Genomic DNA, 57671 nt, shown 5'->3' with positions numbered 1-57671 from the left:
GAAGGACAGACCGGCGAGGTTGCTGCCGCCGCCCGCGCAGCCGACCACGATGTCGGGGTAGTCGCCTGCCTTCTCCATCTGGACGAGGGCCTCCTGGCCGATCACCGTCTGGTGCGCGCACACATGGTTGAGCGCGCTGCCGCGGGTGTAGCCCCAGCGCGGGTCGGAGAACGCCACCTGGAGGGCCTCGGACTTGGCGACGCCGAGGCTGCCCGGGTGCTCCGGGTCCTCCTTGAGCACGGTCCGCCCGGCCTCGGTCTCCGCGCTGGGGCTCGGGGTGCAGCTCGCGCCGAACGTCTCCATCAGCACCCGGTGGAAAGGCTTCTGATGGAAGCTCACCTTCACCATGAAGACCTTGGCCTCCATGCCGAACAGCGACGCCGCGAAGGAGACCGCGCTGCCCCACTGCCCTGCGCCGGTCTCGGCGATCAGACCGCTGCGGCCCGCGCGCTTGTTGTAGTACGCCTGCGGGATCGCGGAGTTGGGCTTGAAACTGCCGGTGGGTCCCACGCCCTCGTACTTGAAGTAGATCTTCGCCGGCGTGTCCAGGGCCTTCTCCAGACCGCGGGCGCGCACCAGCGGGGTGGGCCGCCAGCTGGCGTAGAACTGCCGTACCTCGCCGGGGATCTCGAACTCGGGCTCCCGGCTCAGCTCCTGGGCGACCAGGGCCTCGGGCATCGTACGGGCCATCTCCTCCGCGGTGACCGGCCTGCCGGTCGCCGGGCTCAGCACCGGCGCCACATAGTCGAGATCGGCGGCGATGTTGTACCAGGTCTCGGGAATGTCCCGGGCGCTGAGTTCGAACCGTACCGGCTCTATCATGGCTGCCTCTCTGCACAATGGAATAGGTCGTGCGGCCACCGTGACCGTCGGTCCCGGTCTCCCGGTCCATCACCTCGAGGCCGTCTCCGGACAACGTATTCTCGCCACCGGGCGAAGCGTACGGATACGATGGCCGACAGGTGGTAGGGAAAACAATGGAATTCCTCCCGGACGGCGAGGACTGGTAATTCCACCAGTTTCCCGGGCCGTACCCGTACGGCGCCGCGGGCCGCGTGCCACCGTGGTGCTCCGAACCAGGGGCGGGCCGTCCGGACCGTCCGGGCCCGGCCGGGCCGACCGGATGCAGGGGATGGCAGCCATGATTCGTCCAGTCACCGCCGACGACCTCGGCCTGCTCCACTCGCTGGTGCACGGCATGGCCGAGAACGAGGAGGCGACCGGGCAGATCAGCACCGACCGGGACGAGCTGGGCCGCGCGCTGTTCGGTCCCGACCCGGTCGCCTGGGCCCACTTCGCGGTCGACGACAAGACCGGCGAGGTCGTCGGATACACGCTGTGGGCCCTCGTCTACAGCACCTGGCGCGGCACGGCGATCCACATCGACGACATCTACATCCGTCCCGACCTCGTCGGCACCGGCATCGACACCGCCCTGCTCAGCCACCTGGCCGCTCTCTCCGCCGAGCGCGGCTACCGCCATATGCAGTGGTGGGGCAGGGTCACCAACGAACCGGTCGCCGCCTACTACCGCTCGCTCGGCGCGGAGATCCCCTCGGTGCAGGGCGGGGAACTCACCGTCTTCCGGCTCTCCGGAGCCCCGCTCGCCGACCTCGCCCGCCAGGCGTAGCCGGCCCCCGGACCTTCCTTCCCCCCGCGGTCGGCGCCGGCCATCCCCCCTTCCGGTCGGCGCCGACCGCCCCCTCGTACGGAGACGGCCGTGCGGAGAGCACGTGCGGACACGAAGAATCCCGCCCCTGGACACCAGGGGCGGGATTCTTCGGTTCGAGCGCCGGGCAGGCCTTGCACCTGCATTTCCCCGCAGGAAGCGGGGCGTCTTTCCTTGGACCACCAACGCGCGGCGCGCTTCCCCTTGTTCGAGCTGTTCGGGGCGGCGAGCTCAAGATCTACTGTACACCGTCCGGCCGGGTGCCCCGTACCAGTCCGTCGAGCTCCGCCTCGAACAGCAGCTCCGGGTCGAAGCCCATCCCCGTGAAGTGCCCGGCGAGTTCGAGGGACAGCGCGCCGTGCAGCCGGGTCCAGACGGCGAGGGCTCGGCGCAGCACCGGCGCGGGGGCCGGGTGGCCGCGGTCCCACTCCCGGTGCCCGGCGAGGTGGGCGTCGAACCCGGCCTCGTCCGGGCCGGCTTCGCCGCCGTCCGCCGGGAGCGCCGCGCAGACGTCGAGCAGGACGGCCATGATCTCGGCGGCGATGAGGGTGACGTCCTCGGGGGCGTGGTAGCCGGGCACGGGGGTGCCGTAGATGAGGAAGTACCGGTGGGGGTCCGCCAGCGCCCAGTTCCGCAGGGCATGGGCGAGCGTCCTGAGGCGGTCGGCCCCGGAGGCATGGGATGCATCCGGGGCGGCGGCCGCCGCGAGACAGGTGTCGGCCACGCTCCGGTAGGCGTCCGTGACCAGGGCGGTGATCAGCTCGTCCCGGCTGCCGAAGTAGCGGTAGAGGGCGGGGCCCGTCATGCCCATCCGCCGGGCGATCGCGTTGAGGGAGAGCGCGGAGGCTCCCGAGCCGGCGATCTGCTCCCAGGCGTGCTCCTTGATCTCGGCGCGCACCTGCGCCCGGTACCGGTCCCGGGGGGAGGGCTGGGCCGCGGGGGCCGTCCGCCGGGCCATGGTCACCACCTGCTTTCGGCTGGGGCGCCGGGTCCGAGGCGCGCGCGACAGTGGTGAGAGGCTATCACCATCGTCATAGCCGCTTAGAAAAGTTCGGGGAGGGCCTTGACGCGTCCGGACGCCGTGGCGCATCGTTGCGTCATCGAGTTAGAGCATCTAACGCAAACGTCACCTGCTAACGAAGACTCGGAGATCTGTGATGAACACGCCGCACACCCCTGAGCGCCTCGAGGTCGTCCTCCCCGGCAAGGCCGAGCCCGAGGAGCTTCAGCTGCGCCGCGGCCCGGTGCCCGCTCCCGCCGCCGGGCAGATCGTCGTCCGGGTGGAGGCGACCGGAGTGTCCTTCGCCGAGCAGCAGATGCGCCGCGGCCGGTACTACGACCAGCCCGCGTTCCCCTTCGTCCCCGGCTACGACCTCGTCGGCACCGTCGCCGCGACCGGCCCCAAAGCGGACCCGGGCCTGCTCGGCACCCGCGTCGCGGCCCTGACGAAGACCGGCGGCTGGGCCAGTCACGCCGTGCTCGACGCGGCCGACGCGGTCGCGGTGCCCGACGGTGTCGGCGCCGCCGAGGCGGAGACCGCGGTGCTCAACGGGATCACCGCCTGGCAGATGCTGCACCGCAAGGCCCGGGTACGGCGCGGCGGCACCGTCCTGGTGCACGGTGCCAACGGCGGGGTCGGCTCGATCCTCGTCCAGCTGGCCCGCGCCGCCGGAGTCCGGGTCATCGGCACCGCCTCACCCCGCCATCACGACGCCCTGCGCGCGGCCGGCGTCACCCCCCTCGACCACCGCACCGCCGATCTCCCCGCCCGCGTCCGGGAACTGGCGCCCGGCGGGGTGGACGCGGTCTTCGACCACGTCGGCGGCCCCGGCCTGACCGGCTCCTGGCGGCTGCTCGCCCCCGGCGGCACCCTCGTCTCCTACGGCAGCGCCGCCACCCGCGACGCGACCGGCTCCAAGCAGTGGCCGGTGCTGAAGCTCCTGGTCCGCGTCTGGACGTGGAACGCGCTGCCCAACGGCCGCCACGCGTACTTCTACAACGTCTGGGCGGGCAAGGCCCTGTCGAAGGACCGCTTCCGCGCCCGGCTGCGCGCCGACCTCACCCAGGTGTTCACCGCCCTGCGGCGCGGCGACATCACCGCCACCGTCGCCGCCGAACTCCCCCTGGAACAGGCCGCCGAGGCCCTCCGCCTCGCCGAGTCCGGCACGGTCAACGGCAAGGTCGTCCTCGTCCCGTGACCACCGGCCGGGCGAGCGGGGCGGCTCAACCCTCACCCCCGCCCAGCGCCGTGCGCAGCTCGTTGCGCCGCCGGATCCCCAACTTGCGGTAGCTGTTGGTCAGATGGGTCTCCACGGTGCGCCGGGCCAGATGCAGCAGGTCGGAGATCTCCGCGTTCGTCCGCCCGGTGGCGGCCAGTTCGGCGATCCGCCGCTCGCTCCCGGTGAGCGAACCGGCCCCGGTACGGGCCGAGGCACGACGCGCACCGCCGTCCCGCAGCGCCTGCTCCGCCAGCCCCCGCAGCCGCAGCGCGCCCACCGCCTCCGCCCGGTCGGCGGCCTCCCGCAGCACCTCACGCGCCCGGGACGTCTCCCCGGCGGACGCCAGCTGGCGGCCCAGCGCCAGCAGAGCCGACACCAGTTCCGAGGAAGCGGGCGAGTCCCGCAGCAGCGCCACCGCCTCCGCGGTCAGCTCCAGACCCCGCCGGCCCCCCGTCGCCGTACCGAGGACCCGCAGCGCGCGCCCCTGCGTGCGGGGCGTGTTCCACAGCCGGGCCAGCCGCAGCTCCTCCTCGGCCAGGGCCAGCGCCTCCTTGGACTGGCCGAGCGCCAGCCGGCACTCGGCGGTGGCCGTACGCCACGGGGTGACGACCGGACTGGCCACCTCACGGGCCGACTGCCTGCGGCCGCACTCCAGGAAGTCGTGCACGGCGGCGGCCGGGTCACCGGCGGCGGCGCGCAGCAGGCCGCGCGCGTACAGGAAGCGGTTCACCTCCCAGGAGTCGGGCGCCTCCCGCAGATCGAAGGCGGCCGCGAACCGCTCGGCCTCCGCGAGCCGGTCCGTCTCCACGAGCGCGATCAGGGCCTGCGCCTGGCCGTTGGTGGGGTGCGGGCAGGCGGCGGACGGCGGGAGCGCCCCGGCCAGCAGCACCGGCCAGTCGCCCCGGGCCGCCGCCGTGTCGGTACGGACGTTCAGCAGCGCCTCGTGCATGGGGTGCAGCACATCGGGGCGGACGGCCAGACCGCGCTCCACCAGCCGCTGCGCCTCGTCGAGTTCGTCGGCCCACTGACTGACCGCGGCCGCCGTGCCCACCAGGAACAGCTCGGACAGCGGGTCGGTGGGCTCGGTGAGCAGGACGCGCAACCGGGCCATGGCGTCCTGCGCCGACAGCAGCCCGGCCGTCGCCGCGTGCCGCACCAGCAGCGCCCGCCCGGCCGGACCGACCAGCACGGGGGTGTGCTCCGCCGTGCGCGTCAGCCAGCCGTACACCTCCTGGCGCACCTCGCCGTCCCGGTCCGCCAGCAGCGCGGACGCGGTCTGCAGGATGCGCGCCAGATCGGGGCGGCCGGCGAGCTGGCCGTCCACCGAGCGCAGCACCTCGACGGCCGCCCGGGTGCGGCCCCGGCCGGTCAGCGCCGTGCCCAGCGCCACCGCCGCCCGCACCCGGTCCTGCGGGGTGCCCGGCAGCCGCAGCGCCTCCGCCAGACGGGGGATGCCCGCCGAGGCGTGCCGGGCCGCGTACTCCAGGCTGCCCAGCTCGGTCAGCAGCGGCTGACGGCGGTCGTCGGGCAGCGGCTCGTCGAGGGCGCGGCGCAGGAACGCCACCGCGTCGTCGGGACGGTCCTCGCGCAGCGCCAGCGCCGCCGCCTCCTGCAACACGGCCAGGGCCCAGGGCGCGTCCACCGGATCGGCCAGCAGCAGCCGGCGGGCCACCGCGTCGGCGGGGGCGCCGTGCCGCAGCAGCGTCTCGGCGGCCGCCCGGTGCGCGGCGTGCCGCCGCACCGCCGGTACGTCGGTGAGCACCGCGTCCCTGAGCAGCGGGTGGGCGTAGGTGAGATGACCGCCGGGACCGGGGCGCAGCAGACCGAGGCCGCTCATCGCGGTCAGCCAGCCCGCCACCCGCACCGGGTCGGTGCCCGACAGCTCGGCGAGCAGCCCGGCCTGGTCCTCGGCGGGACAGCACGGACCGCCGGGACAGCCGGGCACGAGGGTCACCGGGAGGCCCGCCGGGCCGCGCGCCGGGGCGGCCGCCGTACGGTCCCAGCCCTCGTCCAGCACCGCCAGCGCCCGCGCCACCTCGGTCGTACCGGGGCCCGCGCTGTCCAGGCTCCACGCCACCGCCTCCCGGTACGCGCCCGGGTACAGGGCGGCGCAGGACACCGGCACCGCGGTGTGCCGGCCCGCGCCGAGATCCGTCAGCAGGGCACGCAGCAGCAGCGGGCTGCACGCACCGGCCCGCACACAGTCCTCGGTCCACCGCACGGAGGCGTCCGGGAACGCCGCCCTCACCCGCTCCACCGCCTGGCTCTCGGTGAGCGGCGTGAGGATGTGGGTGCGCACCAGGGCGGGCGCCAGGGTGTGCGCGATGCCCGGGACGGGCGGGTCCACGTCGTACTGGCTGCGCTCGGTGACGGCCAGCACCAGCGGCAGCCGGTCCGCGTACCGGGCGGCCTCCACCAGCCAGCGGTGCGAGGCCGCGTCGGCGAGATGGACGTCGTCCACCGCGACCAGCAGCGGTGCGCGCTCGGCGTAGGAACGCAGCACCCGCCACAGCCCGGCCGCCGTGGTCCGCTCGTCGCCGTCCGCCGCGAGCTCCTCGAAGTCCGGGACCGGGCCGAGGAGTTGCAGCACCGTCGAGAAGGGGATCGTGGCGTCGGCGGGGGAGCAACGGGCGCGCAGCACCACCATCCCGGCCTCGGCCGCCTCCTCGGCGGCCGCCTCCAGGACGGTCGTACGGCCCGTTCCGGTCGCGCCGCGCAGCAGCACGAGACGTCCGCTGCCGGACCGGGCACGGCGGGCCTGAGCGGCCACCACCGCGACGGCTTCGCGCAGTTCAGGTAAACGATGCGGCATGGCCACCTCCTCGCGCGGACCTGCTGGGGTTCCCCGTTGAAGACGGCCTGAGCCGGGACATGCCTGAGCGCGGCGCCTGCGCGAGCGCGCCGCTCGGTCCCGTCCGGCAGGGCGCGGTCTGCGGGAGCGCGTCCTGCCGGACGGTGTGACGCGGTGCCTGTCCGGGCATGCCGTGGTGGTCGGTGCGACACGGCCGCGGGGGCGCGACGCCGTGGTGGCGGAGGGGCCCGGCCCGGTACGGCAGGGAGCCGGTCCACAGCGGGCGGGGACGGCCCGTCGGGAACGCCCCGCCGTGGTCGGCGTACGGCGGTGCGTTCCGTGCGGTGCCCCCGGGCCCGCAGCGTCCGGGTCCGCAACGTCTGGGCCCACAGCGTCCGGGCCCACAGCGTCTGAGCCCATTGCCTCCGGGCCCGTTGCCCCCGGGACCGGACCCTTCGGGCCCCGCGCCCCCGAGCCCGGTGCCCCGGGGGCACCCGCCCCGGGGACCGCAGGCTCCGGACCCGTTGCCCTCGTGGTCACGGTTCGTGGGATCTCGTGGTCGGTGTCGTGGTGTTCCACGATTGCCGCCGTCCCGCGCGGCACAGGAATGTGGACGTGTCACGCCTGTCACCGGCCCCGCCCGGGCGACGGGCACGAGAGCACAGGGGACGCGGTTGCAGAGCACATTCCGCACCACACCACACACCGGCCCGGTCACCCGGACGACCGGTGCACCGGCAGCCCGGACGACGACCGGCACCACGGCCCAGGCCGGCGCCATGCCCTCCGCCACGGCGGGCGGCGGCGACGGCAGCGGGCGGATCAAGGTGGCCGTGCACGCACCGGACCCGATCTCCCGGGAGGGCGCGATCTGCCAGCTGCGCCGCCACCCGGAGATAGAGCTGTGCGAGGAGGGCCACGCCGGCCCCGGCACGGTGGCGGTCCTCATCGGCGACACCTTCGACGGGCCCGGGCTCACCCGGCTGCGCAGACTGGTGCGCAGCGAGGGCGCGCGCGCCGTGCTCGTCGTCGGGACACTGCGCGAGAGCGAGCTCCTCGACGTCATCGAGTGCGGGGTCGGCGCGATCGTCTGGCGCCACGAGGCCACCCACGACCGGCTGGCGCAGGCCGTGCTGGCCGCCGCGCGCGGCGACGGCGATCTGCCCGCCGATCTGCTCGGCAGGCTCATCAGCCAGGTCGGCACCTTGCACCGGGGCGCCGCGGGGCGGCCCGGGGTGCCCTCGTCGGTCCTGACGCAGCGCGAGATCGACGTGCTGCGGCTGGTGGCCGAGGGGCTCGACACCAAAGAGATCGCCGGCAAGCTGTCCTACTCCGAACGCACCGTCAAGAACGTGGTGCATGGTCTGACCACACGGTTGCACCTGCGCAACCGCGCCCACGCGGTGGCCCACGCACTCCGGGAAGGCTACATCTGACCGAACGGGCATCCGACACCGGACCTTGGGGCAGTGGTATCTGCCCCGATGTGTCTGTCGGGGTGGCCGGGCCGGTGGGCAGGATGGTGAAGGGCGGGCAAGGAAAGGCGAGTCGGCGTGATCCACGAGGTGGACCGGGTTCTCAAGGACCTGCTCCGGAGCGGTGCGCTGGCCGGTTCCGGCATCGACGTCTCCCTCGACGCACCGACACGCGACTGGTCGGCACGCCGCAACGGGCCCGTCATCAACGCCTACCTGTACGACATCCGTGAGGACGTCAACCGCCGCCAGCGCGGCCATGTCGCCGTGCGCGACGAGCGGGACGTCGTGGTGAAACGCCGTCAGCCGCCGCGCTGGTTCCGGCTGTCGTACCTCGTGACGGCCTGGACCAAACAGCCCGAGGACGAACACCGGCTGATCTCCGCCGTGCTGGCCACCCTGATCCCGCGCGAGATGCTCATGCCCGACGAACTCCCCGGCTCCCTGCGGGCCCTGGGACTCTCGGTGCCGATCTCGGTCGCCGGCATCCAGACCGAGTCCCGCTCCCTCGCGGAGATCTGGTCCGCGCTCGGCGGCGAACTCCGGCCGAGCCTCGACGTCGTGGTCACCGCGCCCTTCCCCGCCTACCCCGAGTACGACGCCGGACCCCCGGTCACCGAGGGCGCCGCGGTCCGCGTCCGCACCCTCGACGACACCGCCCCCGGCGACAGAACCGGCACAGCCGCCGGCGGCGCCGCGGTGTCGGAGACGCGCGCGCACCGGCCCGCGCAGATCGAGGCCGCCAAGGAGGCCTACCTGGCGGCCCTGGCGGAACGCGGCGCCGGCCGGCCGGGCGGGCGGGGCGGCTCAGGGGGAACGGCCGGGTGAGCACCGATCTCCACCCGGCACCGCCCGCCGACACCACCGGGACCACCGACCCCGCCGCACCGCTCCTCGACCGCCTCGACCGCCTCCGCGACCGGGTCGCCGCCCTCGTCGAGCACCGTGCCGCGGGCGACCCCACCGCCGCCGACCCGCTGCGCGGCCTGTATCTGTCCGAGGAAGCGGTACGGCACCTGCTGCTCCCCGAACGCCCCGCCACCGCCGCCGAACTCGGCCTGGACATGGCCACGGCGGACGTCACCGGGCCCCTGGGCGCCACGGACCCGGCCGCCGGCGACCACAGCGGGCATGACGAGCACGGCACGTACGGGGCATACGGCGAGCCCGGCGCATACGGCGAGCCCGGCGACCGCTTCGCCGCGCTCGCCGGGCGGCTGCGCCTGACCGGCCTCGACGCCACCCTCCTCCTCGTCGCGCTCGCCCCCGACCTCGACCGCGTCTTCGAGCAGCTCTACGGCTACCTCAACGACGACGTCAGCCGCCGCCGCGCCACCGTCGGCCTCGCCCTCGACCTGTGCGGGGCGCCCCCGCACGCGGCGGCCGCCAGAGCCCGGTTCCATCCACGCGCCCCGCTGGCCGCGCTGGGTCTGCTCGTCGTCGAGGAACCCGAACGACCCCTCCTCAGCCGCTCGTTGCGCGTCCCCGACCGGATCGTCGCCCACCTCCTCGGCGACGACACCCCGGACGCCGCGCTCGCCGCCCACCTCCGCACCCCGGCCGCCCACCCGGGCGCCTTCCACGACCCGTCGACGGCCGGACAGCACCCCGGCGATATCGAGTTCACCCGCCTCGCGGAGCGCCTCGCCGCCCGCCTCGCCACCGGGGCCCCGCTCGCCGCCTATCTCCGCGAACCCCGCGAAGGCGAGGGTGCCGCCTGTGCCGACGACGCCCTGCGCACCGCCGGCCTGGCCCCGGCCCTGCACTACTCCGGCCCCGAGGAGCACGTACCCGAGCTGCTGCGCGAGGCCCGGCTGTGCGACCGGGCCGTCGTCCTGACCGCCCTGCCCGACCGGCCCGGCCCGCTGCTCAGGTCGCTGACCGCGGTCACCGACGTCACCGTCCTGATCACCGGCTCCCGCCCCTACGACCCGCAGTGGTGCGACACCGACCCGCTGATCCTGGAGGTACCCGCCCGGCACGCCGGGGCACCGCACGTCTGGCACGCCGCGCTGTCCGAGCCGCCCGGCTTCGACCTCGCGGCGACCGTCGCCCCGTACCACCTCGGCGGCGACCACATCGCACGGGCCGCCCGCACCGCCGAGGCGCTCGCCGCGTTCGACGGCAGCCCCCTCACCGCCGCCCATCTGCGGCTCGCCGCCCGCCAGCAGTCCGCCTCAGGACTGGAACAGCACGCCCGCCGCATCCGCCCCGCCGTCGACTGGACCGACCTGGTCCTCCCCGAACGCCCCCTCGCCCAGCTGCACGAACTCGCCCTGCGCGCCCGGCACCGCGACCGCGTCCTCGGCGACTGGCGGCTCAGCGCGGGCGGCGGCCGCGGACGCGGTGTGCTCGGTCTCTTCGCCGGCGAGTCCGGCACCGGCAAGACCCTGTCCGCGGAGGTCGTCGCCGCCGAACTCGGCCTCGACCTCTATGTCGTGCAGCTGTCGTCGGTGGTCGACAAGTACGTCGGTGAGACCGAGAAGAACCTCGAGCGGATCTTCACCGAGGCCGACCGCACCGACGCCGTGCTCCTGTTCGACGAGGCCGACGCCGTCTTCGGCAAGCGCTCCGAGGTCAAGGACGCCCACGACCGGTACGCCAACCTGGAGAGCGCCTATCTCCTCCAGCGCCTCGAGGCGTTCCACGGGATCGCGCTGCTCACCACCAACCTGCGCGCCAACATCGACGAGGCGTTCACCCGGCGCCTGGACCTGGTGGTCGACTTCCCGTTCCCGGACGCCGAGCAGCGCCTGGCGCTGTGGCGGCACGGCCTGGCCCATGTCCCCGTCACGGACGGCATCGCACTGCGGCCGCTGGCCGAGGACTTCGAGCTGGCGGGCGGTTCGATCCGCAGCGCCGTGGTGACCGCCGCGTACCGGGCGGCGGGCCGGGCCGAAGCGGTCGGCGCGGCGGACCTGCTGGAGGGAGCCCGCCGCGAATACCGCAAGGCCGGCCGCCTGGTGCCCGGTGAGGGCACCTGGTGACGGCCGGCCGGGACCGCGTCCGCGTCCGCGGTGTCAGCCGTTGTCCGGCTTGACGATCCGCCACTGCTGGTCGTCGGTGTCGGAGCAGTCGAAGAGGGTCAGATTCGTCCCGTTGCCTCCGGTGCTGTAACCCGCCACGTCCAGACACTTGTTGTTGCTGGCGAAGTTACGGATCCAGTAGGCGCCGTCGGGCCGCTTCTCGACCCACCAGAGCTGGTTGTCCGCGGTCGTGCCGTCACAGGTGAACTCGGTGATCGGCGTACGGACCGGCTGCGCCCCGTAGGCCGGCAGGTCCATGCACAGCTGGTCCTTGACGTTGCGGATCTGGAACAGCCGCCGCCCGCCGGGACCCAGCTTCGGGTACCTGACCTCCAGGTTCCACAGCTGGTTGTCGTGGCTCGTCCCGTCGCAGATGTACTCCTGGACCGGGCCGTTCGTCTTGCCCTTCTCGTAGCCCGGGATGTCCGCGCACTTCTTGGTCGTCGGGTTGTACAGCAGCACGTTCGTCGCCGGGACCACCGGCGGCACGGCCTTCTTGGTCACCTTCGGCTTGGCCGTCTCCCCGCCGTCGCCTCCGCCGCCCCCGCCGCCCGAACCCGTGGCGGCGGCGTGCGTCTCGGGAGCGGGGGCCGCCTGCGACGGCACCGCCTCCGGCACGCTGGACGCCGCGGTGAGCGGGGTCGGCGACGGGCTCGGTGCGAGCGTCGTCCCTGCTTCGGCTGCTGCTACTTGTTCGGTGGCGAGGCTTCTGACCTGGGGTTTGTAGGCGATCCAGAGGAGGATGAAGGTCATGGCGAGGGCCATGAGGGTGCCGAGGAGGGTGGCGAGCCAGCGGGGGAGGAAGCCGCGTTGGACGTAGGTGCCGTCGACGGGGAGGGGGTTGACTCCGGAGCGTTGTACGGCGAGTCGGTAGGGGCGTTCTTCTTTGGGGCCGAACCAGATGATGCGGCGGGGTTTGAGGGTGGCTTTGACGAAGGCGGCGCGTCCGGGTTCGATCTGGACGTTGGCGGGGTGGAGGTCGTAGGTGAGCTGGTCGCCGTTGTCGTTGCCGTTGAGGCTTGCGGTGAGGCGGGTGTTGCCGAGGTTGTCGATGGCGAGGCGGGGGCGTCCGCGGAAGCGTCCTTTGACGGTGGGGGGGACGAGTTCGGCGCGGATCTCGGTGAAGGGGGTGATGGTGAGGTTGCCCTCGGGGACGGTGACGGCTTCGGGGTGTTCGGTGGGGGTGATGCGGATGGCGTAGGGGTTGGGTCCGGCGGTGGCGTCGGGGGTGCGGGGTGGTGCGAAGGTGAGGTCGACGGTGCCGGTGGTGCCGGGGTAGAGGCGGAGGGTCTGGGGTTCGAGGGTGGTCCAGGGGGCGATGGGGCCGACGGGTTCGAAGCGGTACTCGTCGACGACGTCGCCGGTGTTGCGCAGCCGCAGCCGTACCCGGGTGCTGCTGCCCGGATCCACCGTCGCCGACGCCGGTTCCAGGGAGGTCCAGAGGGTCATGTCGCCTTCTGCCGTTCTCTCTGCGGTGCTGGGACGGTCAGACCGTGAACTTGACTGCTTCGAGCCAGCTGCTGTTGTTCAGGGTGCCGCCGAAGATGTAGTCGGGACGTGCCTTGGTGCATCCCTGGGCGAGCCAGCCGGTGTCGTGGACATGGGCGACCTGGCAGAGCTGCCCGCTGCCGACGTTGATGGCGAAGCCCAGCAGGTTCGGGGCGGACTGCCGGGCGGTGCCGATGTAGTTGTCCTTGCCGTCGGCGGCCACCGCGGTCCAGACCCCCTGCCGCCACTTGCCCTGGCCGTTGGTCGACTGGTCGTCGTGGATGAAGTCGTTGCCCGCCGACCCGGCGACCCCGGCCACCGCGACGTTCAGCGCCTTGAGCGGCTTGCTCAGGCCGACCGTGCCGGCCATGGTCCCGTCGCACACCGGCTTGGTCCAGCCCTTGCCCGTGACGTACGCCCGGTAGCAGATGTGCCGCCCGTTGGGGTCGTCCGCGGCCAGCCGGCGCACCGCCGTCGCAGCGGTGTCCTCCTTCGGCCTGGCGGTCACCGTGGCCGTCGCGGCGGCCCCGCCGCCGCCCCCACCGCCGCCGCCTCCGCCCGCACCGGCGTTCGCGGCCTGCGTCCCGGTGTCGGCGGGAGGGATCGACACCGCCGGTGCGCTCGTCGCCGACAAGGGCGGTTCCGGGGTCGTGGACGGGGTGGGCGCGAGTGTGCTGCCTGCTTCGGCTGCCGCTACTTGTTCGGTGGCGAGGCTTCTGACTTGGGGTTTGTAGGCGATCCAGAGGAGGATGAAGGTCATGGCGAGGGCCATGAGGGTGCCGAGGAGGGTGGCGAGCCAGCGGGGGAGGAAGCCGCGTTGGACGTAGGTGCCGTCGACGGGGAGGGGGTTGACTCCGGAGCGTTGTACGGCGAGTCGGTAGGGGCGTTCTTCTTTGGGGCCGAACCAGATGATGCGGCGGGGTTTGAGGGTGGCTTTGACGAAGGCGGCGCGTCCGGGTTCGATCTGGACGTTGGCGGGGTGGAGGTCGTAGGTGAGCTGGTCGCCGTTGTCGTTGCCGTTGAGGCTTGCGGTGAGGCGGGTGTTGCCGAGGTTGTCGATGGCGAGGCGGGGGCGTCCGCGGAAGCGTCCTTTGACGGTGGGGGGGACGAGTTCGGCGCGGATCTCGGTGAAGGGGGTGATGGTGAGGTTGCCCTCGGGGACGGTGACGGCTTCGGGGTGTTCGGTGGGGGTGATGCGGATGGCGTAGGGGTTGGGTCCGGCGGTGGCGTCGGGGGTGCGGGGTGGTGCGAAGGTGAGGTCGACGGTGCCGGTGGTGCCGGGGTAGAGGCGGAGGGTCTGGGGTTCGAGGGTGGTCCAGGGGGCGATGGGGCCGACGGGTTCGAAGCGGTACTCGTCGACGACGTCGCCGGTGTTGCGCAGCCGCAGCCGTACCCGGGTGCTGCTGCCCGGATCCACCGTCGCCGACGCCGGCTCGAGAGAGGTCCACAGGGTCACTTGGCGGACTCCTCGGCGCTCGCGGACTGCGGTATCGGCACTTCGTTGCAGTACATGCGTCCCACGTATTCCTTGATCTCCACGATCTCCACGGCGATCTCTGCCGAGACGCCGGTCGCGATCTCCACGGCGGCCGTCACGGCGCCTGTTCGTCGTCTTCCGTCCGCTGCACCGCGGGCACCGGGCCGCTCATCACCCGGCGGGCGTTGTCCACCGCGTGCCGCTCGCCCGAGTCGCCCTCGGAGGACACCCGTGCCCCCGCCCCGTTGTCGGTGCCCGGCACCGGACCGGCCAACTGGTCGTTGTAATGCGTCAGTTCGTGTGCCCAGTCTTCCTTGGACAGCGAACCGCCGACCACGATGTTCGGACCGGAGGTGTACGCCTTCGCCTGCAGTTCCCTGGCCGACTCCCGGGCCAGGGCGTTGGTGTGGACACGGACACCGCTGAAGTCGGCCCCATGGAACCGGGCCTCCATCTCGCTGCGCAGCCCCGCATCCATCTGTTCGCCGGGGGACTTCACCACCTCGTTCACCAGCGCCCGCCGCTGCACCTGCGGCACATGCCCGCAGCCCGCGTCGTGCTGATGCTCGTTGGCCGTGCGCTGCACCACCGGGGACGGCCCGCACGTGGCGGCGTGCGGGTCCCGTCCGGCGGCGACCGCGCGGGCCACCGCCGCGTTGCCCGCGAGGCGTTGCAGGGTGAGCATCCGTCCGGCGGCGGATCCCCCGGCGGTCTGCGGACCGGGGGAGGCGGACAGAGCGACCGGTGACCACACGGATCTGATCGGCCCGGTGACGCGGGCGCGGTCCTCCTGTGCGTGCATCAACAACCCTTCGGCGACGGGGTACCAGGACTACGGCGCACCAGGGACGCGGACAAGGTCCCTGAGGGCAGACCCGGGGGCAGATCCGGGGGCGGATCCAGGAACGGACCCGGGGACGGGCCCGGGACGGACCCGGGGCGGCGCCCACCGTACACCGTCCGCGACCGCCGTCACGTTGTGCCGTCCGGCGGCGGATCCGGGTCCAACCGCCCGTGCGCGTCCGTCACATGCCCCCGGCCGCCCGGCTCCGCCACCATCCGCCGTACGGCCGACACCGGCATCCTGACCACCACCGGCACGCTCAGCACGTGGTCGACCACGCCGATGCCCTGCCGGGCGTCCCGCACCCGCCCCGTGTGCCGGGGCCGCACCCGTGCCACCGCCCGGAACTGCACGGTGAACTGCACCAGCGCCGACTCCTCCTTGGGCTTGTGCAACGGTCCCGTACCCGCCGCGAGCCCCGCGGCGTCGGTGGGACCGCCGTCCCGGGTGTGGGCGACGGGCATGCTGTTCATACCCGAGTAGTCCGCCTTCACCGGGCCCTCGCCACCGGAGAACCGGGCCGACCTGCCGTGGTGCGCGGCATGCCGGTGCTCGGTACCCGTCGGGCGCAGCTCGTCCGGGGCGCTGCGCACCAGCGTCTCGAACGACAGCTCGGCGCTGCGGCCCAGTACCCTGCCGTGCAGCAGCCGGGCGTGCAGGGAGCAGGCGATGTCCTGGCCCTCCACCCCGGACACATGCACCGGCGGCAGCTCGGCGCCCGCCGACACCAGCATCGGCAGAGCCGACATCAGCCACTCCGTGGACACCGCCTCGGTCTGCGCATAGTGCGCCGCGTTCCCCGGGGTGCGGAAACCGGAGTCCACGTGGGCCGCGGCCATGGCCCGGCCCAGCGACTCCCGTACCTCCGGCGCCCCCCGGAACCCGTTGACCTGGGCCGCCGGCGGCAGCGCCGCGCCGTCCTCCCGCCAGCCGCGCAGCCGCCCCGGCGAGGCGGCCGCGACGGCGGGACCGGCGGGGACCCGGTGACCGCCCGGCACGATGGTGCCGTTGCCCTGCCCGGTGGCGACCGGCCGCGCCTGCTCCGCACGGGCCAGCGCCGTCAGGTCCTTCGAGAGGGTACGGAACACGAACTGGCTGTCGAACCCCACCGACGCCAACTGACCTGACTTGGAAAGCAGTTCGAGATCGACCCGGAACGGCACGGCCACCTTCGACTGGGCCTGCGAGGTGTCCACGACGGTCCGCAGCCCGATCTGCCCGCGGCCCACCGCGGTCCGCTGACCGGAATCGGTGCTCCCGACGGCGGGCGCCGCGACCGCGCCCGCGCTGCCGACCGCGTCGTCGTGCGGCTTCCCCGAGCCGGTGAACGAGCCCTCCACGGAATGCGTCTCGCTCTCCCGGTGGCTCTCGGCGCTCTGGGCCGTCGCCACGGTCGAGTACTCCATGTCGCGGTCGCCGCCCGGGCCCACGACCGCGCCGGCACCCTGGCGCCGCAGCCGCAGGACCGCCCAGTACGGCGTCGCCCGGCGGCCCGGCGTACCGCTGTTGCGCAGCAGCTCCACGGGGACGCCGCCGTCCATGGCACTCGCGAGCAGCGCGGTCACGCCGTCCCGGTCCAGCACCCGCAGCAGCCTCTGCACATTGTCGAACGGGTCGTCGAGCCGGGTCGCGGGCAGCAGGTCGCGGGCCAGACCGCGGTCCCCGACGGCCGCGCGCAGCCGGTTCAGCAGGGGCACGAAGTCGGGCAGCTCCTCGATCAGACCGAGACCCAGCGGCTGCCCGGCGGCGAGCGCCGGCACCCCGGGCGGAGCACCCGCGCCGTCCCCGGTGTCCCGGGCCCCCTCCGGCGCGGCCGCCACCGGACCCGGGACGCTCCCGCCCTTCACCGCCGTGGCCGCCGCGGTCCCGCCGTCCGCCGTCGCGGCTGCCGTCGTCGTGCTTCCGCCGTTTGCCGTCGTCGCCGTCTCAGCCGTCGCGGCCCCGTCGTCCGCCGCCCGCGCCGCCTCCGGATCCTCCAGGCCCGCCGCCCGGAGCTGCGCCGTCGTCAGCCACACGGCCACCGCGCCCAGCAGGGTGCGCTGCCCCGCGGCGACATACGGGCCGAGCCCGTTGACCTTCACCTCGGCGGCCATCCGCACACCGAGGTTGCACTGCACCAGGAACAGCGGCTCGGTGCGCGGATTGACCGCGTTGCGCTCCACCGTGCCGCCCAGCGACGTGCTGCGCGCATCCGTCACGGCGGTGCCGTGGTGGTACGACGCGGACTCGCCCAGCGACCACGCCTCGCCCTTCTGGGAGCCCGCCCCGTTGAACGTCACACCCTTGCTCCTGGTCCGCGACCGCTGTCCCGACGCCTGGTGGCCGCCCAGCGCCATGTTCTCCATACCGGCGCCGGTGCTCTTCAGCACGACCCGCGGCGCGGTGAGCGCGAAGCGCGTGCCGACCGCGCCGTGCAGCCCGGCGAGCCGCCGCGGATGGCGCAGGTCGCTGATCACCCAGCCGGAGTCGACGCCCTGCCGCAGTGCGCCGGTGACGGCCTGCGGCGAGAACCGGTCCTCGACCGCGAGGCGCGGCGCCAGCCCCTCGGCCTCGTACGCGGTGTCGGGATCCTTGTCGGTACGGCCCTTGCGGGCGGCCCGGCCCAGCAGCTCGAAGGCCAGGTTCTGGATGTCGCGCCCGTCGCCGACGGTCTCCACGAAATCCCAGTCCCGCAGATCACCCCGGGCCGCCGCACCGCTGAGGGCCCCGATGCCCTCACTGCCGAGCGGGTGCGCGCGGTGCCCGCCGCGGGCCCGTCTGTCCAGTGCGCGGCGGGTGTCCGCGTCCACGGTGAGCGCGGTCGGAGAACTCAGCCGGACGTCCTGGCCCTGTCCCTCGAAGGCCAGGTGCCGGCCCGTCGTACCGGCGTCGGTCGACGCGATCACCTCGGCCTCGGGCTCGTCCCGCCCCGGGCTGCCGGGCGTCACCGCCCGCTTCAGGGTGCGGTCCCGGCTCGTCATGGTGACCTGCACACCGAACCGCAGCCGGGTGCCGAACGTACTGGTCGACGTGGAACCGCTGTTGAGCGAGTCGGTACGGGTGGTGGGCCCGCCCTGCTCGGTCCGCCCGCTCTCCACCGCCGCGTCGGCCGTCACACCGAAGGACAGCACGCCCGGGATCACCGTCATCTGCATGTTGCCGCGCACCCCGGCCTGCCGGGCCCCGCTGCGACCGGTCTGCCCGCTCGTCGAGATGCCGGAGCTGCTGCGCACCAGCCAGTCCGCCGTATCGCCCAGGTAGGTGACCTCCCCGATGCTGCCCTTGACGCGGATCTGCACATCGTGCGAGGTGAGCGCGGTCTTGCGGCGCAGCCGCACCGGTATCCCGCCGGACAGCAACTGGTCCTTGTTCGCCCGCAGGTTGGTCTCCGACAGCACGGTGACCAGCTCCCGGTGGTTGCGGCGCTGCTGCTCGGCCTCCGCACGCGAGTTCCCGCCCGGCACCCGGGGCGGCCCCTCGAACCCGGGCAGATACCCCGCCAGCCGCGGGCTGGTCGCGAACAGCTGCTCCAGCGCGGCGATCAGCGGCCGGGTGTCGAGATGGGTGAGCGCGGTGCTGGAGCCCATCGCGTCGAACGGCAGATGCCGTTCCACCGGGCGGGTGGTGCCGTCGGGCGCCGTCTCGGTCGGCCGGCTGTAGAGCTCGCCCGGCGTGGTGCCGGGCGGCAGCGGCAGCCCGAGGTGGCCTGCCTCCTCGGCCCGCAGACTGACCCACGCGTCCAGGGTGTGGTGCGCCGTACGGTGCCCGGCGACCGCCATCGCCGGTGACGCGGGCCCGCTGCCCTGCACGGTCAGCCGGATCCGGCCGCGGTAGAGCACCTTGTCGCCGCGCACCTCGGCGCCCTGCCGGGTGGCCACCGCCCCGTCGGCGGCGCTGAACCGGGCCCGCTTCAGGCTGCCGTGCGCGATGCCCTGGAACCGCAGCACCGGCCCCGCCGCCGGAGCGCCGAAGGCGACGGCCGGACCGGCCCCGCCGCCCCCGCTCACGCCCTTGCCCGTCGTCGTACCGGCGGCGTGCTGGGCCTGCTGGTGGGTGCGCAGCTGGGTCTGCCCCGCCGCCCACCCCGGGGCCAGCGACAGGACGTCGGCGCGCATCCGGTACGCACTCGCCCCGCCGCCGTCCTTGGCCTGCAGATCCTCCCCGGGCACCCAGCCCGCCAGATACCGTCCCAGGTCCTGGAGCACCGTCGCGCCCGCCGTCGCCTCGTACAGCCGGGCCCGCCCCGGCGCCCCGGGCGCGGTCACCGACGGGTGCAGCACCGAGGCCACCGCGTCGAACAGCCCGCCGCCGCCCGCGTGCGGGCCGCCCGGGTCCTCCACGGACAGCACCGCCGTGGAGGTCGCCAGCCGTACCGCCCGCGACCGCGCGGGACTCAGCGCCGGCCCGTGCGCGGGCCGGGCGGTGCCCAGCGGCACCAGATGCTCGCTCGGCACGTGCATCGTCAGGCTGCCCGCGCCGGTGAAGGTCCGTGGCCGCCCCGGCGCGTCCTGCCGCACGACCCGCACGGTGTACGTCACCTGCCGCGGCGCCCGTACCGAGCCGCCCGCGCTGCGCAGCGTCCGGGGCTCGGACACGGTGCGCGTGGTGTGGGAGTCCTGCGTGCTGGTCAGCGCCCCGGACGCGGCGAACTGGGCGCCCGCCCACACGCCGGGCGCGGCGGGCAGCAGCAGGGTGCCGGACGCGCTGATGCCGGTCTGCCGGGCACGCACCGCGTCGGAGGCGACCGTGCCGGAGGAGGTGTGCAGGTGGTCCACCTTGGTCGCCGGGTCCTGCAGACCCGTGTTCGCGGCCGTGGCGGGGGCCTGCGGAGCGGCCGGGTTGGGGAACAGGGTGGGGGCGGGTTCCCGGGCGGCGTCGCGGGTGACGGCGACCGTGACGTCGTAGGGGCCGTCCTTGCCGCGCACGGCGAACGCCCGCCCGGCGCCGTAGAAGGTCTCGGGGCGTCCGGCCAGCTCGTGACCGATCACGGAGGTCTGTCCGTCGTCCGCGCCGGTGGCGCGGCTGACGGCGTGCCCCACGAACTCGTGGCCCTTGAGGCCCGAGGCGGTGGACAGCCCGGCCGACGTCATGTCCAGCAGATACGGCGGCAGGACCAGCGGCGGAGGCTGCGGCAGCCCCGGCGCCGGCCCGCCCGGCGGGACCGCGGGCGCCGTCCGGCGCCCACGCCCGGCCCCGCGACGACGACCGGATCGGCCAGGCCCCGCGACGACGGCGGGCCGGGTGTCTGCGGAGCCGTCGGTCTCTTCTTCGGGGATGGGTGCGAGTGTGCCCGGTCGGTGCTGGGCCCGAATCGGGCGGACGGGTCCTTCGGTGTCGACCGGTCCGGTGTCTGCGGAGCCGTCGGTCTCTTCTTCGGGGATGGGTGCGAGCGTGTCCGGTCGGCTCTGGGCCCGGACCGGGCGGACGGGTCCTTCGGTGTCGACCGGTCCGGTGTCCGCGGAGCCGCCGGTTCCTTCCTCGGGGATGGGCGCCAGCCCGCCCGGGGCGCTCCGCGGCCGGGCCCGCCGGTCGAGCAGACGGGCGGCGGCGGCGTTCCCCGCCGAGTTCTGCAGCGCCAGCACCTGACGCGGGCCCAGCGCGCCCGGCGACGGCACCGCGCCGAGCGCCGCCCGGTCCGCACCGTCCTGCCGTGCCCCCGCCGTCGGAGGGGCCGCGGCGACGGCGGCGTCCTTGCCGGGATCCCGCTCTCGTGCCCGCACCCACGCCTCCCCACCTGTGGTGGGACACGGCATCCCGCCAGGCGGGGGACAGTAACCGAAGGCCACGGCACGTCGACAGAGCGTCCGGAACGGTTAACTTTGCGCACACGGCGGATGAAGTCGATGTTAAAAATCATCCACCAGCGGTTTCCCTTAACCGCTTGCCCCAAAGGGCAGGAAGAGGGGCACTAAAGCTGCCCCCGACCGAGTACGGGAAACCGTTTCGGCTGTCGCGCCCGCGCGTGAGGCTGGGAGATGTTCGTATCTCGTACCCCCGAGGAGCGCAGAACATGCCGTCCTACCTGTCGCCCGGCGTCTACGTCGAGGAGGTGGCCAGTGGCTCGCGCCCGATCGAAGGGGTGGGTACGTCCGTCGCCGCCTTCGTCGGACTCGCCCCGGCCGGACCGCTCAACGAGCCGACGCTGGTGACCAACTGGACGCAGTACGTCGCGGCGTTCGGCGAGTTCACCGAGGGGTACTACCTGGCGCACTCGGTCTACGGCTTCTTCAACAACGGCGGTTCGGCCGCCTACGTCGTCCGGGTCGGCGGTGCTCCGGGGGGAGCCGCCGGTGAGGGCGCCGCCGCGAACGGCTCTCCCGCCGCCCTGTCCGGCTCCGGCACGGGCCCCGCCGCGCTGACCGCGGGCGAGCCCAAGCAGCTCGGCACCTTCAGCGTCACCGCGACCGGCCCCGGCGACCTGAGCGTCGAGGTCGCCGACCCGGAGGGCGAGGGCCCCGCCGAGCGCTTCAAGCTCGTCGTCAAGGACGGCGGCAAGCCCGTCGAGTCCTTCGACGTGACCGCCAAGAAGGGCGGCCGCAACTATGTGGTCACCCAGGTCAAGGAGCGCTCCAGGCTCATCGTGGTGACCGAGGCCGCGCCCGCCGCGCAGCTGGTCCGCCCGGACAACCAGACGGTCGCCCTCGCCGCCGCCGGCCCCGCCCCGGCGGACGCCGCCCCGGTCGAGAACGCCGGCACCCACCCCGGCCCGGCCCAGTACCTCGGCGACTCCGCCGACCGCACCGGCTTCGGCGGCCTGGAGGCCGTCGACGAGGTGTCCATGGTCGCCGTGCCCGACCTGATGGCCGCCTACCAGCGCGGTGCGATCGACCTGGAGGCCGTCAAGGCGGTCCAGCTCGGCCTGATCGCGCACTGCGAGCTGATGGGCGACCGCGTCGCCATCATCGACCCGCCGCCCTCCCTGAACGCCCGTCAGATCCGCGTCTGGCGCCAGGAGACGGCCGGCTACGACTCCAAGTACGCGGCCCTGTACTACCCCTGGATCAAGAGCTTCGACCCGGCCAGCGGCCAGTCCCAGCTGATCCCGCCGAGCGGTCACGTGGCCGGTGTCTGGGCCCGCAACGACGCCGAGCGCGGCGTCCACAAGGCCCCGGCCAACGAGGTCGTCCGCGGCGCCGTCGACCTGGAGCTCCAGATCACCCGCGGCGAGCAGGACCTGCTCAACCCGATCGGCGTCAACTGCATCCGCGCGTTCCCCGGCCGCGGCATCCGCATCTGGGGCGCCCGCACCCTGTCCTCCGACCCGGCCTGGCGCTACCTGAACATCCGCCGGTACTTCAACTACCTCGAGGAATCCATCCTCATCGGCACCCAGTGGGTGGTCTTCGAGCCCAACGACCACAACCTGTGGGCCCGCATCCGGCGCAACGTCTCGGCGTTCCTGGTCAACGAGTGGCGCAGCGGCGCCCTGTTCGGCCAGCGCCCCGAAGAGGCGTACTACGTCAAGTGTGACGACGAGACCAACCCGCCGGAGTCGGTCGACGTCGGCCGGGTCATCTGCGAGATCGGCATCGCACCGGTCAAGCCCGCCGAGTTCGTGATCTTCCGGCTGGCCCAGTTCTCCAGCGGAAGCGGTGAGTTGCAGGAGTAGTCCTCCGGAACACTCGGCAACTCCCCACCCCCGCAAGCATCCCGTCGGTGCCGGCAGCGTCGCCGGCCCCGGCGGTTTCGTCAGGCCCGTTTAGAAGGACCAGAAGGACAGGCAACGGCAGATGAGTCTCCAGCCGGGTGACGCCCTCACCTCACATAATTTCGGCCTCCAGATCGACGGCGTGATGGTCGAGTACCTCGCCGAGGTCAGCGGCCTCACGATGGAGCAGGACGTCATCACGTACCAGCAGAACACCCCTGACGGGAAGAACCACGTCAGGAACCTGCCGGGCGTGAAGAAGAACGGCACCTGCACCGTCATCCGCGGCATGACGCAGTCGGCGTCGTTCACGCAGTGGATCAACGACTCCATCAACGGCATGATGGCCACCGCCCGTAAGAACGCCACCATCATCATGATGGACTTCCAGAACACCCCGGTGAAGCGCTACAACCTGCGCAACGCCTGGTGCAGCAAGATCGACACGTCCACCGTGAAGGCGGGCGAGGCGGCCGCGCTCACCGAGACCGTGACCATCACGTTCGAAGAACTGGTCATCGAGTAATGAGGCGTTCGGCCGGATCGGTGCTCCCCGCCCAGCAGCCCCAGCCTGCGGCCCAGCCGCCGCAGGCCGCGGCCGCGCAGCCGTCACCGGGGGAGGCGGAACCCCAGCAGCCGCCGCAACGGCAGCAACAGCAGCAGCTCCGCACCGAGTTCCCCTTCCAGCTGCCGCGCGGGTACGTCGACGAGCAGGGCACGGTGCACCGGGACGGCTCCATGCGGCTGTCCACCGCACGGGACGAGCTGATCCCGCTGCGGGACGTCCGGGTCCAGGAGAACCCGGCGTATCTCTCCGTCGTCCTGCTCGGCCGGGTCATCACCCGGCTCGGCACCCTGCCCATGGTCCACGACGGGATCGTGGAGAACATGTTCGCCTCGGACCTGGCGTTCCTGCAGGACTTCTACCGCCAGATCAACGCGGAGGGCCACACCCGCGCGGCCGTGCAGTGCCCGCACTGCTCGGAGCCCTTCGAGGTGGAGCTCGGCGGGAGCCGCCTGGGGGAATCGTGACGTACGCGACCGACCGGCTGCACGAGGAGATCGCGTACGTCGCCTACCACTTCCACTGGAGCCTGGAGGACATCCTGGACCTGGAACACTTCGACCGCCGCCGCTACGCCGGCGAGATCGCGTCCCTCGTGACGCGTGCCGCCGCAGCGGAGGGCTGAGCCGTGGGGTTCCTGGACCGGCTGCGCGGGCGGGGCGAGGGTGAGAAGGCGGCGGGTACGGCCGCCGGGGGCGCGTTCACGGAGCCCCCGGCACCGGCCCAGGCCGCCCCGGTGCAGGCGCCGCGACCGGTGGTCGCGGCCGCCTGGACCGGGCTGCCCGCGATCCAGCGGATCACCGGCGCGGGCCCGGCCGGGGTCGCCGACGCCGGCTTCGGCGGTCGTCTGCCGACCTGGCAGAACCCGTCGTTCATGGGCGTACGGTCACCCGCCGTCCTGGACGCCGAGTCCAGCGCGTCCCTGGACAGCGGCGCCCTGACGGCCTCCGCCCGCCGTACTCCGGGGGCGGGGCTGGAACGGCCCGCGATCCCCTTGCCCCTGGCGGGACGCGAGCCCGCGGCGCCGGCCGCGGTGCCCGGGGTGCAGCGGCTGCCGGTGGTGCCGCTGCGGATGATCACGCCTGCGGGCCGGCCGGGGACGCCGGAGGCGCCGACGGGTCCCGTGCGGGCCGGAGGCGCCACCACGACCCCCGCCACCGGCCCGGCACCTGCCGCCGCCGGCGGAGGTCCGGCTCCGGCGGTGCAGCGGATCCCGATGGGGGCAAGGCCCTCGCGACCGCGCGCTGTCACCGCGCCGGCCCCGCCCGTCTCTCCGGGGCCCTCGGGCTCTTCCGGACCGGTTCCGGGCCCAGCCCCCGCGGGCTTCACGGGTACGCCGGGCACCGCCCCGGCCCCACCGGCGGTGCCCGTGCCGGTGGTTCCGGCGGTGCAGCGGACACCGGCCCGGCAGACGGGCCCCACCGTGCCACCCCCCGCTCCCGGCGTGCGGGTGACCCCGGCACGTTCGGTCGCGCCCCGGCAAGGGTCCCTGGTCCAGGCACCGGCGGCCCCGGCCGTGCAGCGGCGGAAGCTGCCGGCGGCGCCGAGGACGTCCACGCCCACCGCTCCCTCGGCACCCGCTTCACGCGGCGCCGAGGGAGCGGCGGCCGGCGAACCCCCGGCGGGGCCGACGGACTCCGACCGAGGAGCAGCCCACCCGGCACCCCCCATCGCACCGGCGCAGCGGACGGCCACGGCAACGAGCGGTCGCCCCACCACCGACGCCTCTCAAGGCGTGTCGACCCCGGGTGCCACGGCACCTGTGGTGCAGCGGACGCCGACCGGAACGAGCGCTCGCCCCGCCGCCGACGCCCCCCGGGAGACGCCGCCCCCTGGCGGCGCGGCCCCCGTGGTGCAGCGGACGGCGACGGGAACGAGCGGTCGCCCCGCTGCTGACGCCTCTCAAGGCGTGTCGGCTCCGGGTGCCACGGCACCTGTGGTGCAGCGGACGGCGACCGGAGCGAGCGGTGGCCCCGCTGCCGACGCTCCTCAAGGCGTGTCGGCTCCGGGTGCTACAGCACCTGCGGTGCAGCGGACGGCGACGGGAATGGGCGGTCACCCCGCTGCTGACGCCTCTCAAGGCGTGTCGGCTCCGGGTGCCACGGCACCTGTGGTGCAGCGGACGGCGACCGGAACGGGCGGTCACCCCGCCGCTGACGCCCCTCAGGGCATGTCGGCCCCTGGCGCCGCGGTGCCCGCGGTGCAGCGGACGGTGTCACAGGACACGGCACCCGCCACCGGCGGTACGGGCAGGGCATCGGCACCGCGGATCGGCCTCGGCGCCCCCGTGAGCGGCGCAGCGCCCGCCACGGGTACCGGTGCTGTGCCGACCCAGCCGGTCCCGGCCGGAGGCGACGGCGCTCCGGCGGCGCCCGTGGTGCAGCGTTCACCGGCCCACAGGGCCGACGAACGGGCACCCGCGGGCCGGGGGTCCGGGGGCGTAGCCCCCGGGGACGGGAACGGGAAGGGGCGGCGGGGGCGAGAGAACCCCCTACCCCCCTCCCCGGCCACAGCCGTCGGCACCGGCCCCGCGCCCGTGCAACGGACGACGACCCGGAGCGCAGCACCGGCTGATCACGGCTCCGGAGCCGCAGACACGCCGCCGGCACCCCGGCCCGCCGCCCCCGCCGTACAGAGGTCCGCGTCGCGAGCCGCTGCCACCCCGGGCCCGGTGCCCCGTACGGCCGAGGCCACCCCGACACCGCCGGTCGCCGGACGGCCCGCGCCCCGGGACGAAGCGACGGCCACTGTTCCCGGCCTCACGGACCCTGCGAGGCCCCGGCCCACCGGCACGCCTGCCCTGCCCGTCGTCCAGCGGTCCGTGTCAAACGGCCCGGCAACGCCCCCGGCCGCAAGAGCCTCGGACACTGCACCGGACGCCACCCCGATAACCGTCCCGGGCCCCGGCACCGGCCCGACGGTCCCCGCCGTACAGCGGACCGTCTCCCACCCCACCGGGACCGCCACTCCGCCGGCGACCCCTGCCGCAGGCAAGCCGGTCGCTGCGACCGAGCCGCAGAAGCCCCCCGTACGGAACCCCCGGCCCTCCACGACCGGCCCCTCGGCCACCGCGGCGACCCCCGCCGCAGGCAACCCAAGTCCTCCCGCCGCGCCCGTCGTCCAGCGCCGCACGACCGAACCCGGCACGCACCAGGGCCCGTCCACCGCACCCCGAGCCGGCCTCGGAGCCCCCGTGGCCGCACGCCCCGTGACACCGGCCCCGGCCACCCCTCCGAACCCGGCCGCCCCCGCCCCCGTACAGCCCCCGGCACAGGTCCCCGCCCCCGCCCCCGTGCAGCGCAAGCCCGCAGGGCAGCCGGCCCCGTCCCGGCCCGCCGTACCCCCGGCCACCCCCCGGGAGCAGCCCCGCCGCCGTACCGCCCTCGGCGCCCCCCTCACCGCCCCCTCCGCCGCACGGTCGGCGCAGGCCGCCCGGCCCTCCCGGACGACCCCGCCGGTCCAGCGCATCCCCGTACCTTCCGTACCCTCCGTGGCTCCCGTGTCCCCCGCGGTCCTCGCGACCGCAGCGGCCCTCACCACGGCTCCCCCCGCCTCCACCGGCACTCCCATCCCGGCCGGCACTCCCACCCCGGCCGTCACCCCCGCCCTCACTCCCACCGGGACCACCACACCCATGGACCTGGACCAGTCCTCCACCCCCCTCCCGCTGTCACCGGCACCCACCACCCCCGCAACGCCCCACACCCCCAGGCCGGTTCAGCGCCTCACCCAGCCCGCCCCCCTCACCCACCCCACGCTCCCCGCGCACCGCCCCACCCCCATACCCGCCCCCGCCGCCACGGCCACGGCCAGGACCACCGCGGTCCCCCTCCTGCCCCCCACCCCCGCCCACAGCTCCCCCCTCCACCTCCCCGTGGTCCAGCGGACCCCCGCCACCGAGACCGGTCCCGCCCCCACGCCGGTCCACACGGTCTCGGCCACCAACACCTTCCTCAAGCAGGCCCTGGCCGGCATCACCACCCAGTCGGCCACCCACCAGCCCACCCAGCCGCCCCCGCCCCCGTACACTCCCCGGGTCCCCCAGGTGGCCTCGGCCCACGAGCCGCCCCTCGACCCCCCGCCGCCACCCCCGTCGGGCCACGAGTGGGACGCGCCTCCGCCCGCCTACACCGAGGCCGCCGGGGGAACCGGCGGCAGCGGCGGCTTCGACCCCGCCGCGCTCACCGAGTTCCAGGTCGACGCGCTGACGCACCGGATGATCGACCGGATCATCCGCCAGGTCCGCGCCGAACTCCGCCGGGACCGCGAACGCATCGGCAAGCTCCGCGACACCCGCCGCTGACCCCCTCGCCCACCGCACCGCCGTCCGCCCCATCACCCACCCGCCCACCGACCGCCACCACCCCGCACACAACACCGCCCCAAGAAAGGCCAGACCCCGATGGCTCGCCAGGACCCGGGTTCCACCATCTGGTTCACCCTCTCCATCGACGGCGAGAGCCTCGGCTACTTCAACACGTGCGAGGGACTGTCGTCCCGGGTGGAGGTCGAGCAGCGCCAGGAGGGCGGCAACAACGGGTTCGTCTGGCAGCTCCCGACCCGCGTCACGTTCTCCAACATCCGGCTGTCGCGCCCGCTCACCCCGGACACCGCGAAGGTCGCGAAGTGGATCTCCTCCGTGCAGACCGGCATCAAGCGCCCCACCGCGCAGATCACGGCGCTGCGCGCGGACGGCTCCGAGGTGGCCCGCTGGGGCCTGCTCGACGTCCTGCCGGTCAGCTGGCAGGGCCCGTCCCTGGACCCCGCCAACCCGGCGGTGGCCACCGAGGTCCTGGAGATCACCCACCACGGCTTCACCGACTGAACCGACCGACCCGGCGACACCGCATACCCGGCCGACCTGGCGAGAGCCGACCGAGACAGCCGACCGAGCCGACCGACGGACCGAAGGGCACCCACACCACCATGAGCACCAAAGGCGCAGGCCGCAGCCTCGTACGCGCCACGCTCGCGATCCACGAGCCCCCCGTCGGCACCAGCCGCACCCCCGGCGGCATCATCAAGACGTTCTCCTTCGACTTCAACCCGGCGCAGCTGTCCATCGCCCGCCGCGCCCAGTGGAAGGCGTCCGCCGCGCCGGTCGAACGGGACGGCGCGCTGCCGGAGTTCCTCGGTACCCAACCCCGCGAGCTGGGCCTGGAGGTCTTCCTGGACACCTCCGACGAGCCGACCAGCAACTCGGTGCTCAAGAAGGTGGAGTCGCTGCTGGCCTGCTGCGAGGTGACCGACAAGAGCATCGCGGCCAAGCAGCCGTCGCCGCCCTGGGTGGTGTTCGAATGGGGGTCGTTCAAGACGGCGCGGTTCACGGCGTACGTCAGCTCGGTCGACGCGTCCTACACCCTCTTCGGGACGAGCGGCGTGCCGATCCGCGCGACCTGCCGGCTCCAGCTGCACGAGATCCCCGGCAAGACGCCGGGCCAGAACCCGACGTCGGGCGCGCTGACCGCGCAGAGCGTGCACCGCGTGGTGGCGGGCGACTCGCTGCAGTCCCTGGCGTGGCGGGAGTACGGCGACTCGTCCGCGTGGCGGGCCATCGCCGAGGCCAACGGCATCGACGACCCGACCCGGCTGACCGCCGGCACGGAACTGGTCCTGCCGGCCGCGGAGGAGGTGCGCCCCTGATGGTGAAGTACGCCTTCTCCAACGTCATCGACGTCACTGTCGCCGGCACCAAGCTCAACGCCTCGTCCGAGTACGGCCGCTGGCTCGTCGAGGCGCATGTCGACCAGGGCGTCGGGGTGCCCGCCGCGTTCCACCTCACCTTCCGCGACCCCTACCGCCTGCTGCTCGGCAAACTGAACGTCGCCTTCGGCAGCCCCGTCGTCATCGCCCCCGTCTCCGACGGCACCGGCGCCTCCGACCCGCTGCTGACCGGCGAGGTCACCGCCCTGGAGGCCGAGTACGACGGCACCGGCAGCTACGCCGTGATCCGCGGCTACGACCACGGGTTCCGGCTGATGCGCCAGCGCCGCGTGGTGGCGTACCGCAACCAGACCGCCTCCGACATCGCCCGCAAACTGGCCGCGCAGGACGGCGTGCCCATCGGGCGGATCGAATCGACGAAGACGGTCTACGAGTTCATCAGCCAGGCCAACGTCACCGACTGGGACTTCATCGCCCGGCTCGCCGACGAGAACGAGATGACCATGTCGGTCGACGCGAAGGGCAAGTTCCAGTTCGTCAGCCCCAAGAAGGCCTCCGGCGCGCCCTCCCCGAACACCGACGGCGACAAGAGCCCGTACGTGCTCCAGGCCGGGCACGACATCCTGCGGCTGCGCACCGCCGTCACCGCCGCCGACCAGGTCGGCAAGGTGGAGTCGCGCGGCTGGGACGTCACCACCAAGAAGACCCTCACCGCGACCTCGCCCGCCACCGCCAACCCGGGCATCACCATCGGCACCGCCCCGGGCACCGCGGCCGGGAAGTTCAAGACGGCCAAACTCGTCGAGACGCAGACGCCCTACGACAAACAGGCCGAGGTCAAACACGCGGCGGACGCCCTGTCCGACGACGTGACGGGCGCCTTCGCCGAGCTGGAGGCCGTGGTGCGCGGCAACCCCAAGCTGCGGCCCGGCGTGCCGGTGGCGCTCGCCGACGTGGGCACGCCCTTCGAGGGCAAGTACACGGTGACGTCCGTGCGGCACGTCTTCGGCGACTCCCGGCACTACGAGACATGGGTGACCGTCAGCGGCCGGCAGTGGCGCTCCCTGTACGGGGCGGCGTCCGGCGGCGCGGACACGGCGGGGGCCCGCCAGTTCAGCGTGGCGCCCGCCCTGGTCACCGATGTGCAGGACCCCCTCAAACAGGGGCGGGTCAAGCTCAAGTTCCCCTGGCTGGACGACACGTACGTCAGCGACTGGACGCGGAGCGCGCAGCTGGGCGGCGTGCGCGGCGGCGGGGTGTTCCCGATGGACGTCGGCGACGAGGTGCTCGTCGCCTTCGACCGGGGCGCCCTCGACCACGCGTACGTGGTGGGCGGCCTCTACAACGGCAAGGACAAGCCGACCGTCGTCAAGGACGTACCGCTGCACGGCAGCCGCGGCAAGGCGTCCCGGCACACCGTGTCCGACCGGTCCGGCAACCGCATGGACCTGCTCGACCAGAGCACCGGGGGCCGCAAGAAGGGCGTACGGCTCTCCAGCGGCGACAACAAGCTGATCATCAATCTGGACCGCACCAAGACCGAGATCCTCGTCGACAGCAAGGGCCGGGTCACGATCAAGGGCAGCCGCTCGGTGAGCGTGGAGGCCGGCACCGACATGGTGCTCAGCGCCCGCCGCAGCCTCACCATCAAGAGCGGCGGCCCGCTGACCCTCCAGGGCCAGGGCATGGTCAACGTCAAGTCCCTGTCCGGAGTGGTCTCCCTGGACGCCCTGGGCGCGCTGAACTTCAAGGCCGGCGGTGCCGCCTCGCTCACCGCGACCGGTACCGTGCAGATCAACTCCGTTGCCAACGTGGGCATCAAGGCCGCCACCCTCACCTTCTTCGGCAAGGGCACGGCCAACGGCCTGCCCCTGCTTCCTCCCTTCTGACCCCTCCCACCCAGGCGGTGACACATGGCTGAGCAATTCGTCGGATCGGGCTGGTCGTTCCCCCTGCGTATCGGGCCGACCGGCGGCATCGCGCTGGTCAGCGGCGAGAAGGAGGTCGAGGAGGCCATCCGGCTCGTGCTGTCCACGGCACCCGGCGAGCGCCCGATGCGCCCCGAGTTCGGCTGCGCCATCCACGACCTGGTGTTCGCGCCGGTCAACGAGCAGACCGCGGGCCGTATCCAGCACGAGGTGTACGCCAGCCTCGACCGCTGGGAGCCGCGCATCGAGGTCCACGACGTGGAGGTCACCGCCGGCGAGGCCCAGAACGTCCTCCACATCGACGTCCGTTACGCGATCCGCGGCACCAACAACCCGCGCAGCCTGGTCTTCCCGTTCTACGTCATCCCCTCCCACGACGAGCCGGACAGCAGCCCCGGTACCTCCGGTACCCCCGGTCTGCCACCCGGTCCGGCTCCGGAAAGCGACCGCTGATCACCGATGGCCCTGCCCTCCCCGAACCTCGACGACCGTCGCTTCCAGCAGTTCGTCGACGACGCCAAGCGCTACATCCAGCAGCGCGCCCCGGAGTGGACCGACCACAACGTGTCCGACCCCGGCGTCACCCTCGTCGAGACGGTCGCCCACATGGCCGACCAGATCGTCTACCGGCTCAACCGGGTCCCGGAGAAGAACCACCTGGCCTTCCTCGACCTGGTGGGCATCACGCTGTTCCCGCCGTCGGCGGCCCGCACCGACGTCACGTTCTGGCTGTCGGCGCCCCAGGAGGAACCGGTCGCGGTGCCCGTCGGCACGGAGACGGCCACCGTGCGCACCGAGGCCCAGGAGGCGGTCGTCTTCGCCACCGAACGGGACCTGAGCCTCGTACCGTGCGAACTGCGCTACCTGATGGTGCAGCAGCGCGGTGAGGCGGTGACCGACCGCACCCACGAACTCGCCGAGGGCAAGGACCTCATGTGCTTCGCCGAGTCACCCGACCCCGGCGACTGCATGCTGCTCGGGCTGTCCGCCGCGGTGCCGCGCTGCGCGGTCGCCCTGGAACTCGACAGCCGCGTCGACGGTGTCGGCGTCGACCCGCGCCAGCCGCCGCTGGAGTGGGAGGCGTGGACCGAGGACGGCTGGCAGCCCTGCGAGGTCGACCGCGACGGCACCGGCGGCCTCAACCGGCCCGGCGAGGTCGTCCTGCACGTCCCCGCCGGCCACGTCCTGTCCCGCAACGCCGGGCAGGAGGCGGGCTGGCTACGCTGCCGCGTCACCGAACCCCACTCCGACCAGCCCTTCTACACCACCTCACCGACGGTCCGCTCCGCCGACGCCTGCACCGTCGGCGGCACCACCTCCGCCGTGCACGCCGACACCGTCCACGACGAGGCCCTCGGCGAGTCCACCGGCCTGCCCGGCCAGCGGCTGCGGCTGGCCGGCGCCCCCGTGGTCGGCGACAACCCGCCCCTGCTGCTGCAGACCGCCGAGCACGACGGCTGGCAGGACTGGCAGGTCGTCCCGCACTTCGCCGCCTCGGGACCCGCCGACCGGCACATCACCCTCGACGCCGCCACCGGCGAGATCGCCTTCGGCCCCGCCGTCCGCCAGCCCGACGGCACCCTGCGCCAGTACGGCATGGTCGCCCCCAAGGGCTCCGTCATCCGCGCCCGCCGCTACCGCACCGGCGGCGGCCGCGCGGGCAACGTGGCCCGCGGCGCCGTACAGATCCTGCGCACCTCCATCCCGTACGTCTCCGAGGTCGTCAACCGCGAGGCCGCGCGCGGCGGCGTGGAGGGCGAGACCGTCGAGGAGGCCAAGGTCCGCGCGCCCATCACGCTGCGCGCCCAGGAACGCGCGGTCACCCTGCGCGACTACGAGGAACTCGCCCGCCGCGCCGCCCCCGAGACCGCCCGCATCACCTGCCTGGAGGGCGAGGAGAGCGAGCACGGCGCCTACGCCGTACGCGTCCTGGTCGTCCCGCAGGCCGTCCCCGACCCGGGCGGCAGGCTGCGCTTCGAGCAGCTCGTGCCCGGCGACGCCCTGCTGGAGCGCATCACCCGCCACCTCGACGAACGCCGCCTCATCGGCACCCGCCTCGCCGTCGGCCCGCCGTTCTACCAGGGCGTCACCGTCGTCGCCACCCTGCACGCCTTCCGCGGCGCCGACACCGACCGGGTGCGCCGCCAGGCCCACGACGCCCTCTACCGCCACCTCGACCCGATCACCGGCGGCACCGACGGCAAGGGCTGGCCGTTCGGCCGCCCCGTGCAGGCCGGTGAGGTGTTCGCGGTACTCCAGCGGGTGCCGGGCGTGGAACTCGTCGACGAGGTCGTCCTGCACCCCGCCGACCCGCTGACCGGCAAACGCGGCGAGGCCACGGGCCGCATCGACCTCGACCGGCCGTCGCTGGTCTTCTCCTACGACCACCGGGTGCGGGTGATCGGCGAATGAGGGGCTCCGTCGACGGCCTGGGCTCCTCCATGCCCATCGCGCTCATGCTTCCCGCGGTCTTCGCCGACGACGACCTGGCCCAGCGGTTCGTCGCGGGTCTGGACGAGGTGATCGCGCCGATCCCCAACGTCCTCGACTGCCTGCCCGCCTACTTCGACCCGGCGCTCGCCCCGCTCGACTTCACCGCCTGGCTGGCCGGCTGGGTCGGTGCGGAGACCGACGGCACCGAACCCGAACCCCTGCTGCGGGCGGCCGTGGCCGCGGCCGCCCATCTGCACCGCATCCGCGGCACCGTCCGGGGCCTCGCGGAGACGGTACGGCTCGCGTTCGGCGTGGCGCCGGAGATCACCGAGAGCGGGGCCGCCGCCTGGAGCGCCGCCCCGCTCGGCCCGGTCCCCGGCGAACCGCGCCCGCGCCTGCACGTCCGTCTCGCCCTCCCGTCCCCCACGGCGGCCGACACGGTCCGCCTGGAATCCATCGTCGCCACGGCCCGCCCCGCCCATATGCCCTACACGGTCGAGATCACCACCGCCGACCTGTCCGCCGAAAGGACCATCGACCGATGACGACCACCCACACCTGCGCCGAGTGCGGAGTCGGCGCAGAGCCGGGACAGTCGTTCTGCGACGCCTGCGGCGCCGTCCTGAGCTGGAAGGACCGTGCCCCCGCCCGCCCGGCGGCCGCGCCCCAGGACGAACCCGCGCCCCGGGCCGCCGCCGCGGGCCGGACGCCGACCCTGATCACCACCCGTCCGGACGACGGCCCCGGCCCCGCCACGGCGACCGCCACGGCGACGACGGCCCCGGCCACGGCGGACGCCCGGGACACCGGCACCCCGGACCCGGAGGCCAGGGCCTCCACGGCACCCCCGCAGACCGAACCGACCGCACCGACCGCACCCGTCACGCCCGCCGGTGCCGATATCGATGCCGATGCCGAGGCACCGGCCATCGACGACACCGCTCCCACCCAGCCGGTCCGCAGGACGACCGCCCCGGCCCCGGACGAGACCCCGGCCCCCGCCGGCGAACCCGCCCCCGCCCGTGACGACGCCCCGCACCCCGGGGACGGAGCCGCACCCGGCGACCCCGGACCCCGGAGCGGCGACGACGGCATGTCCGAACGCGCCCGCCGCCTCCTCATCCCCGTCGCCGACGCGGACCCCCGCCCCGCACCCCCCACGGTCGCCCCCGTGCTGCCCGGCAGACCGGTCGACCGGCGCCCCCAGACGGTCCGCGCCCCCGGCCAGGAACTCGGCGCGGACGGCGGCCTCCCCTGCCCCTGGTGCGGCACCCCCAACCACCCCGACCGCCACTACTGCGCCCGCTGCGCCATGCCGATGGCGGCCGACGGCCGGGCCACCGGCCGCCGCCCCTGGTGGCGCCGCATCTTCAGCTTCGGCAGCCAGGAGACCCCCTGGGCGGGTGACCGTCCCCGCCTGCGCCGCACCTTCGACCGCATCCTGACCTGGCTGGGCGTCGGAGTGATCCTGGCCCTCCTGATCACGCTGGCGGTGAACATCCCGCGCGGCGTCCAGGCGACCAAGGACCACTTCGCCAAGCGCGCCCCCGTCGCCCCGGACAAGGTGACGGCGTCCCGTTCCTACCCCGGGCACAAGCCGGACCTGGCGTTCGACAAGCTGAACAACACCTGGTGGGGGCCCGGCATCACGGAGTCCGGCCAGGGCCAGTGGATCGAGGCGAAGTTCACCGAGCCGACCCGGCTGCTGGACCTGGTCCTCACCCCGGGCACCTCCACCCGCGCCGACCAGATCTCCAAGTCGGCCCTGCCGCACCGTATGAAGGCGACCGTCAAGACGGCCGACGGCAAGACCGAGACCCGCGAACTCAACTTCGACCAGGGCGCCGGCGGCCAGCGCCGTCCGTTCCGCGTCAAGGACGCCGTGTCGGTCCGCTTCACCCTGGAGACGGCCTACACCGCCTCCGCCGACAAGCAGGTCGCGATCGCCGAGATCGAGTTCTTCGGCCCGTCCAACAGCAGCACCACCTGAGACACGCCGCACGCCCCGCACCCCCGGTGGGGTGCGGGGCGTGCGGCGTGTGCGGGGCCGCCCCGGCGTCAGCCCGCCACGGGCTGGGTGCCGGCGTGCCGGCACGACAGCAGCAGGGCCACCACCTGGTCGCGGGTGCGGGCCGGGGCGTCGTTCCAGGCCCACAGCAGCTCCAGGTCGTCGAAGAAGGCGCTGTTCTCGGGGTCGAGCCGGGTGCGTACATGGGCCACCAGCCCGGCGATCTCCTCATGACAGGCGTGGGCGTCACCGGTCGCGGCCCAGGTCAGGGCACCGACGAGGCTGGCCGCGTGCGGATCGTGCGGGGAGCCGACGTAGTGCAGGCTCCGACCCTGGCACCAGCCGCGCTGCGCGATCAGCAGGGCGCTGCGCCGCAGGATGTCGTCGATGCGGGCCGTGGTGTCCGGGGCGGCCGGGGCGGCCGTCGGGAGGACGGCCGTGGCGCCGGCCTGGGCGTCGGAGCGGTACAGGGGCATGAACATCGGGAACGGCTCCCTCTCGAACCGGGGTGACGGACATGACCGCTGCGCCGTCGCCCCGGGGGAGGAGGCGCTCGGCGCAGCGGGTCTTGCGGGTGGGACCGGGCGGAGCAGGTGGTGCCGGGGAACTCGGTGGAGCGTGGGGGAAGTCGGTGCCGTGGTGCGGGGGCGGTGCGGGCCGGTGCCGTGCGGCACCGGCCGGCGGTCAGATCACCGTGCGGACTGCTCGGCCAGCTCGCGCACCGTGCCGTCCGCCTCCGCCGGGACCGGCTCGGCCTGCACCGCGGACTGCCCGGCCGCGGCGGCGGTGCCGGCCGCGTTCTGCCGCTCGGCGTGGCGGCGGCGGCCCCAGGTGCGGTCGCCGATCAGGAGCAGCGCGGCCGGCATCACCAGGCGCCGTACGACGACCGCGTCGAGGACGACGGCCACCGCCAGGCTGATGCCCAGCTCCCGGACGATGCTGATCTGCGCGCTGGTGAAGGAGGCGAACACCGCGACCATGATGGCGGCGGCGCCGTTGACGAGTCCGGCGGTGCGGGCCAGGCCGCCCAGGACGGACTCCCGGTGCGAGAGACCCCCGAAGTACATCTCCCGCATCCGGCCGATCATGATCACCATGTAGTCCATGCTCAGACCGAACATGACCGCGAAGAGCATCAGCGGGGTGACGCTGTTGATCGAGTGGTCGGAGTTGCCGGACACCAGGGCCAGGACGCCGAGGCTGGCGCCGACGACCGCGACGTTGAAGGCGAGGGCGAGCAGCGGGAGCAGGGCGGAGCGGAAGGCGAACAGCAGGATCAGGAAGCTCAGCACGGCCACCAGACCGACCACCAGCGGCACCGAGCGCAGCACCAGGTCGTCGAAGTCGGAACCGGTCGCGGTGGCACCGGCCAGCTGCGCCGTGACCTTCGGCTCGGTCTCCTTGCCGAGGTGGTCGCGCAGGTTGTCGACCAGGTGGTGGGCGGAGGAGCTGTCGGGGTCGGAACCGGGGGTCACGATGACCCGGGTGACGAGCCTGTCGCCGTCACGCGTCCACAGCTGCTGCAGCGCGCCCTTGACCTCGGCGTTCACGGTGCCCGTGCCGGCGAGCGCCTGCGGCAGGCCGGAGGACGGCAGACCCAGCGTGCTGACGGCCTGGACCTTGTCCGCGCCGGGCGCGGTCTTGGCGTACGAGGCGATGGCGGTGGCGCTCTTGAGCAGGGCGTCGGCCTGGCCGCGGTCGGCGCTCAGCACGACCTGGACGGGGAACATCTCGCGCACCCCGATGTCGTCCTTGATGCGCTCGAGACCGACCCGGGCGCTGTCGCCGGAGGGCAGGATGTCGGCACTGGCGACGGGGACCCGCAGGGTCAGCTGGGCGGCGGGAGCGGCGAGCGCGGCGAACGCGACCACCAGGGCGGCCAGGACCAGACCGGGACGGCCGGTGAAGCGGCCGACGGGCTTCGCCGCGGGCTTCGCGGCGTCGGCACCGGCGTTCTTGCGGCGCAGGGTGCCCCAGTTGATGCGGTGGCCGAGCAGGCGCAGCACGGCGGGCAGCAGCGTCATGGCGATGGCCACGGCGACCAGGGAGACCGCCACACCGCCCAGGGCGATGCTGGTGAAGGACATGGCACGCGGGATGAACAGCGCGGAGAGGGCGACGATGACCGCCATGCCGCTGAACAGCACCGAGTGGCCGACGGTGCGCATCGTGCGGTCCAGGGCGTCCGGTACCTCACGCCCCTCGGCGAGCTCCTCGCGGAACCGCTTCACGATGAAGAGGGAGTAGTCGACGGCGACCGCCAGGCCGACCATGGACACGATGTTGGCGAACAGGCTGTTGACGTCGGTGACCTGCGTCATCCCGAAACCGATGGCCTCGGTCGCCATCAGCGTGGCACCGGCCATGACCAGCGGGACGGCCATCGCGGCCACCGAGCGGAACACCAGCAGCAGGACCACGAACAGCACGGGGAACGCGATCATCTCCGCGCGCGTCACGTCCTCCTTGGAGTGCACGTTCAGCGCGTAGTCCAGCGCCGGAGCGCCGGTGACGTCGGCGTCGACGCTCTTGCCGACGGCCGCGCGCACCTCGTCCTGCAGGTCCGGCACCAGGTTCTGGACGGTGGTGTTGTCCTTGGTGAAGCCGACCTGGAGGAACGTGGTGCGGCCGTCCTTCGACATCCACTCCGGGTGCGTGGTGCGGTCCGCGACGCTGGAGGCGCCGTCGCGCTCGGCCACCTGGCGGGCCTTGCCGATGGCGTCCGCGACCGAGCCGTCCTTGCTGTGCAGTACGACGAGAAGGGAGTTGGGCGCTTCCTTGAACGCGCGCTCGATCGTGTGCTGGGCCTTGACGGACTCACCGCGGGGGTCGGAGAAGCCGCCCGTCTTGAGCGCTCCCTCGAGCTGGAGCGCGAAGGGGACGGCCAGGGCGAGCAGCAGCAACCAGCCGACGATCACGGCCTTCGGCCGTGTGGCGGCGAGATGGGCGATTTTCTTCACTTCTACTCCTGGTATCGGGGCCTCTGTCGAAGGGGCCGGCCGTCCGGCTGCCGCCAGACAGATAAACGCTCAGATAAACGCTCAGACGGGCAAGCCATCGATGATGGAACATCGATGACGCTCAATCGATGATTCATCATGCATGACGCAACATCGATGATGCAACACGTTTGAATGCATTGCCGGTCCGCGCCGCCCCCGCGCCGAGCCGATCCGGCCACGCCGTAACGGCCGCTCAGCGGGCGGCTGCCGCGCACGGAAACACGAAGAAGCCGCCTGACGTGGGAGGACGTCAGACGGCCGGAGAACGCGAGGGACGCGTCAGGAACAGAGGGAAGGCGTGAACCGCACGGTCGGAGACGATGCCGGCGTTCCGTCAGCGGGCCGGCCCCACCGGGCCGTTGCCGGCCCCCGGCTGCTCGTCGGCGGGCGGCCGCCTGGCCCGCAGCCGGTCGACCTCGGCGCGGTCGGCCCGCAGGATGAGGCGGTACGGCGCCCGGCTCTCCTTGCGCGCCACGGTGACCCAGCCCCGCCGCACCCAGCCGTAGAGCGTGATCGACGGCATGGCCAGCTCCACCGCCAGATCCCGTAACCACCATTCGTCCGGGGCGAGATGCTCCCCGCCCTCACCGGCACCGGCCTCCCCGGCCACGGCGGCCCGGCGGCGTACCGGCCGGACGTGCTCGCGCAGCATGCGGCGGACCGTGGTGAGGCTGATCAGGTCGCTGCGCCCGGGCGCCATGGTGTAGCCCTCGCTCTGCAGCACCCGGGTGATGGCCGGGGCGGTGCGGCCCTCCCCGGCGAGGGCGGTGACACGCTCGAGAACCCGGGCGTAGTGGGCCTCCGGAGAACTCCCGGACCCGGAGGACGCCGGAACCGCCCCCGCCCCCTCCTCCGCCGCGGTGCTGTCGGTGAGCGGAGCGGCGGCGCGTACGTCCTCGTCGCAACCGGGCCGCGGGGCGAGCGCAGGTCTCATGACCGGGCCGGGACGGCCGGACGGGAGGGCAGGCCGGGAGCGCCGGGCGGGCGGACGGCGGGCTGCAAGGCGGCCTCCTCAAGGCGGCGTCCGTTTTCTGTCACTGTGTGCGCTGCCGATGACAAAGGAAGATGGTCTTCCGCGCTAAAGCAGCCCGTGCGTACCGGATGCGCCCTCCGCCGCACATGGCGCGAAAGGCACCGGAGCCCTTCCCGGCCGTCCGCCGCACGAAGCCTCTGACCTGCCGGCCTGCCGCATCACCGACTCATCCGGCCCACACATGGATTGACCGGATCCGTACGGCCTCTCCGCAGCCCCGGCGGACCGGCAGCCGGCGCGCACCGACCCCCACCGCCCGCACCGCGTCCCACCGCGCCCGACGGTCACTCCCCGACGGTCACTCCCCGACGGCCACTCCCCGACGGTCACGCCCCGTCGGCGTCGCGGAACGCCAGACAGATGTTGTGCCCGCCGAACCCGAAGGAGTTGTTGAGCACGACACCCGCCCCCGGCGCCAGTTCACGCGGCTTGTCCCGGACGACGTCCAGATCGACCCGCTCGTCGAGCACCTCGACGTTGACGGTGGGCGGCGCGAGCCGGTGATGCAGGGCGAGGACGGCGGCCACCGACTCCACGGCACCGGTGGCGCCCAGCAGATGACCGGTCATCGACTTGGTCGCCGACACCGGCACGCGCGGCGCGTGCTCCCCCAGCACCCGCCGCAGCGCGGCGAGTTCGGCGATGTCACCGAGCGGGGTCGAGGTGGCGTGGGCGTTGACGTGGAGGACCTCGTCCGGAGCGGCTCCGGCGTCGGCGAGGGCCGCGCGCACCGCCCGGGTCACATCACGGCCGTCCGGCTCGGGCTGGGCGATGTGATGGGCGTCCGAGGTGAGCCCGACACCGGCGGCCTCGGCGTACAGCCGCGCGCCGCGGGCACGGGCGTGCTCCTCGGACTCCAGGACCAGGATCCCGGCGCCCTCGCCGAGCACGAACCCGTCCCGGTCGCGGTCGTAGGGGCGGGAGGCGGCGGTGGGGTCGTCGTTGCGCCGCGACATGGCCATCATGTTGGCGAAGGCCGTCATGACCAGCGGGTGGATCGGGGCCTCGGTGCCCCCGGCGACGACCACGTCGGCACGGCCGGAACGGATCATCTCCACGGCGTACGCGATCGCCTCGGCGCCCGAACCGCAGGCGGAGGCGGTGGTGTGCACCCCGGCGCGCGCGCCGAACTCGAGACCTATCTGCGCGGCGGGCCCGTTGGGCATGAACATCGGCACGGTGTGCGGGGAGACCCGGCGGTGCCCCTTCTCGCGCAGCACGTCGTGCTGGGCGAGAAGCGAGGTGAGGCCGCCCAGGCCGGAGGCGACGGCGACCCCGAGCCGCTCGGGCACGACGTCGGTGAGCCCGGCGTCCTGCCAGGCCTCGCGGGCCGCGACGAGCGCGAACTGCGTCGAGCGGTCGGTGCGCCGGGCGACGGCCGTGCCGACCTGCGGGGCGGGGTCGCTGGCGGCCGGGCAGGCGATGCGGACGGCGAGGTCCTTCGCCCAGGGCTCGGTCAGCTCCCGGGCGCCGGAGCGCCCGGCCAGCAGGGCCTTCCAGGTGGCGGTGGTGTCACCGCCCAGCGGTGTGGTGGCTCCGAGCCCGGTGACGAACACTCGGCGGGCGGCGTGCGCCATCGTGATCTCCCTGTGTGGAATCGCGGTGCGGAAGCGAACGGGTTCCGTCGTCAGACGAGCCGGAAGATGCGCTCCATGATGTCGAGGACCGTGGTGAGTTCGGGCGCCTGCTGTCCGTCGCGGTCACCCGGGAGGGTGGCGGGGAACAGCTCCTCGGCCGGTACGAGCGGACCGGCTGCGGTGCCCGCGGCGAGGACGGCGTGCGGGAAGGCGGAGTCTTTGAGCAGGGTCATGGCAATCTCCTGAGGAGGGTGGATCAGGGAGGGTGACTGTCAGGGCCGTGCGTGCGGGACGGGCGTACGGCGGTGCCGTACCGGGTGTCGGGGCGTCAGGGCAGCGTGACGACCTGACCGGCGTAGGAGAGTCCCGCGCCGAAGCCGATGGTGAGGGCGAGTCCGCCGCTGCGGACGGCGCCGGAGGCCAGCAGCTGCTCCATGGCCAGGGGTATGGAGGCCGCCGAGGTGTTGCCGGTGTGCACGATGTCGTGGGAGACGGCCACGCCGGCGGGCAGCCGCAGGGTGTTGGCGAGGGCGTCGACGATGCGCAGATTGGCCTGGTGCGGGACGAAGGCGTCCAGATCGGCGGCGTCGACCCCGGCGGCCTCCAGGGCCCTGCGGGCGGCGCGCGCCATCTCGTAGACGGCCCAGCGGAACACGGTCTGGCCCTGCATGGTCAGCGCGGGGAAGCGCTCCGGCCGCTCGTGCCGCAGCTCCAGCCAGGAGGCGGACTGGTCGATGGCGTGCCCCTGCGAGCCGTCGGCTCCCCAGACCACCGGCCCCATCGCCGGGAGGTCGCTCGGGCCCACGACGACCGCGCCGGCACCGTCGCCGAACAGGAAGGCGGTGCTGCGGTCGTCGTGGTCGATCAGGTCGGACATCCGCTCGGTGCCCACCACCAGCACATGGCCGGCGCTGCCGCCGCGCACCAGGTCGTGGGCGACCGCGAGGGCGTGGGTGAAACCGGCGCAGGCGGCGGAGAGGTCGAAGGCGGCGGCATCGGTGACGCCGGTCCGGTGGGCGATGTCGGCGGCGAGGGCGGGCAGCTGACGGAAGTGGGTGGAGGTGGCGACCAGGACGCAGCCGATCTGGTCCGGGGTGACACCGGCGTGCGCGAGCGCCTTGCCCGCGGCCGCGGCGCCCATGACGGCGACGCTCTCCTCCGGGCCCGCCCAGCGCCGCTCGACGATGCCGGAGCGCTCACGGATCCAGGTGTCGCTGGAGTCGATACGGGGGGCGATCTCCTCGTTCGGCACCACGCGGGAGGGCCGGTAGCCGCCCACGCCGGCGATACGCGCGTACGCCGGGCCGCTGGAGGGCCGCAGCACAGGGGTTGTGGGCACGGTGGGTCCTTCGGGCAGGAGGAACGACAAAGGGAGGCGTACAGGAAGGGCGTACGGCATGGCGCAAAAGACACGCCAAAGGGACGGAATGCCACGGGCGCACCGGTACCGGAGCCCGCCTGCGGCGCAACAGCACCGGGCACACAGCCCGGCCCGCCACCGACCCACAGCCCCGGCACCGAAAGCCGGACCCCACGAACCAGACTCCGCAGCCGACGAGTCCTCGGCCCCGTCGACCCGGTGGTCCGTCGGTCCGTCGGTCCGTCGGCCTGGTGGCCTGGTGGCCTGGTGGCCGGTCGGCCCGGTGGCCCGGTGGCCTGTCGGCCCGGTGGTCTGATGCCCCGACGGCCTGGTGGCCCGTGATCTAGGCCCCGGGGCCCCGGGGCCTTAGAGGTCCGGGCATCCGGGGGTCCGGGGGCGGAGCCCCCGGGGACGGGAACGGGAAGGGGCGGCGGGGGCGATCTCCGCACCCCGCAAGCCCCCCCGCAGGCGCCCCGCCGAAAACGCAGCCCGGAGACGAACACCCGGCAGACAGCCCGGGAGCCGCAGCCGGCACGACGCACCGGATCAGGTCGGATCAGGTCGGATCAGGTCGGATCGGGTGACGGGACCGGACCGGGGGACGTACCCGGACCCGTCACCCACCCGGCCCCCGGCTCAGTCGAGCCCGCGCAGAATGTGCTCCTCGGGCCACTCACCCTCCAGCCGCGCCAGATGCAGCGGCGTGGGCGGTGCCCAGCAGTCGGAGCGGACGGCCGCCGGAGCGGGCGCGGCAGAAGACAGGACCTGGCCGGGGGCCCGGGGGACGGACGCCTGAACGGCGGACGTCCCCAGGACCTCTGAGGGAGCGGACGGAACAGCCGCACCGGACGGAGCAGCCGTAACGGACACCCCGTACACGGCGAACGCGGCGGACGACACCACGGCGGCCGGGCTCATCTCACGACACCCGCGCCGGTGAGCGCCGCGTCGCCCGCTCGGCCAGCCGCCCCAGCCGCAGGTCGGCGACGTTGGAGAAGGCCGGCGCCAGCAGGGTGGCGAGCGCGCCCTGGTTGGTGAAGGAGTGCGTCACGTGGGTGCCGCTGCCGTGCGGCAGCACCCGCCAGGTGTTGGTCTCGGACAGACCCGGGACCTCCCAGTAGCCCTCGATGAGGGTCTCGCCGATGGCGCGGTACTCCCAGTGGCCCCGCAGTCCGCCGCGGCCGGTCAGCGGGTAGCGCTCGCCGACGATCGCCTCGGCGGGACCCCGCACCGACAGGAACGCCGGGTTCCAGTCGGCCAGGGAGGTCGGCTCCAGGATGATCTGGCGCACCACGTGGACCGGCGCCGGGATCAGGATGTGCGAGCTGGCGGTGTTCATCAGTACCTCATTCCTCCGTCGGCACGGATGACGGTGGCGTTGATGTAGTCGGCGGCCGGTGAGGCCAGGAAGGCGATCGTCTCGGCGGTCTGCTCCGCCTCCCCGAGCCCGAGCAGGGCACGGTCGGTCATGCGCCGCTTCTGCGGTGCGGCCACGGACGCGCCCAGGCCGGTGTCGAGGATCCCCGGCGCCAGGGTCACGGTGCGGATGTTGTACGAGGCGTACTCCTGCGAGACGGTCATGGCGAGCCCGTGCAGGCCGGCCTTGGAGGAGGAGTACGCCGCCTGGCCGGGGTTGCCGGTCAGGGCGGTGATGGAGGAGACGTAGACGATACGGCCGTAGCGCGTCCGCATCATGCTCTTCACCGCGTACTTGGTGGCGAGGAACGCGCCGCGCAGATTGACCCGCTGCACCTCGTCCCAGTCCTCCACGGACATCCGTACCAGAGGCTGGTCGCGGGTGATCGCGGCGTTGTGGACGAGGGCGTCGAGCCGGCCGAACCTGCGCGCCTCGGCGGCGAGCAGGGCGGCCGTCTCGTCGGTGGCCACGTCTCCGGGGACCAGCCGCAGCCGGTCCCGGTGCTTGTCCGCCAGCCTGTCCAGCTCGTCGGAGGGCGAGCGGTGGTTGGCGACGACCGCCGCCCCCTGGTCGAGGAGTGTCCGCACGGTCAGCAGCCCGAGGCCGCGTCCCGCGCCGGTCAGCGCCACCACCCGGCCCTTCAACGGGCCCCGGAGCGACGGGTCTGACGGACTGGTCATGGCATGGTCTCCCAGCTAGGGACCGAGCCCACCGCGGCACCGGCCCCGCAGGCCAGGGCCGCGACGGTCTCCGCGTCCTCGGTGAACAGATGGTCGGTGACGGGGCCGATACGGCAGTCGGAGTAGGGACGGGGGGTGCGCAGCCGGGCGAACCGCAGGTTCTCCGGCCGGTACGGCGGTTCCTCGACGAGCAGGTGCGGCAGCAGCAGATCGGGCTTGCCGCGCATCAGTGCCGCGCTGTCGTCGAGGAAGCGCAGACCGCGCTCGCGCAGCGGACCCGGCATCCAGTTCAGGGCCGGCAGGTGCAGTTCGCTCAGCACGCCGTCACTGGTCAGGGTGGTCTGGGCGGCCACCTCGGCGGGCAGCCGCTCGGCCTCCTCCGCGTACATCGGCACGGAGGTGCGCTTCTGCTCCAGCAGGACGAGCAGGCAGCCGCCGCCGTAGAGGTGCTCCAGCACCGCCTCCGCCTGGGCCGGGGTCGGCCACAGTGCGGTCGGGGTGTAGTCGCCGTTGACGGAGGTGTGCCAGGTCAGCCTGCGCGGTCCGTCGAAGACCACGAGAGTGTTGTCGCGCTGCAGGAGCGCCGATCCGCTCATGGACGTCGTTCACCCCCTCCGGGTGGTCGGCACGCCGCCGGCGGCGGCGAGCTGGTGGTAGTGGGCCTCGGCCCGGCGCCTGCGGTCCGCCGTCCTGAGGTCGGGGGCCGGCGCGTCGATGACGTCACGCAGCTGCCCGGCGGCCTCCGGGTGACGTCCTACGGCGATGAGCGCCTCCGCGTAGGCCATCGGGTAGCGGGTGTCGTGGGCGCCGATCCGGGCGGCGTGCCGCAGATGCCGGATCGCCTCCCCGCGGTCGCCGCCGAGCACCCGCGGCATCAGCAGATGCCAGCGGCCCAGCAGGTAACGGGCCATCAGATGGTCGGGATGGTGCCGCAGCACCGCCTCGGAGTCCTTGCGGACGCTGCTGAGGAGGACCGGCCGCAGCGGGGCGGGGGCGTCCAGGGCGCGCAGTCCGGTGAGCCGGGCCGTGAGCACCCGGGCGTCCGCCCGGACCGGGTCGTTCGGGTTGTCGGAGGCGGTCAGACGGGCCAGCTCGAGCAGCCGGCGCGCCTGCCGCATCCGGTGGGCGGCGGGCAGGTGGTCGGTGCGGCTGAGCATGGTCTCCACGGTGTCCTCGGCCCGCCGGACGAGTTCCCGGGCGGCCTGTCCGGCCCGCTCGGGGCCGGGTTCGGTGCGCGCGGTCTCCACCAGCGACCCGAGAGCCGTGTACGCGCTCTCCGTCAGTGCGCTGACCCGCTGGGGGCGGGACAGGGAGGTGTCGTCGGGCAGGGGGGCGCCGAAGACGACGCGCACCCCTGCCCGGCGGGGCAGTGACGCCCCCTTGGGCAGGATGTGCTGGGCGCCCCACATGGCCACGGGTATGACCGGCACACCGGCCCGTACCGCGAAGCGGAACGCCCCGTCCTTGAAGGGCAGCAGGGGCCAGCCCGGCCCGCGCGTCCCCTCGGGGTAGATCACCAGGGCGCCGCGGTCGGCGAAGACGGCGTCCACGGCGGCGAGCAGTTCCTTGCCGGGCCGGTCCCGGTCCACCGGGATCCCGCCCATGCCCTCGGTCCAGCGCCGGCGCACCGGGTGGACGAAGGCCTCCGCCTTGGTCAGGTACCTGGTCGGGGTGTCCCGCAGCACCGCGAGCACCGCGTCGAGGACGAGATGGTCGGCGAAGCTGCTGTGGTTCGGGACCAGGACGAACGGTCCGTCGACCGGCACATGGCCCACTCCTTCGGTTCCGGTGAGGAACCGGTGCGTGACCGCGGGACGTGTCAGCGTGGTCGACGCACCGGCCATCCACCGGGAAGTACGGCTCACTGCTCCCGCGCAGTCTGGGCGGCGGCGTACTCGCGGAGCTTCTCGATGCTGGTGAGGACCAGGCCCTCACGGCGGGCGAACTCGGCGAGCTGGGGGAGGCGGGCCATCGTGCCGTCGGGGTTGATGATCTCGACGATCACACCGGCCGGCCGGAGTCCCGCGAAGCGGGCCAGGTCGACCGCGGCCTCGGTGTGGCCGGGGCGCTCCAGGACGCCGCCCGGGCGGGCGATCAGGGGGAAGATGTGGCCGGGGCGGCGCAGGTCCTCGCCCTTGCCGTTGAGGATGAGGTCGATGGTCTTGGCACGGTCGGGAGCGGAGATACCGGTGGTCACACCGTGCTCCGGGCCACCGTCGACGCTGACGGTGAACGCGGTGCCGTGGTGGTCCTCGTTGTACTGGACCATCGGGGGAAGGTTCAGCGCGGCGGCGCGCTCCTCGGTGACGGAGACGCAGACCAGGCCGCGGCCGTGGGTGATCATGTAGTTGATGGCGGCGGCGTCGGCGTGCTCGGCCGCGACGATGAGGTCTCCCTCGTTCTCCCTGTCCTCGTCGTCCACCACGATGATGAGCTCACCGCGTGCGATGGCGGCCACGGCCGCAGCGGCGTCGTCGAGGACGATCGGCTCGTCGAGGACGGCAGTGGCGAATTCCAGGGTCTGCGCGGTCATTTCGCTTCCTTCGCTTGGCATGGCTCGACATGGGTTGTTGTGAAGGGCGTGCAGGGCGTGCTCCGATGAAGGTTCATCGATGACAAGCCATCAATGACTCAACATCGATGTCTTGCGATCGATGTCTCAACACCGATGCTTCATCATGCATGTCGCACCATCGTTGTTGCAACACCATTCGATGGATCGGGGAGAAGTGGGAGACAGGATTCCGCTAAAGGCGTTCCGTAACGGCTTGAAGAAGCCCTGTGAGCTGCTGAAGAACAGGTGCAGGCTGTATGTCGATGACGTATCATCGAATGATGCGGCATGGATGACGCATCACTGAGAAATCATCCCGTCATGCCGTCATGCAGACCCGCCGGCGAGCACCCCGCCCACCGGACCGAGACCACGTCCCCACTGGAGCCGTCATGACCCACTCTTCCGTCACCACGGAACTTCCGCCGAGCGCGGCCCGTACGGCGACCGGGCACGACCCGACCGACTCCGAGCTGCGCTACCTCCTGCTCGCCGCCCAGCGCGAGGGAGCCCGGCAGATGACCGGTCAGCTCAGGCCCCTCAACCTGACACCGGCCCAGGCGGAGATCCTGCTGGTGCTCGCCGAGCGCGCCCCGCTCACCCTCGCCGAGGTGGGCCGGCTGATCGTGTGCGAGAGCGGCAGCCCCAGCCGCATCGTGGACACCCTCACCAAGCGCAGCCTGGTCGACCGGGAGCCCGGCCAGGTCGACCGCCGGGTCGTCTATCTGCGGCTGACACCGCGCGGGGAGGCGCTCCTGCCCGCGCTGCGGGACATCGACGCCCAGACCGACGCCATGGTCACCGGCCACCTCACCCGCGAGGAGCAGGAGATCATGACGCGCGGCCTGCGCCAGATGCTGGACGGCACCCCCAGCGGCGCCGCCCTGGCGGCCCGCTTCGCGCACCGCAAGTGACCGGGGGTCCGCCCCGGGAACCGGCCCCGACGGCCGGCGGACCTCCGCTCAGGTCGGTCGGCGGGCCGGGGACCCCGCCTGCGCCCCTGCCCCGCCCAAGGCGCGTGTCCCCGCCGGCCGGCCGCTCTCCCGGAGCAGCCCCACCCCTGCCGCAAGTCCCGTGACCGCGTGCCGGAAGAACGGCGCGCGGTCCTCGGCGACCTGCTGGAACTGCCCGAACTGCCCGAACTGCCCGGACAGTTCGAAGCCCACCAGGCCGCAGAGCTGCGCCCAGGCCGCCACGAGCGCCACCACCGTCTCGGGCGGCAGGTCGGGCGCGAGACCGGCGGCCAGCCGCCCGCCCCCGGCCCGCAGCCCGGCGGGCAGCGGGGGAGAGACCAGCGCGCCCTGCCGGTGGGCGTCACGCACCACGCCGATGAGTACGAGCGGGGCCCGGGCCGCCGCCGGAGCGGTCGACCGCGGGGCGGTGTACCCGGGAACGGGGGAGCCGTGGACGAGGGCGTACTCGTGCGGCCGGGCGAGCCCCCAGCCGCGCACCGCCTCGCACACCGCCGTCCACCGCCGCAGCGGCGCCTCACCGGCCACCGCGTCCTGTGCGGCCTCGGCTGCCTCGCCGAGGGAGTCGTGGGCGTCCGCGATGAGGGCGGTCAGCAACGCGTCACGGCTGGGGAAGTACCGGTAGAGCGCGGACGACACCATCCCGAGCTCCCGCGCCACGGCCCGTAAGGAGAGCCTCGCCGCCCCCTCGGCCGCGAGCTGCCTCCGTGCCTCGTCCTTGATGGCGGCGGTGACCTCGCCCCTCGCCCGGATACGCGCGTTCTGTGTAGTGCTCATGCCACCATCCTTCCCCGTGAGGAGAACGCCGCACCGGAAGGAGAGCACCCGTCACCCACGCCGGAAGACCGGTTCACGCACTCTCCCGACGATCGGCACGGCCGCGCGGGACGCCGCGTCCCCCAGGAGCCCGGAAACCTGCGTCCGCGCCTGCCTGCCGCCGCCCCCCGGCCCGCACGACCACGGACCGGAGGGAAGGAGAAGACGACCGGCCGGATCAGCCACCCAGCCGGACCGGCAGCTCGAACAGATCGTTCTGCGTCACCACCGGCTTGTTCCGCAGCGCCGACGCCGGCACCGCGAGATCCAGCCGGGGGAACCGGGCGTACAGCGCGGGCAGCGCGACCCCCGCCTCGAGCCGCGACAGCGCCGCGCCGGGACACACGTGCGGCCCGTGCCCGAAGGAGATGTGCCGCCTCGCCGTCTCCCGGGTGACGTCGAACTCGCCGGCCGTCTCCCCGTGCGCCCGCTCGTCGCGCCCGATCGCGCCGTACGACACGATGAGCGCGTCCCCCGCCGGGATCACCTTGTCCCCGACGGGCACGTCCTCGGTGGCGAACCGGATCAGCACGTGCGAGGTCGGCGCGGAGAAGCGCAGCGTCTCCTCCACCACCGCCGACCAGTCCACCTCCCCGGACAGCACCTTGGCCCGCTGCTCGGGATGGAGCGAGAGATTCACCACCGCGTTGACGATCAGGGTGATGGTCGTCTCGTGTCCCGCGGCGACCATCAGCTGCAGGGTGGAGACGATCTCCTGGTCGGTCAGCCGGTCACCGTTCTCGGAGGCGAGGATCAGCGCGCTGGTCAGATCGTCACCCGGCTGCTCCCGCTTCGCCGCGACCGTCTCGCCCATCAGCCCGGCCAGCTCGACGAGGGTGGAGACGACCTCCTCCGGCGGGGTCTGCGTGGAGAAGAACTTCTCGAACAGCACCTTCAGCCGCGGCAGCACGGCCTCGTCGAGCCCCATGAGATCCGCGACGACGTACATCGGCAGCGGGTAGGCGAACCCGGCCTTCAGATCGACGACGTCCTCCCCGCCCTCCGACAGCCGGTCCAGCAGCCCCTCGGTGAGCTCCGTGACACGGGCCCGCATGGCCTCCACCCGGCGCGGGGTGAGGGCCTGTGCCACCAGCGTGCGCAGCCGCCGGTGGTCGTCGCCGTCCACGGTCAGCATCGAACGGCCAGGATTGGCCAGACCGATCAGCGGCCAGTCCGGCGGGATCTCCCCGCGCTGCCAGGCCCCCCACACCTCGATGTCCTTGACCACCCGCGGATCCGTCAGCAGCGCCTTGGCCTCCGCGTGGTGCGTCACCGCCCAGACGGGAACACCGCCGGGCAGCTCGACCGCCGCCAGCGGCCCGGCCGCACGCAGCTTCGCGCTCTCGCCGTCCAGGTCACTGACGAACGGGTCCAGCGGGATCCGTAAAGTCTCGGTGTCGGTCGTCACGGTCAGTTGCCTCCCAGGGCAGGGGTGGGGGTGAACCGCACGGGCAGCTCGGTCAGCCCGCGCAGCCAGGGCGACGGACGGCGCTCCAGCGCTTCGGCCGGCACCGCCAGATCGATGTCGGGCAGCCGGTCCAGCACGACCTCGATGCTGGTCCGGGCGATCACCTCGGCGATCTCCTGGGCGGGGAACGGACAGCGGTGCTCACCGTGCCCGAAGGAGAAGTGCGCGTTGTTGCCGCCGGTCAGCGAGGCGCCGTCGGTACGCACCTGAGGATCGGAGTTCGCGGCCTGCAGCCCCAGCAGCAGCATGTCACCGGCGCGGATGTGCTGCCCGCCCAGCCGGGTGTCGCGGGACGCCCAGCGGCCGGCGATGTTCTGGGACGGCGTGTCCTCCCACAGCACCTCGTTCATCGCCTCGGCGACACTGTTGCGGCCGCCGAACAGGGACGCCGCGAAACGGCTGTCGGTGAGCATCAGCCGCAGCGAGTTGCCGATCCAGTCGGCGGTCGGTTGGTGACCGGCCGCCAGCATCACCATCAGGTCCTGGACGATCTCCTCGTCGGTGAAGCCGCTGCGGTCGGCCAGCATGCGCGACACGACGTCGTCGGCGGGCGCCGCGGTGCGCTCGGCCAGCAGCCGTGCCATGGACGAGCCGAGATGACCCTGTCCGGCGAGGGCCCGCTCGGTGCCGTTGATCATGTCGTTGAGCGCGGTGACCAGACCCGGCCCCTCCTCGTCGGAGAAGCCGTACAGCCGAGCCAGCACCCGCACCGGCAGCAGCATGGCGTACTGCCCGATCAGATCCGCCTCGCCCCGGAAGCAGACGGTGTCGATCAGCTCGTCCGCGAACCGCTCCGCGTGGCGGCGCAGTTCGAACGGATCGGCCGCCTCCAGCGCATTGCTGATCATGGCGGCGCGCTCCCGGTGCCGCTCACCGACCGTGTAGAGGATCGACGGCTGCTTGCGGCCGATCATCGGCAGCAGGGGCCAGTCACCCGGAATGACGTCCCACTGGTTCCACAGCTCGGAGTCACGGCTGAACAGCACCGGATCCCCGGTCACCTGATGCAGCTCCCGGTAACCGAGCACCAGCCACGCCGGTACGTCACCGTCCAGCAGTACGGGGGTGACGGCACCGTTGTCGCGCCGCATCTCCCGGTACATCCGGGCGGGGTCGGTCTGGAAACGGGGATCGCCGAGGCGGACGGCGTCGTCGTGGGTCACGCGAACTCCCGCGGGGACTCGGCCGGCCGGCCCGCCGGTCCGGCGTACCGGTTCTTGATGTGCTGGACCAGGGTGATGAGGACCTCCTTGCTGGACTCACGGGACCGCGCGTCGCAGTCGACCAGCGGCACGTCCGGATCGAGATCCAGCGCCTCCCGGACGTCCGCGTGACTGTGTCCCGGGCCGCCGAAGTTGTTGCAGGCCACGATGAACGGCGTACCGTGCGCCTCGAGCCGGTCGATCGCGTACCAGGAGTCGCCGATACGCCGGGTGTCGACCAGCACCACCGCGCCGAGCGTGCCGGAGAACAGCCGGTCCCACAGGAACCAGAACCGTTCCTGCCCGGGCGCGCCGAACATGTACAGCACGTTGCGCGCGTCGAGAGTGATACGCCCGAAGTCGAAGGCGACGGTGGTCGAGGTCTTCCCCTGCACCTCGCTGATGTCGTCCACCGACTCACCGGCCCGCGTCATCGTCTCCTCCGTGTTGAGAGGACGGATCTCGCTGACCGAACGGACCATGGTCGTCTTGCCGACGCCGAAACCGCCCACGACCACGATCTTCAGACCGTTGTCGGCGGTGGCACCCAGGGGGGTGCGCGCGTCAGAGATTGCGGAGGCCAACGAGCACCTGTTCCAGAGTGTCGGGGTCGGGAAGCGCCGACCTGCGGGGATGACGGGCACTGACACGGCCCGCCGCGAGCAGGTCGGACAGCAGGATCTTGGTGATGCTCACCGGGAGCCTCAGCTCCGCGGAGACCTCCACCACGGCGATGGGAGCCTGCGCCATCCGCAGGATGGCCATGTGCTCGGACGGCATCCCGGGGGCCGGTTCGCACTCGGCCAGCACCAGGGTCACCAGGTCGAAGGGACTGTCCGGGCCGGACCGGCTGCGCCCACCCGTGAGGGTGTACAGCCGGTCCGGGGCGTCGTCCCTGCCGGGGCGGCTCATGACGTCCGGGGCTGAGCCGTCAGGTGCTCGCCGAGCTGCTCCACCAGCTCGCTCATGTTGTGCCCGACCAGCCCGGAATCGGCGTCCTCCGTCGTGACGACGGCGAGATGCGCACCCTCACCGGCCTCCACGATGAACAGGGTGCCGCCGTAGAACTCGGTCATCGAGGAGCGCACACCGCCGCTGCCGTCGCCGAACTCCACCGACGCACCGTGGGACAGGGACTGGATCCCGGCCGCGATCGCGGCCAGCTGGTCGGCCTGGTCGACCGTCAGCTCCGGTGTGCGGCACAGCTTCAGCCCGTCACGGGACAGCACGAGCGCGTGCCGGGCGCCGGGGGTGCGCTCCAGGAGACCCTCGATGAGCCAGGTGAGCTTCTCGTCCGCTGTGGTCGTGCCGGTCATGAGGTGGTGTCGCCTTCCGGGTACGCGTGGGAGTGGAGTGATCTGTCGGAGTCCGTCCCGTCCGGGACGGGCGAGGAGCCCTGCGGGCCGGCCGGGGACGGCGGACCGCCGCCGGAATCGGTCCCGGCCCCGGTCCCGCGCACGGCCTGCCGGAAACTGCCGAACCGGGCGGCGCGGGCCTGGATGCCGTCGGTGGCCTCCGAGGGCCGCTCGGCGGAACGCGCCGCCGACCGTGCCCGCTCGGCGGCGGCGAGCGTACGCCCGCGGCTCCGCTTGGGCAGCCCGCCACCGATGACCTCGTCCGTCCCTTCGGCACCGCCGGTACCGGCCGCGCCGGACACCGGAGCGGAGGAACGGGGGGAGTACTCGGGATGCTGCCGGGCGGCCCCCCGCCCGGACGCCCCGGACACGGACCCGCCGCCACCCGCGGGACCGGCGGCCTGCGGCCGTACGCTCACCGCGGCGGGAGCCGGAGCCGGAACCGCCCCGGAGGCGGGCGCATTGGTGAGGATCTCCTGCGGCACGAGCATCAGCACACCGGTGCCGCCCCGGGCCGAGGGCCGGAAGGAGACCGTGAGACCGTACTTGTGCGACAGCCGCCCGACCACGGCGAGCCCGAGCCGGGTACCCGTGAGCCCCCCGAGTTCGGCGCCCTGCCCCGACACGGCCCGCTCGGCCCGCCGCAGCTGCACATCGCCCATGACGAGCCCGCTGTCCTCCACGGAGACGATGACCCCCGCGGGGACCTCCTCGACGTAGACATGGACCTCGGCGCTGGGCGGCGAGAAGTTGGCGGCGTTGTCGAGCAGTTCGGCCAGCGCGTGCATGACCCCCTCGGCGGCGTGCCCGGCGACGGCCACATCGCTCACCGAGTGCAGCCGCACCCGCTGATAGCCGCTGATCCGCCCCATGGCGCCCCGCAGGATGGACTCCATCTGGATGGGCCGCGCCCAACGCCGTCCCGACCGGGCCCCGGTGAGCACGGCGATCGAGTCGGCGAGCCGTCCCGCCTGCGCCGTACGGTGGTCCAGATGCAGCAGGTCGGCGAGCACGTCCTCGTCGCTGTGCCGCTCCTCCATGGCCCGCAGGTCGGCGAGCATGCCGGTCGCCAGCGCCTGCATCCGGGCCGCCGCGTTGGCGGTGGCGGAGATCGCCGCGGCACGATCGCTGACGGCACGGTCCAGCCGCGCCGACAACTGCCGCACGCTCTCCGCCAGCCGGGCCTGCTCGGACCCGCCCTCCTGGGCGAGCCGCGCCCGCTCCCGGGCGAAGTCCTCCAGCAGACGGGTGCGTTCATAGGCGGCGGCGTCGGCGATCCGCTGCTGCTCCTGCCGCCACTGCCCGGCGAGACGTTCCTGCTCCAGAACGGCACGCTCGGCCTCGGAGCTCACCGCCTTTAGCCTGCCCCGGGCAGCCTTGGCGACGGCCCGTCCGTGCGCGGCGGCGGCAACGGCCGCGCACAGCGCCAGGGCGCCCACGGCACCCCCGAGGCCGAGCGGCCCCCGTACGGAGTCCGGCGCCGCGGCCACGGCCCAGCCGACGGCGGCGGCGGCCACAACAGCGGTGAGCAGGGTGGCAGGAAGGACGGTGCGTATGAGTGATCGGTCGCGCGAGGCGACGGGCGCGGTCATCAATGAGTTCCTCGGGCGGCCGCTGCGGGCGCGGCCCTCGTGTGGTCCAGGAGAAAAAAGTGCACAGTGATCTGTAGGCAGGGATCAACCGCGCGTCACTATACGAGACTTTGTGATCAGAAGGTGAGGGTTCCGCCCAACGGATTTCTCACCACCGATGCTCGGGGGACCAGGTCCCCGCGCCCGGGGAACGCACCGGCGAGAAGGCGGCGGCACGGCCCCGGCTCTTGCGGGTGATCTTCCCTGACAGCCCCGGCGGAGATCCGTCACCGGTGCGCGCTTCGCCGTGGAAGGCGGGGCGCAGGCCAATGGACGAGCCGGGCAGGGGCTGTCCCGAGGCGGGTGAGGTGCCGGTGAAGGGACGTCCTGGTACCGGTGGGGCGGTGGGTGGGACGTCCCTTCACCGGTTTCCTATCTCCTGCCGGCGTGGGCGATGGCCGTGTCGGTCTCTTTCGCGGTGGGTGCGGTGGCGGGTGACGGCGATGGCTGCGGCGACGTTCGCGCGGTGGGTCGCGTCCAGACGGTGGCTCGGGCTGCGATGGCCGTCCAGGCCGCTTCGGGGATCTCGGTGAGGAGGGGGGCGGGATCGAAGACGACGGCCGCCTGCGGGTCAGTGAGGCGCTGTTGACCGGATGCCGCAGGGAGTACCCGTGACGTAGACGACGTCGTCGGGCCGCACGGTGACGGCGTTCAGGTGTTCGGGTGTGACGTGTCCCTCGGCGCCCAGCGTGGAGAGGAAGGTGCGTTCGGCGTCGTCGTCGACGATCGCGATGCTCCCGCCGGTGTCGAGGCCGGTGACCGGCGGGTTGGGGGTGGTGACGTGTTCGGCCCGGAGGGCCGCACGGACCTTGTCGCCGAAAGATCCGGTGCCGACGGTGCCGAGGTAGACGACGTCGGCGTTGTCGTGTGCGGCGGTGGCCATGACGTTGAAGCCGCCGCCGGCGGTGAGGTCGAACCGGTGGGCGTAGACGTCGCCGCCGACGGGGGCACGGCGGGTACGCGCAGGACGAGGTCGACGACGGCCTGCCCGGTGTGCAGGACGCGGCCCATCAGCGCTGCTCCGTCCGCTGTGCGGTGCGGGCCCCGCCGAGGGCGAGGTAGCCGAGGAACGCGACGGTGAACGTGACGAGCCAGCCGAGCCCGTTCCGGCCGGTCGGCGGGACCGGCCTGGGTGAAGAGGTAGCCGATGAGGATCGCCACGGCCCAGCACACGACGGCACGCCACTCGGCTCCGGTGCGGTACCAGTACCGGGACCGGGGAGTGAGGTCGAGGAGGTCGTCGTCGCCGTAGTCCCGGCGGCGGATCAGGTCGGTGACGAAGACGCCGACCCAGGCGGTGATCGGGACGGCGAGGGTCAGGGTGGTCAGGCTGGCCGAGTACACCGACATGTGGTGGGAAACGAGCAGCCCGCCGAAAGCGGTCACGAGGTGGATGACCGACATCCAGGCCGACATGACATCGGTCAGTGCCGCGACGGGGCCGTTGGCGGCCGCCGCGAGCTTGGGGTCGCCGGACCCGAGCACGCCGCCGAGGGAGATGAGCAGGACGAGCGGGACCCCGGCGCCAGCGTTGGCCCACCCGATGCCGGTGCCGCCGGCGATGGTGCCGACAGCGGCGATGAGCGCGGCTGTCGAGCCTGCCTTCGTGGAGGTGACCGCGGTCCAGTCCACGTGGGTGAGCAGGTACGCGGCGACCACGATGTTCAGTGCGCCGAAGATCCAGGTGGCCCACTTCTGGATGACCAGGAGCGTGGCGTGGCCGAGGCCGGAGACGGTGACGGTACAGGCGACGAAGAACAGGATGCTCACCACCGCGATGACGGGTACGTCCTTGGCGTTGCTGCTGGTGTTGAAGAAGATCCCGCACAGCGCGATGAGCGCGAACGCCGCCGTCGACGTGTTGACGGTCTCCCAGCCGAGCCGGGACAGCAGCGACACGAGCGTGGGGCCGATGTTCCCGCGTACGCCGAAGACGGCACGGGAGAGCGTCAGGCTGGGGACGTGACCGCGGCGGCCGGCGATCGAGATGACGCCGACGAGCGCGAACGAGCCGAACGACCCGATCGCGGCCGCGGCGATCGCCTGCCAGAGGTTGAGGCCGCTCTGGATCAGGGCGATGCCGAGCGGCAGGCCCAGGATCGAGATGTTGGCCGCGAACCAGGCCCAGAACAGCTGCAGCGGACGGCCGTTGCGCTCGGCGGTCGGAACCGGCTCGATGCCGCGCTGCTCGATGTACCCGAGGCGCGGCCGCTCCCGGAGGTCGGCTAATGCTGGGTGGGGGGTTTGTTGGTGTATCGAGTGTGTGCTGGCCTGGGGTGTTGTGGGTGTGTTGAGAGGCGGGGTGGGCGGGGTGTGTGTGCTGGGCTTGTGTGTTGTGTGTTGTGTGTGGTGGGGCGGGTTGTAGGTAGTCCTGGTGTGTAAAGACTCGGTTGGTGTTTTTGCTGGTCAGTGTTGTTTTGCCTGGTCATACGGGGAGGCCGGCAGTGCCCGGTCCAGCACGTCCTGATCGGCCCCGCTCAGCTTGGCGAGCATCCGCCGTCCGCCTCCGTTGAGGAGCAGCTCCGCATCGGACCGTACCGTGCCGCCTTTGTGCCGGGGGCGGGAGCCGGTGACCGCGAAGTGCCCGAGTATCTGGTCGGGGTGCATGCCGTACGCGGCAGCCACTCGGCGCAGCAGGGACCAGGTCGTCTCACCGCTGACAGGCGCAATCCGCAGCAGGACCGGAGAGGGCATCACCTCGTCAGGGTTCCGCGTGTACCGCGCCTGGCGGATGCCGATCGTGAAAGTTTCATCCGAGGAGCCACCCGGTGACTCCCATTCAGCACACCTTCAATCACATACGGTTGATCACACAGGCGTTCTGCCCTGGGGCGTGTACTGACATTCCGATGACGCGATCACGATGACGCTCCGGTGACGCGGCGCGCCGGTCACGGGCGGGGCATGCTGATTCCAGTCCGGATCCGAACTTCATTTTGAAGCACATCAGGGAGGCGCCCGCCCGACCTCTTCCTGACAGGCAGTCACTCTCGACGAGGTCATCCCCGGAACCAGGGATGACCTCACCCTTCCACCCGCCCGACACCCCCACCCCCTGCTGCCGCACGGGCCGGAGGCCCATTTGCCGCGCGTAGCGCAGTAGAGGCTGGAGCGCAGCGGAAGCCTCCGGCCGGACGGAGGCCGGCACCGGACTGCAACACAGTCCGACTCACTCCCGGAGCGCAGCGGAGGAAGTGTCAGTTCACTTGCGAAGCAAGCGAACCAGGCGGTGAGCGCAGCGAACCGCCAGCGCTCACGCGGAGCGTGAGCACAACCCGGGCGCGCAGCGCCCGGGTTCGCTTGCATCGCGCGCAGCGCGATGGGACCCGCTCCGCGGGTACAGGCAGTCGACCGAGACAGCTTGTCCCGAAGGAGCTCCGTTGTCCCGTCG

Annotated in this window: 48 protein-coding genes and 1 pseudogene (1 of these 49 running past the window's edge); 18 read left to right on the top strand and 31 right to left on the bottom strand. The window is 73.3% G+C overall.

Features of this window, described 5'->3' with window-relative positions; all coding sequences use genetic code 11:
- Positions 1-822 carry the 5' portion of a TrpB-like pyridoxal phosphate-dependent enzyme gene (locus tag ABZ862_RS31970; protein WP_360965801.1) on the bottom strand. The gene continues 543 nt to the left of window position 1, outside the view, so only the first 822 of its 1365 coding nucleotides appear in the window; it begins with the start codon at positions 820-822; its stop codon lies beyond the left edge, outside the window.
- Positions 823-1141: 319 nt separating this feature from the next.
- Here ABZ862_RS31970 and ABZ862_RS31965 point away from each other — a divergent pair, with 319 nt between their 5' ends.
- Positions 1142-1630: a GNAT family N-acetyltransferase gene (locus ABZ862_RS31965; RefSeq protein WP_360965798.1), complete on the top strand. Its 489-nt coding sequence runs from the start codon at positions 1142-1144 to the stop codon at positions 1628-1630.
- 277 nt (positions 1631-1907) lie between these two features.
- On the opposite strand, the gene ABZ862_RS31960 is transcribed toward ABZ862_RS31965, so the two are convergent.
- On the bottom strand, positions 1908-2627 hold the full coding sequence (locus tag ABZ862_RS31960) for a TetR/AcrR family transcriptional regulator (protein WP_360965795.1): 720 nt from the start codon (positions 2625-2627) through the stop codon (positions 1908-1910).
- 199 nt (positions 2628-2826) lie between these two features.
- On the opposite strand from ABZ862_RS31960, the gene ABZ862_RS31955 reads away from it, so the two are divergent.
- Positions 2827-3867, top strand: coding sequence for a medium chain dehydrogenase/reductase family protein (locus tag ABZ862_RS31955; RefSeq protein ID WP_360965793.1), 1041 nt, complete (start codon positions 2827-2829; stop codon positions 3865-3867).
- Positions 3868-3892: 25 nt separating this feature from the next.
- Here the strand turns inward: ABZ862_RS31955 and ABZ862_RS31950 are convergent, their stop codons facing one another.
- Positions 3893-6700, bottom strand: coding sequence for an AAA family ATPase (locus ABZ862_RS31950; RefSeq protein ID WP_360965791.1), 2808 nt, complete (start codon positions 6698-6700; stop codon positions 3893-3895).
- Between the two features lie 758 nt (positions 6701-7458).
- Between ABZ862_RS31950 and ABZ862_RS31945 the strand changes: the two genes are divergently transcribed.
- The 3 genes from ABZ862_RS31945 to ABZ862_RS31935 all read left to right on the top strand — a co-directional run bounded on the left by ABZ862_RS31945 (position 7459) and on the right by ABZ862_RS31935 (position 11141).
- Entirely contained in the window at positions 7459-8115 is a 657-nt protein-coding gene (locus ABZ862_RS31945; RefSeq protein ID WP_360965898.1) for a response regulator transcription factor, read from the top strand.
- Positions 8116-8232: 117 nt separating this feature from the next.
- On the top strand, positions 8233-8982 hold the full coding sequence (locus ABZ862_RS31940; RefSeq protein ID WP_360965788.1) for a DUF4255 domain-containing protein: 750 nt from the start codon (positions 8233-8235) through the stop codon (positions 8980-8982).
- Entirely contained in the window at positions 8979-11141 is a 2163-nt protein-coding gene (locus tag ABZ862_RS31935) for an ATP-binding protein (protein WP_360965785.1), read from the top strand. The genes ABZ862_RS31940 and ABZ862_RS31935 overlap by 4 nt, the downstream gene beginning before the upstream one ends.
- A gap of 33 nt (positions 11142-11174) precedes the next feature.
- On the opposite strand, the gene ABZ862_RS31930 is transcribed toward ABZ862_RS31935, so the two are convergent.
- From ABZ862_RS31930 to ABZ862_RS31910, 5 genes are all read right to left on the bottom strand, one after another.
- A complete protein-coding gene (locus tag ABZ862_RS31930) occupies positions 11175-12629 on the bottom strand; it encodes an RICIN domain-containing protein (protein WP_360965782.1) in 1455 nt (484 codons plus the stop codon).
- A gap of 37 nt (positions 12630-12666) precedes the next feature.
- Positions 12667-14124 (bottom strand): hydrolase, encoded by a 1458-nt coding sequence (locus tag ABZ862_RS31925; protein ID WP_360965779.1) that lies wholly within the window; start codon positions 14122-14124, stop codon positions 12667-12669.
- Positions 14121-14264: a hypothetical protein gene (locus ABZ862_RS31920; protein WP_360965776.1), complete on the bottom strand. Its 144-nt coding sequence runs from the start codon at positions 14262-14264 to the stop codon at positions 14121-14123. Before ABZ862_RS31920 ends, ABZ862_RS31925 begins: the two co-directional genes overlap by 4 nt.
- Positions 14261-14947 (bottom strand): DUF4157 domain-containing protein, encoded by a 687-nt coding sequence (locus tag ABZ862_RS31915; RefSeq protein ID WP_360965773.1) that lies wholly within the window; start codon positions 14945-14947, stop codon positions 14261-14263. Before ABZ862_RS31915 ends, ABZ862_RS31920 begins: the two co-directional genes overlap by 4 nt.
- Positions 14948-15117: 170 nt before the next feature.
- Entirely contained in the window at positions 15118-20688 is a 5571-nt protein-coding gene (locus ABZ862_RS31910) for a hypothetical protein (RefSeq protein WP_360965770.1), read from the bottom strand.
- 290 nt (positions 20689-20978) lie between these two features.
- Between ABZ862_RS31910 and ABZ862_RS31905 the strand changes: the two genes are divergently transcribed.
- The 4 genes from ABZ862_RS31905 to ABZ862_RS31890 all read left to right on the top strand — a co-directional run bounded on the left by ABZ862_RS31905 (position 20979) and on the right by ABZ862_RS31890 (position 23806).
- Positions 20979-22577, top strand: a complete 1599-nt coding sequence (locus tag ABZ862_RS31905) for a phage tail sheath subtilisin-like domain-containing protein (RefSeq protein ID WP_360965767.1) — start codon at positions 20979-20981, stop codon at positions 22575-22577.
- Positions 22578-22698: 121 nt separating this feature from the next.
- Positions 22699-23142 (top strand): phage tail protein, encoded by a 444-nt coding sequence (locus ABZ862_RS31900; RefSeq protein WP_360965764.1) that lies wholly within the window; start codon positions 22699-22701, stop codon positions 23140-23142.
- On the top strand, positions 23142-23648 hold the full coding sequence (locus ABZ862_RS31895; protein WP_360965761.1) for a hypothetical protein: 507 nt from the start codon (positions 23142-23144) through the stop codon (positions 23646-23648). Before ABZ862_RS31900 ends, ABZ862_RS31895 begins: the two co-directional genes overlap by 1 nt.
- The gene (locus ABZ862_RS31890) at positions 23645-23806 is read left to right on the top strand and encodes a DUF6760 family protein (protein ID WP_360965758.1); all 162 of its coding nucleotides are present in this window, start codon (positions 23645-23647) and stop codon (positions 23804-23806) included. The genes ABZ862_RS31895 and ABZ862_RS31890 overlap by 4 nt, the downstream gene beginning before the upstream one ends.
- On the opposite strand, the gene ABZ862_RS31885 is transcribed toward ABZ862_RS31890, so the two are convergent.
- Complete coding sequence (locus ABZ862_RS31885) at positions 23752-24339, bottom strand: hypothetical protein (RefSeq protein ID WP_360965755.1); 588 nt, start codon at positions 24337-24339, stop codon at positions 23752-23754. The two genes, ABZ862_RS31890 and ABZ862_RS31885, sit on opposite strands and share 55 nt — an antisense overlap.
- 2332 nt (positions 24340-26671) lie before the next feature.
- On the opposite strand from ABZ862_RS31885, the gene ABZ862_RS31880 reads away from it, so the two are divergent.
- The 8 genes from ABZ862_RS31880 to ABZ862_RS31845 all read left to right on the top strand — a co-directional run bounded on the left by ABZ862_RS31880 (position 26672) and on the right by ABZ862_RS31845 (position 35196).
- Positions 26672-27484 carry a hypothetical protein gene (locus ABZ862_RS31880; RefSeq protein WP_360965753.1) on the top strand — a complete coding sequence of 271 codons (813 nt, stop codon included), beginning with the start codon at positions 26672-26674 and terminating at the stop codon, positions 27482-27484.
- A 99-nt stretch (positions 27485-27583) separates the two neighbouring features.
- Positions 27584-28006, top strand: a complete 423-nt coding sequence (locus tag ABZ862_RS31875; protein ID WP_360965750.1) for a phage tail protein — start codon at positions 27584-27586, stop codon at positions 28004-28006.
- A 101-nt stretch (positions 28007-28107) separates the two neighbouring features.
- Positions 28108-28824 (top strand): LysM peptidoglycan-binding domain-containing protein, encoded by a 717-nt coding sequence (locus tag ABZ862_RS31870; protein WP_360965748.1) that lies wholly within the window; start codon positions 28108-28110, stop codon positions 28822-28824.
- Positions 28824-30734 (top strand): VgrG-related protein, encoded by a 1911-nt coding sequence (locus tag ABZ862_RS31865; protein ID WP_360965745.1) that lies wholly within the window; start codon positions 28824-28826, stop codon positions 30732-30734. The genes ABZ862_RS31870 and ABZ862_RS31865 overlap by 1 nt, the downstream gene beginning before the upstream one ends.
- Before the next feature lie 24 nt (positions 30735-30758).
- On the top strand, positions 30759-31226 hold the full coding sequence (locus ABZ862_RS31860; protein ID WP_360965742.1) for a GPW/gp25 family protein: 468 nt from the start codon (positions 30759-30761) through the stop codon (positions 31224-31226).
- A 6-nt stretch (positions 31227-31232) separates the two neighbouring features.
- A complete protein-coding gene (locus tag ABZ862_RS31855; RefSeq protein ID WP_360965739.1) occupies positions 31233-33185 on the top strand; it encodes a putative baseplate assembly protein in 1953 nt (650 codons plus the stop codon).
- Entirely contained in the window at positions 33182-33751 is a 570-nt protein-coding gene (locus tag ABZ862_RS31850; RefSeq protein WP_360965736.1) for a phage tail protein, read from the top strand. Before ABZ862_RS31855 ends, ABZ862_RS31850 begins: the two co-directional genes overlap by 4 nt.
- Complete coding sequence (locus ABZ862_RS31845; protein ID WP_360965733.1) at positions 33748-35196, top strand: zinc ribbon domain-containing protein; 1449 nt, start codon at positions 33748-33750, stop codon at positions 35194-35196. The genes ABZ862_RS31850 and ABZ862_RS31845 overlap by 4 nt, the downstream gene beginning before the upstream one ends.
- A 68-nt stretch (positions 35197-35264) precedes the next feature.
- Here the strand turns inward: ABZ862_RS31845 and ABZ862_RS31840 are convergent, their stop codons facing one another.
- From ABZ862_RS31840 to ribB, 12 genes are all read right to left on the bottom strand, one after another.
- Positions 35265-35696, bottom strand: coding sequence for a hypothetical protein (locus tag ABZ862_RS31840; RefSeq protein WP_360965730.1), 432 nt, complete (start codon positions 35694-35696; stop codon positions 35265-35267).
- 207 nt (positions 35697-35903) lie between these two features.
- Positions 35904-38174 carry an MMPL family transporter gene (locus ABZ862_RS31835; protein ID WP_360965727.1) on the bottom strand — a complete coding sequence of 757 codons (2271 nt, stop codon included), beginning with the start codon at positions 38172-38174 and terminating at the stop codon, positions 35904-35906.
- Between the two features lie 376 nt (positions 38175-38550).
- Positions 38551-39150, bottom strand: a complete 600-nt coding sequence (locus ABZ862_RS31830; protein ID WP_360965724.1) for a hypothetical protein — start codon at positions 39148-39150, stop codon at positions 38551-38553.
- A 425-nt stretch (positions 39151-39575) separates the two neighbouring features.
- Positions 39576-40826: a beta-ketoacyl-ACP synthase II gene (gene fabF / locus ABZ862_RS31825; RefSeq protein WP_360965721.1), complete on the bottom strand. Its 1251-nt coding sequence runs from the start codon at positions 40824-40826 to the stop codon at positions 39576-39578.
- 50 nt (positions 40827-40876) lie between these two features.
- Complete coding sequence (locus ABZ862_RS31820; protein WP_360965718.1) at positions 40877-41059, bottom strand: hypothetical protein; 183 nt, start codon at positions 41057-41059, stop codon at positions 40877-40879.
- Positions 41060-41154: 95 nt separating this feature from the next.
- Complete coding sequence (locus tag ABZ862_RS31815; protein ID WP_360965715.1) at positions 41155-42165, bottom strand: beta-ketoacyl-ACP synthase III; 1011 nt, start codon at positions 42163-42165, stop codon at positions 41155-41157.
- 657 nt (positions 42166-42822) lie between these two features.
- Complete coding sequence (locus ABZ862_RS31810; protein WP_360965712.1) at positions 42823-43104, bottom strand: hypothetical protein; 282 nt, start codon at positions 43102-43104, stop codon at positions 42823-42825.
- 1 nt (position 43105) lies between these two features.
- Positions 43106-43525 (bottom strand): SRPBCC family protein, encoded by a 420-nt coding sequence (locus tag ABZ862_RS31805; protein WP_360965709.1) that lies wholly within the window; start codon positions 43523-43525, stop codon positions 43106-43108.
- A complete protein-coding gene (locus tag ABZ862_RS31800) occupies positions 43525-44283 on the bottom strand; it encodes an SDR family oxidoreductase (protein ID WP_360965706.1) in 759 nt (252 codons plus the stop codon). The genes ABZ862_RS31805 and ABZ862_RS31800 overlap by 1 nt, the downstream gene beginning before the upstream one ends.
- The gene (locus ABZ862_RS31795) at positions 44280-44879 is read right to left on the bottom strand and encodes a hypothetical protein (RefSeq protein ID WP_360965704.1); all 600 of its coding nucleotides are present in this window, start codon (positions 44877-44879) and stop codon (positions 44280-44282) included. Before ABZ862_RS31795 ends, ABZ862_RS31800 begins: the two co-directional genes overlap by 4 nt.
- A gap of 9 nt (positions 44880-44888) precedes the next feature.
- Complete coding sequence (locus ABZ862_RS31790) at positions 44889-46049, bottom strand: 1-acyl-sn-glycerol-3-phosphate acyltransferase (RefSeq protein WP_360965701.1); 1161 nt, start codon at positions 46047-46049, stop codon at positions 44889-44891.
- A 95-nt stretch (positions 46050-46144) separates the two neighbouring features.
- Positions 46145-46816, bottom strand: coding sequence for a 3,4-dihydroxy-2-butanone-4-phosphate synthase (gene ribB / locus ABZ862_RS31785; protein ID WP_360965699.1), 672 nt, complete (start codon positions 46814-46816; stop codon positions 46145-46147).
- A gap of 413 nt (positions 46817-47229) precedes the next feature.
- Here ribB and ABZ862_RS31780 point away from each other — a divergent pair, with 413 nt between their 5' ends.
- A complete protein-coding gene (locus ABZ862_RS31780) occupies positions 47230-47751 on the top strand; it encodes a winged helix DNA-binding protein (protein WP_360965696.1) in 522 nt (173 codons plus the stop codon).
- Positions 47752-47799: 48 nt separating this feature from the next.
- On the opposite strand, the gene ABZ862_RS31775 is transcribed toward ABZ862_RS31780, so the two are convergent.
- From ABZ862_RS31775 to ABZ862_RS31730, 10 genes and pseudogenes are all read right to left on the bottom strand, one after another.
- Positions 47800-48585 carry a TetR/AcrR family transcriptional regulator gene (locus tag ABZ862_RS31775; RefSeq protein WP_360965693.1) on the bottom strand — a complete coding sequence of 262 codons (786 nt, stop codon included), beginning with the start codon at positions 48583-48585 and terminating at the stop codon, positions 47800-47802.
- 217 nt (positions 48586-48802) lie between these two features.
- Positions 48803-50032, bottom strand: coding sequence for a cytochrome P450 (locus ABZ862_RS31770; protein WP_360965691.1), 1230 nt, complete (start codon positions 50030-50032; stop codon positions 48803-48805).
- Positions 50033-50034: 2 nt separating this feature from the next.
- Positions 50035-51195: a cytochrome P450 gene (locus tag ABZ862_RS31765; protein ID WP_360965896.1), complete on the bottom strand. Its 1161-nt coding sequence runs from the start codon at positions 51193-51195 to the stop codon at positions 50035-50037.
- A 56-nt stretch (positions 51196-51251) separates the two neighbouring features.
- Complete coding sequence (locus ABZ862_RS31760; protein ID WP_360965894.1) at positions 51252-51845, bottom strand: ATP/GTP-binding protein; 594 nt, start codon at positions 51843-51845, stop codon at positions 51252-51254.
- 13 nt (positions 51846-51858) lie between these two features.
- Positions 51859-52206 (bottom strand): DUF742 domain-containing protein, encoded by a 348-nt coding sequence (locus ABZ862_RS31755; protein WP_360965688.1) that lies wholly within the window; start codon positions 52204-52206, stop codon positions 51859-51861.
- The gene (locus tag ABZ862_RS31750; RefSeq protein WP_360965685.1) at positions 52203-52610 is read right to left on the bottom strand and encodes a roadblock/LC7 domain-containing protein; all 408 of its coding nucleotides are present in this window, start codon (positions 52608-52610) and stop codon (positions 52203-52205) included. The genes ABZ862_RS31755 and ABZ862_RS31750 overlap by 4 nt, the downstream gene beginning before the upstream one ends.
- Positions 52607-54241, bottom strand: a complete 1635-nt coding sequence (locus ABZ862_RS31745; RefSeq protein ID WP_360965682.1) for an ATP-binding protein — start codon at positions 54239-54241, stop codon at positions 52607-52609. Before ABZ862_RS31745 ends, ABZ862_RS31750 begins: the two co-directional genes overlap by 4 nt.
- Before the next feature lie 610 nt (positions 54242-54851).
- Complete coding sequence (locus tag ABZ862_RS31740) at positions 54852-55451, bottom strand: PfkB family carbohydrate kinase (protein ID WP_360965891.1); 600 nt, start codon at positions 55449-55451, stop codon at positions 54852-54854.
- A 17-nt stretch (positions 55452-55468) separates the two neighbouring features.
- A pseudogene (locus ABZ862_RS31735) lies at positions 55469-56413 on the bottom strand (cytosine permease); the annotation flags it as partial.
- Between the two features lie 273 nt (positions 56414-56686).
- A complete protein-coding gene (locus ABZ862_RS31730) occupies positions 56687-56977 on the bottom strand; it encodes a TniQ family protein (RefSeq protein WP_360965679.1) in 291 nt (96 codons plus the stop codon).
- Positions 56978-57671 lie beyond the last annotated feature (694 nt).

The sequence above is a fragment of the Streptomyces sp. NPDC047000 genome, assembly GCF_040644295.1.
GTDB lineage: Bacteria > Actinomycetota > Actinomycetes > Streptomycetales > Streptomycetaceae > Streptomyces.
Note: the sequence above shows the minus strand (reverse complement) of the source record. Positions and strands in the feature narration are given on the sequence as shown.

Excerpts from the sequence above, each read along its gene's own strand:
- ABZ862_RS31950 (WP_360965791.1), bottom strand. The coding sequence starts at position 6,700 with ATGCCGCATCGTTTACCTGAACTGCGCGAAGCCGTCGCGGTGGTGGCC.
- ABZ862_RS31905 (WP_360965767.1), top strand. The coding sequence starts at position 20,979 with ATGCCGTCCTACCTGTCGCCCGGCGTCTACGTCGAGGAGGTGGCCAGT.
- ABZ862_RS31830 (WP_360965724.1), bottom strand. The coding sequence starts at position 39,150 with ATGAGACCTGCGCTCGCCCCGCGGCCCGGTTGCGACGAGGACGTACGC.
- ABZ862_RS31750 (WP_360965685.1), bottom strand. The coding sequence starts at position 52,610 with ATGACCGGCACGACCACAGCGGACGAGAAGCTCACCTGGCTCATCGAG.
- ABZ862_RS31965 (WP_360965798.1), top strand. The coding sequence starts at position 1,142 with ATGATTCGTCCAGTCACCGCCGACGACCTCGGCCTGCTCCACTCGCTG.
- ABZ862_RS31805 (WP_360965709.1), bottom strand. The coding sequence starts at position 43,525 with ATGAACACCGCCAGCTCGCACATCCTGATCCCGGCGCCGGTCCACGTG.
- ABZ862_RS31800 (WP_360965706.1), bottom strand. The coding sequence starts at position 44,283 with ATGACCAGTCCGTCAGACCCGTCGCTCCGGGGCCCGTTGAAGGGCCGG.
- ABZ862_RS31915 (WP_360965773.1), bottom strand. The coding sequence starts at position 14,947 with ATGCACGCACAGGAGGACCGCGCCCGCGTCACCGGGCCGATCAGATCC.
- ABZ862_RS31875 (WP_360965750.1), top strand. The coding sequence starts at position 27,584 with ATGGCTCGCCAGGACCCGGGTTCCACCATCTGGTTCACCCTCTCCATC.
- ABZ862_RS31745 (WP_360965682.1), bottom strand. The coding sequence starts at position 54,241 with ATGACCGCGCCCGTCGCCTCGCGCGACCGATCACTCATACGCACCGTC.
- ABZ862_RS31860 (WP_360965742.1), top strand. The coding sequence starts at position 30,759 with ATGGCTGAGCAATTCGTCGGATCGGGCTGGTCGTTCCCCCTGCGTATC.
- ABZ862_RS31945 (WP_360965898.1), top strand. The coding sequence starts at position 7,459 with ATGCCCTCCGCCACGGCGGGCGGCGGCGACGGCAGCGGGCGGATCAAG.
- ABZ862_RS31795 (WP_360965704.1), bottom strand. The coding sequence starts at position 44,879 with ATGAGCGGATCGGCGCTCCTGCAGCGCGACAACACTCTCGTGGTCTTC.
- ribB (WP_360965699.1), bottom strand. The coding sequence starts at position 46,816 with ATGACCGCGCAGACCCTGGAATTCGCCACTGCCGTCCTCGACGAGCCG.
- ABZ862_RS31955 (WP_360965793.1), top strand. The coding sequence starts at position 2,827 with ATGAACACGCCGCACACCCCTGAGCGCCTCGAGGTCGTCCTCCCCGGC.
- ABZ862_RS31960 (WP_360965795.1), bottom strand. The coding sequence starts at position 2,627 with ATGGCCCGGCGGACGGCCCCCGCGGCCCAGCCCTCCCCCCGGGACCGG.
- ABZ862_RS31775 (WP_360965693.1), bottom strand. The coding sequence starts at position 48,585 with ATGAGCACTACACAGAACGCGCGTATCCGGGCGAGGGGCGAGGTCACC.
- ABZ862_RS31870 (WP_360965748.1), top strand. The coding sequence starts at position 28,108 with ATGAGCACCAAAGGCGCAGGCCGCAGCCTCGTACGCGCCACGCTCGCG.
- ABZ862_RS31810 (WP_360965712.1), bottom strand. The coding sequence starts at position 43,104 with ATGAGCCCGGCCGCCGTGGTGTCGTCCGCCGCGTTCGCCGTGTACGGG.
- ABZ862_RS31930 (WP_360965782.1), bottom strand. The coding sequence starts at position 12,629 with ATGACCCTCTGGACCTCCCTGGAACCGGCGTCGGCGACGGTGGATCCG.
- ABZ862_RS31900 (WP_360965764.1), top strand. The coding sequence starts at position 22,699 with ATGAGTCTCCAGCCGGGTGACGCCCTCACCTCACATAATTTCGGCCTC.
- ABZ862_RS31820 (WP_360965718.1), bottom strand. The coding sequence starts at position 41,059 with ATGACCCTGCTCAAAGACTCCGCCTTCCCGCACGCCGTCCTCGCCGCG.
- ABZ862_RS31840 (WP_360965730.1), bottom strand. The coding sequence starts at position 35,696 with ATGTTCATGCCCCTGTACCGCTCCGACGCCCAGGCCGGCGCCACGGCC.
- ABZ862_RS31850 (WP_360965736.1), top strand. The coding sequence starts at position 33,182 with ATGAGGGGCTCCGTCGACGGCCTGGGCTCCTCCATGCCCATCGCGCTC.
- ABZ862_RS31895 (WP_360965761.1), top strand. The coding sequence starts at position 23,142 with ATGAGGCGTTCGGCCGGATCGGTGCTCCCCGCCCAGCAGCCCCAGCCT.
- ABZ862_RS31780 (WP_360965696.1), top strand. The coding sequence starts at position 47,230 with ATGACCCACTCTTCCGTCACCACGGAACTTCCGCCGAGCGCGGCCCGT.
- ABZ862_RS31765 (WP_360965896.1), bottom strand. The coding sequence starts at position 51,195 with ATGTACCGGGAGATGCGGCGCGACAACGGTGCCGTCACCCCCGTACTG.
- ABZ862_RS31845 (WP_360965733.1), top strand. The coding sequence starts at position 33,748 with ATGACGACCACCCACACCTGCGCCGAGTGCGGAGTCGGCGCAGAGCCG.
- ABZ862_RS31855 (WP_360965739.1), top strand. The coding sequence starts at position 31,233 with ATGGCCCTGCCCTCCCCGAACCTCGACGACCGTCGCTTCCAGCAGTTC.
- fabF (WP_360965721.1), bottom strand. The coding sequence starts at position 40,826 with ATGGCGCACGCCGCCCGCCGAGTGTTCGTCACCGGGCTCGGAGCCACC.
- ABZ862_RS31865 (WP_360965745.1), top strand. The coding sequence starts at position 28,824 with ATGGTGAAGTACGCCTTCTCCAACGTCATCGACGTCACTGTCGCCGGC.
- ABZ862_RS31755 (WP_360965688.1), bottom strand. The coding sequence starts at position 52,206 with ATGAGCCGCCCCGGCAGGGACGACGCCCCGGACCGGCTGTACACCCTC.